Below are 57,099 nucleotides of genomic sequence, written 5' to 3' on the forward strand. Positions count from 1 at the left end.
CCACCACACCGAAGTGCGATGACAAGTTTGAAACTGACAAAAAACAAAACAACACCAAACCCGAAGGCTCAGTACTGACTTGTATTGTCCAAATATGTTTCCAAAAGACACCCGTACTCCCCAGAAAGGAGAGGCTTACCCCTCCAAAAAGAAGAGGCACGGGATCAAATTGGCATTTGACATAGTGCACGCTGTTGAGTTCTCAAGAATCGAGCGCTTCCCTCTTCAGACCTCGCGGCCATCTCTAAGGAGCAATCGCTTGCACTGCAAACCCCGGACAAGAACCGCGGGCCGTGAGCATGAAGCTCATCCTCCGCACAACCACCTGGAAGAACCAGAGGCCGTTGATCTCGCTACCCGGTGAGGCAGGAGTTCCGAGTGTAGATCATGTTGCTCCAACTTGCAAGAACAAGTGGCAGATGCTGATCTTTCTTTCAGAACTGTCCGGCCCGTGCGACCCGCTCTCGCGTTTCGCTCCGTCGGCCTGACGAGTGATTACATTACGCAGAGACCCAGCGGCGCACAACTCGGGGGCGATCCCGGGCGTGTCGCCCCTGTTCACGCGGAAGCTGCCCGCGGGACGGCCCGTGCGTCGGAACAGCCGGTGCGTCAGCCGGCATAGACGCGCTGGGCTCCACCGTCGAATTTCTCGAGAGCACCGGTCTCTCCCGCCCGGACTGCACGCCCCCCGAGCCAGAGCGCGTAGACCAGGTAGAGCCCGAGCGCCGCGGCGCCGATGCCGATCTTGATCGGCCACGGCCAGTCCTGACGCGTCACGAATCCCTCGACGAGTCCGGAGATGAACAGGAAGATCGTCGTTCCGATCGCCACGACGATGAGCGCGCGACCGTCGTCAGCAAGCGACTGCATCCGCGTCTTGGCTCCCGGCGCCACCCACGCCCAGAAGATGCGAAGACCTGCCCCGGCAGCGACGAAGACCATCGTGAGCTCGAGCAGGCCGTGAGGCGCGATCCACAGGAAGAAGACGTCGAGGTGCCCGTGCGCGCCGAGGACAGCTGCGCTCTGCCCGAGCCCAAGCGCGTTCTGGACGAGCACGACCGGCACCCACAGACCTGTGATGCCGAAGGCGATGCACTGCGCCGCGATCCAGGCGTTGTTCGTGAAGACCCGCGCAGCGAAGCTGGATTCCGAGAACTCGGAGTAGTAGCCGACGAAGTCCTCCTCGGCGTACTGCTCGAGCGCAGCCTCGGAGCCGAGGAAGCCGAGGATCTCCGGGTTCGCCACGATCCACCAGTAGCTGAGCGCGGCGACCGCGATCGTGAAGAGGGCCGCGCCGAGCGTCCACCACCGCACGCGGTAGAGCGCGGCAGGCAGCGCCATCGTGAAGAACGCCCCGAGGACCACCAGGATGTTTCGCCCGGCTCCGGTGAACCTCCCGCGCGCGCGCGAGAGCTGCACGGAGAGGAACTCCCCCTCGCGAGTCTCCCCGTAGCTCGTGCGCAGCGCCGACAGCTCCGTCGACGAATCCTGGTAGCGGGTGATGAGCTCGTCGATCTCGGCGCCGGTCAGATTGCGGCGCCGAGCGAGCGCCCCCAGGCGCTGCCAATCCGCCGAACGGGCGGTTGTGAGAGCTTCAAGATCCATCTGTTTCAATACTGCCATGGCCACTCAGACGCGACCCAGGGAACGCCTGAGCGTCACCGACGAGCAGCTTGTCGTCGGAGAGGGAGTCCACCTCGACGTGCGACCCGCCGGCTTCGCGCTCCGGGCCGCCTCCTCCGCGCTCGACGCACTGGTCTACATGGCCGGTTACATCGGGCTGCTCATCCTCACGATGACCATCCTGTCGAGCGATGATCTTCCCGTCGCCATCGACGAAGCGCTGCTGAGCGCCATCGCCATCGCCCTGCTCGTCGCCTGCCTCGTCGTCGCACCCTGTGTCGTGGAGACGCTCACGCGCGGGAGATCCGTCGGCAAGTTCGCCACCGGCCTGCGGATCGTCCGCGACGACGGCGGCGCATCCGGGTTCCGGCAGGCACTCATCCGCGCCCTCCTCGGCTTCATCGAGCTGTACGGATCGGCTGGCGGCATCGCCATCATCACGGGCCTCGTCAACTCGCGGGCCAAGCGACTCGGCGACGTCCTCGCCGGCACGACCTGCCAGCGCGAGCGTGCCCCGAAGCTCCGCCGGCACCTCGGGCCGATGCCCCCGCAGCTCATCGGATGGGCTTCGATCGCGGACGCAGGCAGGCTCCCCGACCGCACCTCGCGTCGCATCCTCGACTACCTCGACCAGTCCGCGCAGCTCACTCCGGCCCACCGGGACCGAGCGGCAGGCGAGATCGCACGCGAGACGCTCCCCCACGTGCATCCGATTCCGGACGTCGACGCCGACACCTACCTGCGGGGCCTCGCCGTCCTGCGCCGAGACCGCGAGCTCGCGGCCCTGACCGCGATCGCCCGTCGAGAGGACGCGCTCGCGCCCACCCTCAACGGCATGCCCCACTCCTTCCCCGACCGGGGATGACCGGCTCGGTCACCGAGCGACACGACGAAGCCCGCCAGACCAGCTGGCGGGCTTCGTCGTGTCGGCAGCGGACGGCGCCGAACGGGTCAGGAGCGGATCAGTAGCGGTAGTGGCTGACCTTGTATGGCCCGCCCACCTCGACGCCGATGTAGTCGGCCTGCTCCGGGGTCAGCTCGGTGAGCTTCACGCCCAGGGCATCGAGGTGGAGGCGCGCGACCTGCTCGTCGAGGTGCTTCGGCAGCACGTGGACGCCGATCGGGTAGGCATCGAGTCGCTGCCAGAGCTCGAGCTGCGCCAGGACCTGGTTCGTGAAGGAGCTGCTCATGACAAACGACGGGTGACCCGTCGCGTTGCCGAGGTTGAGCAGGCGCCCCTCCGAGAGGACAAGCACCGAACGCGAGTTCGGAAGGCGCCACTCGTGCACCTGCGGCTTGATCTCGACGCGCGTCGCTCCTTCGAGCCGCTCGAGGCTGGCCATATCGATCTCGTTGTCGAAGTGGCCCACGTTGCCGACGATGGCCATGTGCTTCATGCCGAGCATGTGCTCGAGCGTCAGCACGCTCTTGTTGCCGGTGCACGTGATCCAGATGTCGACCTGGTCGAGCACGTCCTCGACCTTCGCGACCTGGAAGCCGTCCATCGCGGCCTGCCACGCGCAGATCGGGTCGACCTCGCTCACGATCACGCGCGCGCCCTGCCCGCGAAGGGCCTCAGCCGCCCCCTTGCCGACGTCGCCGTAGCCGACGACGAACGCCGTCTTGCCGCCGATCAGCACATCCGTCGCACGGTTCAGGCCGTCAGGCAGCGAGTGCCGGATGCCGTAGGTGTTGTCGAACTTCGACTTCGTCACCGAGTCGTTCACGTTGATCGCCGTGAACTGCAGCTCCCCGCGCTCGGCGAGCTCGTAGAGGCGGTGGACACCGGTGGTCGTCTCCTCCGTCACGCCGCGCACCTCCTCGGCGATGCGTGTGAAGTGCCCTGCGTCGTGGGCGATCGACTCGCGGATGGTGTCGAGGACAACCCGCATCTCGGTGCTGTCCTCATCGCTCGTCTCGCGCACGGACCCGGCGAGCTCAGCCTCACGGCCGAGGTGCACCAGCATGGTCGCGTCACCGCCGTCATCGAGGATGAGGTTGGGGCCGACCGCTCCTTCGGCGCTCCAGTCGAAGATGCGCGAGGTGCACCACCAGTACTCCTCGAGCGTCTCGCCCTTCCACGCGAAGACCGGCACTCCGCTCGGCGCCTCGATCGTGCCCTCCGGACCGACGGCGACGGCCGCGGCCGCCTCGTCCTGCGTGGAGAAGATGTTGCAGCTCGCCCAGCGGACATCGGCACCCAGGTCGGTGAGCGTCTCGATGAGCACCGCCGTCTGGACGGTCATGTGCAGCGATCCCGCGATGCGCGCCCCGGCCAGCGGCTTCTGCCCGGCGTACTGCGCCCGGAGCGCCATGAGCCCCGGCATCTCGATCTCGGCGAGACGGATCTGGTGACGACCCGCGGGTGCGAGTGCCAGGTCCGCGACGACGAACGGACGTTCGGTGGAGAGCTCGATAGCCGACGTTGGTGCCATGAGTGCTGCTTCCTTGCTCCGGGGGTGATGGATGCTGCTGGTCTCGGCCCCGAGACGGGATCCGAGGCCGCGTATTACTGCGCTCGGATAAGGGACAGTACCTGGTCGCGGAGCGACTGCAGGCGTGCCTCGTCCTTGGCTTCGGCGTTCAGACGCAGGAGCGGCTCGGTGTTGGAGGCGCGCACGTTGAACCACCAGAAGCCGGTCTCGTCCGCACCGCGGACCGTGAGTCCGTCGAACTCCTCGAACTCGGCCGTGCCGGCGAAGGCGTCGACGATCCTTGCCAGGGCGGCTGGCACATCCGCGACCGTCGAGTTGATCTCCCCGGACGCGAAGTACGGGTTCTCGAGCCCGCCGATCTCGGAGAGCTGCTTGTCGGATCCGCCGACCGCTGCCAGCACGTGCATGGCGGCGAGCATCCCGTTGTCCGCGCTCCAGAAGTCGCGGAAGTAGTAGTGCGCGGAGTGCTCACCGCCGAAGACCGCGTCGGTGGCCGCCATCTGCGCCTTGATGAGCGAGTGGCCGACCTTCGTCTGGACCGCCTTCGCGCCCTCCTGCTCGATGGCCTCCGGCACGTGGCGGGAGACGATGAGGTTGTGGAGGATCGTGGGCTCGGTCTCGCCTGCCGCGCGCACACGCGCGATCTCCCGTCGCGCCACGATCGCCGTGACGGCGCTCGGCGAGACCGGCTCGCCGAGCTCGTCGATCAGGAAGCAGCGGTCGGCGTCGCCGTCGAAGGCGAGCCCGAGGTCCGCACCGTGCTCGAGGACGGCCGCCTGCAGGTCGACGAGGTTCTTGGGGTCGAGCGGGTTCGCCTCGTGGTTGGGGAAGGTGCCGTCGAGCTCGAAGTACATGGGGATGATCTCGAGTGGCAGCGCCCCGAGACCGGCCGCGTCGCCGAGTACGGCAGGCACGGTGAGACCGCCCATCCCGTTGCCGGCGTCGACGACGACCTTGAGCGGGCGGATGCTGGAGAGGTCCACCAGCTCACGCAGGTACGCCGCGTAGTCGGCGAGCACGTCGATGCGCTGCTCCGAGCCCGGCTGATCGACCGCGGCGATGCCGTCGTCGAGGAACGCGGCCGCCCTGTCGCGGATCGCGGAGAGACCGGTGTCGAAGCTGAGCGCCTTGGCACCCGCAAGCGAGAGCTTGATGCCGTTGTAGGCAGCGGGGTTATGGCTCGCCGTGAACATGGCGGCGGCCGCGTCGTAGCGGCCGGACGCGAAGTAGTCCTCGTCGGTCGAGCAGAGGCCGATGTGCGTGACGTTCGCACCTCGCGCGATCGCGCCGCGGGCGAAGGCGGCGGCGAAGCCAGGCGAGGAGTCGCGCATGTCGTGGCCGACGACGACCGTCTGCCCTGCGAGGGCGAATTCGTCGACGAACCCGGCGCCGAGCGCCGTCACGAGCGTCTCCGTGAGCTCGCTGCCCACGAGCCCCCGAACGTCATAGCTCTTGACGACACCAGAGAGAGAACCCCGTTCGTCAGTCGACGCGGGTGCGATAGCCACAGAAGTCATGAACCCAAAACTACCGGACGCATCATGCTCCACCCCTGCGGCGGCGTCGAGCGTTCCGCGTGGCGTGCGCACAGGTCGTAGCTGTGCGGTTCCGCCGCGAGCGCAAGCGGGCCGATGACGGCGAGCTTGTCCTCGTAGTCGAACGTCAGCGTGTACTCCGCTTTGCGGGAGCACGCGACTCGTGAGCATGGTCGATTGGGCATCGGGGCCAGTGTACGCCGGGCGTAAACTCGCAGTCATGCCACGTCGCCGCCGGGAGAAGAAATCCGAGAACGCCAGGAGGCAGGCGCGCCCCGAGCGCGGCCTCGCCCGCGGAAGGCACGGCAGGGGCATCCGCTCGAGCGTCGCGGGCCCCTACCTGCCGATGCTCACGGGACGGGTGGTGCGGTTCGAGAACCATGTCGCGGATGCCATGAACTACCTTCGCGCGGCGAACCCCGAACGGCTCGCGAACGTGCAGGTCGACATCGCCAACGTGCCCAAGACGCTGCAGCACGCCGATGGCATGGACCGCTGGCATGTCGAGGCTCCGAACCGGATCATCCTCTACCGAGTCGCGATCGATCGGCTCGCGCGGCTGCACTGCGAGGACCCGGTGCACTACCGGATGCTCGTGGAACGGTGCGTGCTGCAGGCGGTTGCCGAGCTGCTCGGCTCGGACCCGTGGGACATCGCGCCGGAGCGCTTCGGCGACGAGTGACCTCGCCGGTCGGGAGCCGGGTGCTCAGCGGTAGACGGTGATGACCTCGGCGAGCGGGTTGCTCGCCGAGATGGGGATGGCAGCGAGCTGGCCGTCGCCCGCGTACGCGAGCTGGACGGAGACCCGGTCGAGTCCCTCGAGCCGATACTCGCGGCCCGCCTCGACGTCGACGGACGTCGTGCCGTGCGCCGGGACGGCGACCTGGGTCTCCGTGCCGTCGTCTGCGATGAGCGTCGCAGTCTTCTCGACCCCGTCGGCGTCGGCGAGCTGCAGCTTCGGTGACGGGCCGTTCGGCACGGCCACGACCTGACTGCCGCTGAGAGCGGGAACGGGCTGGTACCAGGCCAGGTCCGAGGTCGTCGCCGTGGCCGTGGTCTGCACCGAGGCGACGACGGGGTGGCTTGCCTCGATCTCGAGGGTGTACTGGCCGATCGGATACCCGGTGAGCGGGATCTCGGTGGTTCGGCCTCCCTGGATCGTCAGCGAGATCGGCTCGAGCGACGTGCCCGCTGCATCGCGAACGGCCACCGAGAGCTCGGTCTCCTCGTCGCCGGGGGCGAGGACTCGAAGCGTGGCACCGCGCTCGAGCACCAGGGTGCCCTCCGCCTCGGACGCCGTGCTGGTCGACGGCACGCCCACGATCGAGAGGGAGGTGCTCGGCGCGTCCTGCGCTCCGATGATCTCGATGCCGCTCGGTGTCGCCCCCGAGGTGCGGGTCTGGTGGAGCGTGGAGATGACGCTGCCTGAGACGGCCTCGACCTGCACGACGAGGTCGCCCCGGTCGGGCGCCACACCCTCGAGGCTCACCACCTCACGGCTGCTTGCGGGCACCGCGATCTCACGGATGGTCGGCGCCTGCACGGTGCCGTCGGCCGTCGTCACCGTCACGCGGACCTCGGCGGCTCGATCGGCGGGGTTCACGATGACCAGCTGCGTGCTGCTGCCCTCCGCGGTGCTCCCCCCGACGAGCCACTGCTCGGCGGACGGCATGCGGCAGGATGTCGCGGCGAAGCCGGCAGCCGAGGGCTGCGCGAGCTCCAGCGTCTGTGCCGCCCCGAACTCGGTCGGGGCGCCGTCCTCGCCCATGCCCGGAACCGTGAAGCGAACGGGCGCGAGCGCCTGCTGCTCGTCGGCCGCTGGCGTCGACTGCACGATCGGCTCGATGTCGAGCTCGTCGAGGTCGCCGGCGAGGCGGATGCTCGTCGTCCCGAGCGTCGCGGGCAGCGTCGGATCATCCGTCGCCAAGCCGAGCAACGTGAGGGGACCCGGGCACACCCGCTCCTGCGCGCTCGCGACCGGGCTGACGAGGACGGCGTTGGCGGGGGTGGAGAGCACGCCCTCTGGTGCGAGCTGCACCGCCGCGACCACACCTCCCACGGCCACGAGCGCGGCGCCGACGCTCAGGACCCGCCAGATGGGACGCCGCCCACCGGCAGCAGGTCGGGAGGTCTCTCGAGCGGCGTCGTCCGCGGCGCGGGCCTCGGCGATCACGGTCGATTCATCGGGCGTCATGGTCGCCTCCCCGTGCTCCCGTGCCGAGCACGTCGTCATCGTCGTCCTCGAAGTCATCGACGGTGAGCGACGTCACGTCGCGGCGCAGCATCCGCTCGCCGCCGTCGATATCGTCGCCGTCCAGGTCGTACCAGGGCCGACCGGTGGTCTTCTCACGGCGGCGCACATCGGCGGCGCGAGCCGTGAGGCCCCCGGTCGGGAGGGCGGTGAGGAGGGTGAGCGCGAGCAGGACGCCCTGCACGATGAGCATCCACCGCCCGAGCGTCGTCCCGGTGTTCGCCGTGTCGAGGGGGCCGGCGACGCTCGGGTCGGTGGGTTCGAGCGTGGGTCCGACCACCTGCCAGAGCGCGCCGAACTCTGTTGCGCCCGCCGGACGCAGGCCCGGGTTCGCGTCGAGCGACGACACGAGACGGCCCTCCATCGTCGCCGCGTCGCTGGAACCCTCCGGGACGAGCAGGTACGAGATGCCGAGCGCGTGCAGTTCCTCCGTCGGGCGGAAGAGGGAATCCGAGGCGAAGTTCACCGCCAGTTCAGCCAAGCGCTGGTCGCCGGAAGAGAACCCGACGCTCGTTGCGCGGAGTGTCGACTGCGAGTCGAGGCTGTCGCCCGTCCCGCGCTCGAGCCGTACCTCGACCGCGCCGCTCGGGAGGGGCACGATGACGAGCGTGCCCACCTCGTCAGAAGCCCGCCCCTGAGCGTCGACGATGGCGGGGAGGGACCGGCCGTCGCCCGCGCCGACCAGTGAGTCGCCGCGTGCCACCGCGGTTGCCGGCAGTGCGGCCAGCAGCACGATGCCGGCGATCGTGACGCCGGCGAGGACGTGCGAGGCGCGCGCTCGGATCGCACCGAGCGTCGCCGCGGCCGCCACCACGGCGCCGAGCCACATGAGCGACTGCGCGCTGCCGGGCCACAGCGAGATGCTCTCGACGCCGACGTGCGCGAACCCGAGACGGGTTGCCGCCGCACTGGTCACGAACCCGAGGAGGAGGAGCTGGAGACCGAAGAGCGCCGCGCGCCAGTTGCGGCCACCGGGGGCGAGGACAGCGAGGAGGAACAGGGGTGCCACCAGGACGGCGGCGACGATCGGGGCGAACGGATACGCCTCGAGCTGCCCGCCAGCCCAGCTTGGATCGGCGACGAGCGAGGTGGGGAATCCGAGGAGCAGCTGCCACGCGTCTGGCGCCGTGCTCGCGAGCGGGACGCCCGGGTCGGCGAACAGGGCGAGTGGCCTCCCTCGGTTCCATTGCGCGACCGCGAGCGGAGCGAAGAGGACCAGTGTCGGAGCGGCCGTCAGCAGTCGCTGCAGGAACCCGCGACCGCCGATCACCAGCCAGACGAGCCAGACGACGGCAAGCGGGACCGCGAGGAGCGGAGCGGATGCGATCGCGACTGCGGCGAGCAGGCCCGTGGCGGCCGCGCGCGACCAGTTCCGGGAAGCGCTCAGGGCGGAGAAGATCAGCCATGGGAGGACGAGGTGCGCGATGACCGCCGCGATGCGTCCTTCGGCCAGCGCCACCAGCAGCGGGGGCGCGAGCATCCAGGCGAACGCGCCGAAGGCGCGGAGGCCGGCCCGCTTGGTGAGGCGCGCCACGAGGAGCCAGGCGCCCATCGCGGCCAGCGGGAGGGCGAAGAGGCAGAGCAGCACGATGCTGAGACTCGGGTGCCAGAAGGTGAGGGTGCCGAGCACCGCGAGCACATAGGTGAAGGGGTCTGCCACGCCGAAGGCCCCGTCGCCCACGTCGCGGACGCCGTACCCCGTCCTCCCCCACAGCGCGCCGACCGAGTCGGCGAGGGGAAGGAGCCCACCACCGGACAGCGTCGTCTGACCGATGAGCGGCAGCGCCAGGCCGAGACCGAGGAGCGTGGAGACGAGCAGGACCCAGAGACCGCCGGAGCCGACAAGCGAGTACCGCTCGCGCTCTTCGTGCGTGAGCGCACGCAGCTCCTCGCGCTGCAGGCCAAGCGTCTTCTGGTTCTCCTCGGCGCTCACGAGCAGCGGCTCGATGACCGCCCACGACTCGGTGCGGGTCTTCGCGAACTGCGCCCTCGAGCGAGCTGCGCCCGTCTTGCCGAACGTCACGCGAGCGGCGGAACGGAGCTCGGCGAGGATGCGCCGCGGGCGCTTCCGAACGAGGTGCCAGACGCCCTTGAGGATGGCGATCGGGATGAGCAGGAGCCGGAGCACGGCGAACGCGGGCGCCGGGGTCTTCGTGAGGCTGCGGTGCACTCTCGCCGTATCGCGCGCCGCCGCAACGGCGGAGGCGCTCATCGAGGGGTTCATCGCGGCCGTGCCCGGAGCCTCAGGGTCGCAGGCGACTCGAGCGGACGGGGTCAGCAGCACACGACCGCCGGCGAGCCACACGCGCGTGCAGAAGTCCAGGGCATCGTCAACCGCCGGGAGGCCGGGGTCGAAACCGTCGAGCGCCAACCACGGCTCGCGGCGCACCAGCATCCCACCAGCCGCGACCCCGAGCACGTCGGAGTCCTGATCGAACTGGCCCTGATCGAGCTCGTCCTCGCGAAGGCGGAGGCTCTCACCGTTCTGCAGCATGGACTGCCCGAACTCCACGAGCGTCGCGGCGTCGTCGCTGCGCACCAGCTTCGGACCGGTCACCTCGAGCGACGGGTTCCGCTCAGCCGTCGCGAGCAGCTGCTCGAGCGCATCGTGCTCCGGGGCGTTGTCGGCCGCGAGCAGCCAGAGCCAGTCCCCCTCCGAGTGGAGGCCCTGCTCCTCGAGCACGGCAACGGCTTCGGCGACGGCACCACCGAACGTCGTGTCGGTCTCCAGTGTCAGCAGGATGTCCGGTTCGGATGCGCGCATGATGTCGAGCGTCGAATCCGTCGAGGCCAGATTCACCATCACGACGCGCTCGGGGAGGCGCGAGGAGCCCTCGAGCGCGGCGATGGTGCGCTCGAGCGCGCGCGACGCATCTCGCGCGACAAGGATTGCGGTGACTCCGGGACGCATTGAACGAATGGTATTCGGGTCCCCCGGGCGATCTCGCATTGCGGGCGGCAAGCCGCGACACGCGTCGACGCGCGCTGGCTCGCGTCCCGCATCCCGCTCGTGTGCTGACGGATGCACGAAGGGCCCCGTCCGACCGGAGTCGAGACGGGGCCCTTCCTGCTCGTGCACTGTCGCCAGAGGCTGACTGGCCAGACGCTACGGCCCGGGCCTCGCGCCCGTGGCCCGCGCGGCTCAGGCTTGCTTGCGCAGCTTGCGCCGCTCCCGTTCGCTCAGCCCACCCCAGATGCCGAAGCGCTCATCGTTGGAGAGCGCGTACTCGAGGCAGTCGCTCCGGACCTCGCAGGAATCGCAGATGCGCTTCGCGTCGCGCGTCGAGCCGCCCTTCTCCGGGAAGAAGGCCTCGGGGTCGACCTGCGCGCACAGCGCGTCTGCCTGCCAGGCGAGCGGGTTGTCGTCTCCGACATTCCTGCGGACTCCTGGGACGCCGAGGACGACCGGGTCGACATACCAGTCTTCGGGAACCGAGGGGTTCCTCCCTGGAATTGCCATATCACGTTCTCCCCACGTTGCTTGCGGGCACCTGCCCGCGCGTCGGAATCATTACATCGTTGTAATTCACCCCGCGTCAAGTCGAAAGCCCTCAACACTAAGCCCGGTCTTGAGACTTTTCGGAGAAGCCGCGCGGGTTTGGCGACGGCGTGTCGCCGAGGATCCCCTAAGGGACCAGGAAACGACGCGCCAGAACGTCCGCGCCGGAAATTCCCAGCTAGTCGGCGTGTCGCATCGGCACCGTGTCGCGCCTGTCGAGGCCCGGGCCCGCGGCGAAGAGGTCGACCGAGCCGATCACGCGCACCGGCAGCTCGTCCGGGGTCACGAAGACAGACTCGCCCGCCGAGATGGACGCGGTCGTCTTGGCTCCCTCGAGGCGGGCCTCCCCCTCCAGGCACAGCAGCATCGTCGGCCCGTCGAGGTGGATGGTCTTGACCGTGTCGGCAGGGCTCGGCACGACGCGTACGAGGCGGAAGTCGGGGATCTCGGGCCGATACTCCTCGACACCGTCCTGGATGCGCGTCGCCGCGATGTACGGCGGGGGCACCGGCGCGAAGTCCAGCCGTGCGAGCAGCTCCGGGATATCGATGTGCTTCGGCGTGAGCCCGCCGCGCAGCACGTTGTCGGACGCCGCCATGATCTCGATGCCGAGTCCGCGGACGTAGGCGTGCATGTTCCCCGCCGGGAGGAAGATGGCCTCACCACGACGGATCGTGATGTGGTTGAGCAGGAGCGCGAGCGCGATCCCGGGGTCACCCGGATACATGCGTGCGAGCGTCGCGATGATGCCGCGCTCCCGAGCGAAGCGCTCGGCCTGGTCACCGGCGTCGTCTCCCGCGAGCGCAACCCGGGACACTGCGGCGACGAGTTCATCAACCGCCTCGCCTCCCTCGAGGAGCCACGTGACGAGGCCCCGGAGGTCCTCGCCGGTGGCGAGCGCGCGGACTCGAGCGCTGAAGTCCGCGAGCGCGGCGCGCCCGGCGCCCGGCTGCTCTTCGTCCGCATCCGCCCGCTTGGCGAAGTCGCCGACCACGGCCGCGACCTCGCCGAAGTCGCGGAAGCCGGCAAGGGCATCCATCGTCTCGCTCAGAGCGAGGAGCATCTCCGGCTTGTGGAGCGGGTCCTTGTAGTTGCGCTCCGGCGCGCTGAGAGGGATGCCTGCCGCATTCTCCCGATCGAACCCGCGACGGGCATCCGCCAGCGTCGGGTGCACCTGCAGCGACAACGGCGCCGCCGCCGAGAGGACCTTCAAGAGGTACGGGAGCCCCGGCCCATCACCCTCTCGCAGGCCCATGGCGTACCGCCCGAGCGTGGCCACCGGCTCCTGCGCGATCCAGGCGTCGAGCGTCCTCGCCCCACCCGCCAGTTCGGGGTCGACGATACGACTCGGCGCCCCCGGATGCGCACCGAGCCAGAGCTCGGCTTGCGGCACCCCATCCCAGTCCGCGTCGTCGAGGGTGCAGGCACCCGTCGTGCCGAGGAGCTGCGAGATCGATCCCGGGGCACCCCAGGCGTAGTCGCGGGGCGCATTCTTCAGTGGCAGAAACATCACGCGAAGGCTACCGAATCTCGGTCCGCCTGTGGGAGAGGTACGACGAACTGCATGCCAGATACAAGGGTGCGCACCCAGCCCGCGCCCGACTTCATGGATTCCACCAACCCGGTGGCGCACGCGGTTCACCTCTTCGTAAGCTCGCGGAGCGCTCGATTCATCGCCGAAGGCAACGCAGCCACGGTCTCGCAGCGCCCCACCCCGCTCGACCAGGAACAGGACGGTCATGGACGACAACGAGTTTCAGCTGCTGCCAGGCGACTTCACCGGGCTCGAGGCCGAGCTCTCTCCGGAGGAGAAGGGCCTGATCTCGAACCTCCGCGACTACCTCGAGCGGGATGTGCGCCCCGTGATCGACGCGCACTGGGAGGCTGCGACCTTCCCGCACGAGATCGTGCAGGGCCTCGCCGAGGCCGGCGTCGTCGGCCTCGCGTTCGAGGAGACCAGACGATTCGAGAACTCGGCGGTCTTCCGCGGGTGGACTGCCCTCGAGCTCGCTCGCGTCGATGCGAGCGTCGCGACCTACATCGGCGTGCAGAACGGCCTGGCCCTCGGCGCCATCGGGCTCTGCGGGTCGGTCGCTCAGCGCGAACGCTGGCTCCCCGCGCTGGCGTCCGGTGAGATCGTCGGTGCCTTCGGCCTCACCGAACCCGGTTCCGGCAGCGACTCCGCCAGGGGGCTCACGACGACCGCCGAGCGCGTCGGCGACGAATGGGTGCTCAACGGCGCGAAGCGCTGGATCGGGAACGCGACCTTCGCGGACATCGTCGTGATCTGGGCCAAGGATGTGGCGGACGGACAGGTCAAGGGCTTCGTGGTCGACACCTCGCTTCCCGGCTTCACCGCGACGAAGATCGAGCGGAAGGTCTCGCTCCGCATCGTGCAGAACGCCGACATCACGCTCGACGGCGTGCGCGTGCCCGCCGACGCCAAGCTCGAGCATGCCAATTCGTTCAAGGACACCGCCCGTGTGCTCCGCAAGACCAGGGCGGAGGTCGCATGGCTCGCGACGGGCATCGCCGTCGGCGCCTACGAGACCGCCCTCGCCTACGCGAAGGATCGGCTCCAGTTCGGCGCGCCCATCGCGGCACGACAGCTCATCCAGGAGCGCCTCGTCGACGCGCTCGGACTCATCACCTCGAGCATCACGCTCTGCGTTCGCGTGTCGCAGCTCGACGACGACGACGCGCAGCGCGACGAGCACTCGGCGCTCGCGAAGGCCGTGGCCACGAGCAACATGCGACAGGTCGTCGCCCTCGCCCGCGAGGTCTGCGGGGGCAACGGCATCGTCGCCGACTACGGCGTCGGCCGGTTCTTCGCGGATGCGGAGGCCATCTACTCGTACGAGGGAACCAGGGAGATGAACACCCTCATCGTCGGCAGGTCGATCACGGGCCACGCGGCGTTCGTGTGAGCGGCGCCGCCCGTCGCGCGGCCCGCGGTTCCGGCGGACCAGCACCGATCGGGTCCGCGAGTGAGCGAGAATAGGCCGGTGAGCTCCACCCGAATCCCCGCAGACTCCATCGCGACCGAACGCGCCCCGTGGCGTCGATTCGTGTCTCGAGTACCCGGGAGCCCCGGGCTCACGGCCTTCGCGACGTTCACGTTCTTCACGGCCTTCGCCGGCGACTTCTGGCGCAACCTCTTGACCTGGTACGGCTTCGGCGTCGTCGTCGCGATCATCATCGGCGTCGCGATCTGGCTCCTCGCCAGCAAGAAGCCCCTCCCGAAGATCATGCATCTTCCGTCGGCGCTCGTCGCCTTCGTCGTCTGGTGCGCCTTCTCCATCATCTGGTCCGCCTACCGACCCGAGTCGCTTCTCGGCTTCGGCATCCAGCTCGTGACGGTGATCGTCGCCCTCGCCCTCGCCGTCTCCCTCACGAAGCCGCAGTTCCTGCGCGCCTTCAGCGCGGCCATGCGCTGGATCCTGGGCCTCTCGCTCGCGTTCGAGGTCCTCGTCGCGATCTTCTTCCCCGCTGGCGTGCTGCCCCTCGCCCTCCTCATCCCCGGTCAGCTCGAGCGGGTCTCCGGCATCCCCGGCGCCACCGCCGAGACCGTGCCAGCCGCGTTCCTGTGGAGCCAGGGGCACATCTTCGCCGGCAGCGCCATCCAGGGCATCCTCGGCAACCGCAACCTGCTCGCCATGGCCGCGCTCCTGTGCGTCATCGCCGTCGCCGTGCAGTGGTACGCCAAGCAGATGAAGCGGTGGCCGGCGATCACCTGGATCGTGCTCGGCCTGGTCGCCATCCTCCTGTGCAAGTCGGCCACCGTCTTCGTGGGATGCGCTGTCGTGCTCCTCGCAGTGGCCCTCGTCTTCATCGCACGCCCGCTCAGCAACGCGCAGCGGTGGGGCATGTACGGCGCAGTCTTCGCCATCATGCTCGTCGTCGGCTGGATCGTGCTGCAGTTCAACACGCAGCTCTTCGGCCTCATCAACCGTTCGAGTGACATGTCGGGGCGCGGCGACATCTGGGCCGAGGTCGGTCGACTCGGCAGCGAGCACTGGCTCACCGGCATGGGGTGGATCAGCTACTGGGCCCCGTGGGTGGAGCCGTTCAAGGGACTCCTCGTCGTCGACGGAGTGCACTTCCTGCAGGCCCACAACGCCTACCTCGACGTGTGGATGCAGACGGGCCTCATCGGTGCGTTCTTCTTCGTCGGCATCGTGCTCTCGACCCTCATCCGCACCTGGTGGCTCGCCGTCGACCGCCCGCAGACCGACGCGAGCGGGCCGCGGGACTTCCCGCCGACGGCGATGCTCGCGTTCCTCCTCATGGTCGCCCTCACCGTGCAGTCGCTGACCGAGTCGCGCCTCCTCGTCGAAGGCAACTGGCTGCTGCTCTGCTACCTCGCCATCTACTCGAAGCTGCGCATCCAGGACCTCCCCGCGCTGCCGAGGCGCACCATCTCGACGAAGACGGGGCCCCTGCCGATCGTCGAGCGCAACAAGCTCGAGGGCGTCTGACGCTTCTCCTGAGCTACTTCCCGGCGTCGCGGAGCAGGTCGTCGCAGGCGAGCTCGAAGGACTTGCCGGGGGCGACGGCGAACACGCGCTGGCCCTCCGGCTCTCCGACACAGGTCGTGACCGCCTCGCGGTACTGTGCCGACCAGGCGGGCACGGCACTGCGATCATCAGGCACCGTCGCCCACTGCGACACCACCGAGGCCCCGACGGCGAGCAGGAGGGCCGCGGCGGCCACGCGAGCAGCACGTGGAGCGCGCACTCCCCAGCGCTCGACGACCGCAGACGCCGCGAGGGGGAAGCTCGCAAGCGCGAAGATCGCCGCCGCGGCCCCGTAGCGGATGTCGATCTGCGCGGTGAGCCAGTCGCCGCCCTCGAACCGGGCGAACTGGAAGATCGTCAGCGGGTTGACCAGGAGCGTGCCGCCGAATGCTGCAGCCGAGACCAACAGCAGCGCGGCGAGAGCCACGCGCTGCGGCCGCCGTCCGATCGTCATCACGAGCCCTGCCGCGAGCGCGAAGGGCACGAAGGCCAGCAGCAGGATGCCCGTCCCCTGACTCGCGAGCACCACCGCGTTCGACTCCGTGTCTCCGCTCCAGACGGGCAGCAGCGCCGTCGCGCCCCAGCCGACGAGCACGTCGGCGACGGAGATGGGACCGTGCGGGGCGTTGAACTGGGGCCGGGGGGCGATCAGCCACGTCACGAGCTGAGGCAGGACGCCCAGGAGGGCACCGGCGAGCAGGAGCCACACCGCGCGGCCGCGATCCCAGAGGAGACGAAGCAGCAGGATGGGCAGCGCGACGATCGCCTGGACCTCCGTCAGGAAGCAGACGAAGACGACACCGGCCCAGAACGCCCGCTCCGCCCTGGATACGTCGCTTCTGGCGAGGAAGATCCACACCACCAGCCACAGGCAGTACGTGTGGAGGTTCGCGAGGTCGCCGAGCAGCTCGCGGCTGATGAGCGGCACGAGCACGGGGACAAGAGCGACCGCGACTCGCGCGGGCAGCCACGTGACGATTCCCCTGGCCAGGCGGAACGTGCCGGCGCAGACCAGAGCAGTCGCCAGGAGGCTCAGGGACGAGACCGCCACACCGAAGTTGTCGCGAGGGAAGAGCTCCGAGGCGACGACCGTGAACACCCTTGGCAGGAAGTGCTGGTAGCCGGCGTACGGGTGGAACAGCGTGGCGAGGCTGCCGAGCTCGATCTGCTCGCGCAGGAACGTATCGCCGTCCTCCGCCCAGAGCACTCCGTGCGCCCCAGCCGGCACTCGGAGCCAGGCCAGCACGAGGGCCACGGCGAAGACACCGGCCAACCAGGCGGACTCACGGTGTGGAGCGAGTCGCCATCGTTCCGACTCGGAACCGACTGCTCGCTCGCTCATTCGTCGATGCTATCCGCCGCCAAGCCGGCCCCGCGGCGAGGGAGACGGACACGGGAGTCACCGGCGATATGCTCGTGGCCATGCCAAGCAGCGCACCCGATACCCGAAGCTCCGCAGAACTGGTCGTCGAGATCGAGGTACTCCGGGAGCGCCTCGACGAGCTCGCCCGCGAGCGGGCTGAGGAGAAGGCCGAGAACGCGGAGCTCAAGGCGAGGGTCCTCGCACTGCAGAACTCTCTGGACGACGCGCACTATCACCTCAACGTGCGTCCGACGACGATGCAGCGCGCCCGGAACCTCCTGCGCCGCCTCCCCTCGCTTGCGCGCAGCATCCCGAGGCGCATCCTCGCCGTGCCACGGCGCATCCTGGGTGGCATCAAGTGAAGCTGAGCGACCTCAGGTCGCCCAAGCGGCTCGGCATCTTCTTCTTCTTCGACGAGCAGGGCGTCGTCGACGAGTACGTCACGACACTGCTCGACGGCATGCAGCCGCACCTCGACCACGTCATCGTCGTCGTGAACGGCGAGCTGAACGACGCAGGCCGCGAGCTGTTCACGGCACGCCCCGGCACCGACCTCATCGTGCGCCCCAACGAGGGGTTCGACTCGTGGGCGTACAAGACCGCCATCGACTCGATCGGCTGGGAGGGGCTCGCCGAGTACGACGAGTTCGTGATGTTCAACTTCACGATCGTCGGGCCGGTCGCCGACATGGGCCTCATGTTCGACACGATGGACGCGAAGGACCTCGACTTCTGGGGCATCACCGTGCACCACGCGGCCCCCTTCGACCCGTTCGGCGTGCTCGAGACGCCGACCCTGCCCGTGCACATCCAGTCGCACTTCATCGCCGTCCGCCGCTCGATGTTCCTCTCCCAGCCGTTCCAGGACTACTGGGATGACCTCCCGCAGATCCCCGACTACTCCCACGCCGTCGCGAAGCACGAGGCGAAGTTCACCTGGTTCTTCGACCGACTCGGCTTCACGTGGGAGGCCTACGTCGACACGACCGACCTCGAGCCGTACACGCTCTACCCGCTCAACACCTACCCGGTCGAGCTCATCGAAGAGCGCAACTGCCCCGTCTTCAAGCGGAAGACCCTCTTCGCGGGCATCCCGTCGACCATCGAGGAGATCGCCGGCTTCAACGCCACGCGACTGTACGAGTTCCTCGAGACCTCAGGGCGCTTCGACATGGTTCAGCTGCGCGCCCACATGCAGCGCAGCATGGACCAGTACGCGCAGTTCTCGACCTTGCACGACTGGGCGATGCTCGAGTCCACATCCGCGACCTCGACGGAGTTCGCCGTCCTCGTCCCCATCGGCGCAGGCTTCGAGGAGCGCCTCACGCAGGCTCGCCTGATCGAAGGCCGCGCCGCGCTGTTCGTCACCGGGACCCGCACCCGGCTGAGCGACGCGGACGCCCTCATCCGGTCCTCCGGCGCTACCGGCATCGAGGTGGCCTCGCACTGGTCGGAGGCCGCGGGCCGCATCAGCCAGGACGTCACGATCGTGCTCGGCCCCGACGCGTTCCACCAGAGTGGACGCCAGGCGGATCTCGTCGACGCGCGCGCGTTCGGCGCAGAGACCTTCGGGCTCCCCCACCCGTCGGCGGCCATCGCCGAGTTCGAGCGCGCTCGGGAGCTGGGACTGCTCGTCGCGGCCCCGCTGCTCCATGGGGAGCACTTCGGCGAGCTCGGCCGGGAGTGGGATGACACCACCCCGGCGTTCGAGGGCATCGCCGCGATGCTCGGAATCGCGGTGCCATACTCGCGCAGGACTGCGCCGCTGCAGGGGTCGGGCGGTACGGTCGTCCTCCGCACCGAGGCGATCCGCGCGTTCGGCGCCTCCGTCGCGGCAGCGCCGTACGGAAGCCTCGTGCAGCTGAGCACCCGCGACTGGCAGAAGCTCGTCGCCCTCGCCGTGCAGACCGCGGGCTTCGTCCCCAGAGTCGCGGTCACGCCGGCGCTCGCCAAGTACCTGCTGTCGATGACCTTCGACCTGCTGCGCCGCATCAACCGCGCCGCCGGGCCGAGCGGCGGCGCGCGCGCGTCGACGCTCGTCGCTCGCGTCGAGTCCCTGCGCTGAGCCGCGTCGTCCGTGCTCCCTCCCGAGGGAGCACGGCCGAAGATCACGGCCTGAGCGTGGCGCGCTCGAGCACGTCTGAGCAGGAGAGGTCGAAGTACCTGATGCCTGGCGCGCTCTCGAAGGTGTAGCTCGACTCCGGTGCGGCCTCGCAGGCGACGACCGCCGCCGCGACCTGCGCGCTCCACGGCTTCGCCATCGTCTTCGCCGAGGCCACCTCCGGCCCCTGGATCGCGATGTAGCCCAGGACGACGGTCGAGAGGACCAGCACGACCGTGCGCGACAGGACCGGGAACCTCGGGCTGAAGCGCATCACGAGCGAGGACGCCGCGAACGGCAGCGCGGCGAGCACGAACAGAGCCGCGGCCGCGCCGTACCTGAGGTCGATGGGCACGAGGAACCACTCGGGGCCCACGAACCGCGCGTACTGGAACGACTCGTGCGGGTTCACGAGAAGGGACCCGCCGAAGGACGCCGCCGAGATGAAGAGCAGCCCGCAGAGCGCGAATCGCTGGTATCCCTTGTCGAAGACGAGGGCAGCCAGGGTCGCGAGCACGAACGGCAGCACGGCGAGTGCCAGGATCTTCCACCCGTACTCGGCCAGGAGGATCGAGTTCGTCTCGCGGTGCCCGTTCCAGATCGGGAGGACGGCGTTCACCAGCCAGCCGACCACGACGTCTGGGATGCCGATCTCGACGCCCTCCTTGATGGGGCGCGGCGTCGTGAGCCAGGAGAACATCTGCGTTCCCACGCCGATGAGCGTCCCGGCCGCGATCGCGAGGACGGGGATGCTGCGGTCCCAGAAGAGGCGCACGACCACGAGCGGCACGACGAGCAGCGCCTGCACCTCGGTGAGACAGGCGATGAGCGCGACGACTCCCCAGAGGACGCCCTCGATCTTGCTCGCGGGCTTCGAGAGCGCGACCCACGCCGCGAGCCAAAGGCAGTACGTGTGGAGATCGGCGAAGTTGCCGATGATCTCGAGGCTCAGCAGCGGCACTGCCACGGGGACGAGCGACATGAGCACACGGCCCGGGATCCAGCGGATGATGCCCCGAGTGAGCCGGTAGGTCGCGGCGGCCGTGAGCCCGGCGAAGACGACGCAGACCGTGAAGACGGCGCGGTTGTAGGACTCGAGGGGGACCCACTCGACGACAGCTGCGCTGAAGACCCTCGGCAGGAAGTGCTGGTAGCCGGCGTACGGATGCAGGAGCGTCGCAAGCGTTCCCCGCTCGATCTGCTCCTTGAGGAAGATGACCCCGTCCTCAGCCCAGACCACGTCGTGATCCGGCAGCGGGATCCGGAACCACGTCCAGACCGTGACCACGAGGAAGACCACCACGACCCAGACCCAGTCCCGCCTGGTCCAGTCCGGGAGCCTGGATGCACCAGGAGCAGGCCTGACCACGCTGGCTGTCGTCCTCGTCATGCGTCTCCTCTTTTGCAAGCGGCCGCGCGTCCTGCGCCGCCTCGTCCACCGCAGCAAACATCATGGCACGGAACGTGTGCCGCCCTTGCTGGCCTCGGATGCCGATCTTCGTGCTCCGTTAGAGTGAGGGCCTTGTCGAAAGGAACGTCATGACAGAACGCCAACGGGTGCTGGTGACCGGCGCTGGGGGGTACATCGGGCGCCACGTCGTGAACGCGCTGCTCGCCGAGGACGCAGACGTCGTCGCCGTCGTCCGGCCCGGTGGCGCCGCCAAGGTCAACCCCGATGCGACGGTCGTCGAGCTCGACCTCCTGAGCAGCGACGCCGACTACTCGAGCGTCCTCCAGCCCGCGCCGACCGCGGTCATCCACCTTGCCTGGGAGGCGGGCTTCGCCCACAACTCCCCCGTGCACATGCTCAAGCTGTCCGATCACTTCAGGTTCCTGAACTCGGCGGTCGAAGCGGGCGTCCAGCGCCTCGCCGTGCTCGGCACCATGCACGAGGTCGGCAGGCACGAGGGTGCGATCACCGCCGAGACGCCGACCAACCCGCTGTCGCTCTACGGCATCGCCAAAGACGCGCTGCGGAAGTCGACGTTCCTCGCGTTCGACGAGAAGGTCACGCTGCAGTGGCTGCGCGCGTACTACATCTACGGAGACGACCGGAACAACCAGTCCATCTTCACGAAGCTCCTCGAGGCTGCGGACGCTGGCAAGACCGAGTTCCCGTTCACCTCCGGCACGGCGAAGTTCGACTTCATCCACGTCGAGGAGCTCGGCAGGCAGATCGCGGCCGTCGCCCTCCAGGATGAGCTGCGCGGCGTCGTCAACGTGGGCTCCGGCGTCCCTGTCTCGCTCGGCGAGCACGTCGAGCGGTTCATCACGGAGAACGGCCTCGACATCTCCCTGAAGTACGGCGCGTTCCCAGACCGTCCGTATGACTCGAAAGAGGTCTACGGCGACGCGAGCGCCGTCCAGTCGTTCATGGCGGCCCGCGCCGGCGCCTGACCCACGACGCCGAAGGGGCGCGCCGTCGATCACTCGACGGCGCGCCCCTTCTCAGTCCTGACGGTCAGCGCCGGAGCACCGACTTCGCCGCGCGGCGCGCCTTCCGCTCGAGCTTGACCGCCGGCATCTGCTCGAACGCCTGCAGCTGCTGGCGGACTCCGAGCAGCTCGGCGCCGAGCCGCGCCGCCTGTGCACGAGCATCCGCCGCACTGTGCTCGGCGGCCGCCGTGCGGTCCTCACGCAGCTGCAGCTCGTACAGCTTCGTCTGCGCCTCGGCCTCGCGCTGCCCCAGCTCGTTGTACGCCGTCCGCAGGCTCACGAGGTCCAGCTCGCGCTGGTACAGCGTCGAGTTGCGCTCGTCGACCTCCTCGCGAAGCAGACGCACCTCCTCGTGAGCGACGTCGTCGTACTTCTGAAACAGCGCGGCCCGCTCGCGGAGGCGGAGCAGCTGCTCGTCCGAGTAGACCTCGTCGTGGCCGTCATCCAGCACCGCCGAGAGCTGCGCGGGGACCACGGCCGCGTCGCCGATGGCGCGCAGGGCGTCGATGATGGACGTGTCCTCGACGTAGCCGCCGTCGGCGAGCTCGGACGTCGTCGGCATGCGCAGCGCGAAGAAGTCCTCGAGCACGCCCGCCTTGTAGCGGCGCCAGTCGCGCATGCCATGGTGGTTCGCGCTCGGGCGGAGCCCCGGGTTCGCCTCGAAGCCGAGGGCCATCGCGACCGTCTTGCGCTCGAACTGCGACCAGGAACGCCACGGCACGTGCAGCACCTCGAGCTCGAAGCCCTCCGGCACGTCCCCGTGCTGCTCGAGGGAGACGAAGTGGTTGCCGTGCGCGACCTCGACCTCGTCCGAACCCACGTGGATGGCGTTTGGCGTCGGATGCGCGAATACCCCGGCGCGGTTCAGCTCCTCAATGGAGCGCTCGTCCCGGAAGCGGAGGCGGGCGAGCCCGCTGCCTTCGCGCCCGAACGAGCCGACCATGTTCACGACGGGAACCCGGAACGTGGTGAGGTCGTGGCTGTAGTGCTCGAGCGCCTGCCGCACCGTCAGCGAACGGTCGCGCGCGAAGACGAACTCGTCGGCATCGCCGTTGATGACCCAGTCGGCACCGTGCTCGGAGTGCGCCGAGCGAGCCATGCGCGTCACGACCTGTGCCTGCTGCTTCCTGTGCTCGGGATCGTGCAGGAGCGTCATGACCCCCTTCGCCTCGTACTGCTCGAGGATCTCGCGGGTTCCATCGACCGACGCGTTGTCGGTGACGATGAGGTGGTCGATGCCCTGAGCGAGCGAATGCTCCACGACGGCCGCGATGATGTCGGCCTCGTCGCGAACCATCATGGTCATGACGATTTTCATGGGCCAAGGCTACCCCGCTGTAGCATGGGGGATCGGCTGGCGCCCACCGGCGCCCGGCCCCGACAGACTCCAGCCGGGGTCGCCGTGAGCAGAGCAAAGGACGCCAACCTCATGCGTCGAGTGGTATTTTTCCTCGTCTACGACAAGCAGGGTCACGTCGGCGGCTACGTCGAGCACTGCCTGCGCGAGCTGCGCGCCCACGCCGAGCACATCTTCGTGGTGTCCAACTCTCCCCTCACCACCGACTCGCGTCGACGCCTCGAAGCCGTCGCCGACACGGTGTGGGAGCGCGAGAACGTCGGCTACGACGTCTGGGCGTACCGCGACGCGCTCCGCGAGTTCGGGTCGGACCGGCTCCGCGACTACGACGAGCTCATCCTCGCCAACTACACCTTCTACGGGCCCATCGGCTCGTTCGCACCGCTCCTCGAAGAGGCCGACGCGAAGACCGTCGACTTCTGGGGCATCACCGACCACGCCGCCGTGGTGCCGAACCCCATCACGATGACCGGCGTCATGCACCGCCACATCCAGTCGCACTGGATCGGCGTGCGCCGCAGCATGTTCACCTCGGACGCCTGGCGCTCCTACTGGGACGACATGCCCCGCATCGACTCCTACGACGACTCCGTCATGCTCCACGAGGCGCGCTTCACGCACTACTTCGAGTCGGCCGGCTTCTCCTCGTGGGTCGCGTACGCGTCGGCCCACTACGGCGACCAGCACCCGATCTTCAACCTCGCCGACGTGCTCATCGCCGACGGGTGCCCCATCGTCAAGCGGCGCTTCTTCTTCCACGACCCCATCTACCTGGATGAGCTCGCCATCATCGGCAAGCGCGTGCTCGAGCAGCTCGAAGAGAAGCACTACCCGCTGGACCTGCTCTGGCAGGACATCGGCACGACGGCCAAGCCGCGCATCCTGAACACGAACGCGGCCCTCCTCGAGATCATGCCGGACGTCGACCTGGGCGGCGCCGACCCGAGCGACCTCCGCGTGGTCGTCATCGCGCACGTCTTCTACGAGGAGATGATCGACGAGATCGTCGACCTCGCGAACACGATCCCCGGCGGCTACGACCTCGTCGTGACGACCGCGAACGCCGACAAGCAGACCGCGATCCAGGAGCGGCTCGTGGAGCTCGGCCGCCCGGACGACGACGTGCGCATCGTCGGCTCCAACCGCGGCCGCGACATCTCGGCGTTCCTCCTCACGTGCAAGGACGTGCTCGAGTCGGGACGCTACGACATCGTCGTGAAGCTGCACTCGAAGAAGAGCCCCCAGAACGGCTTCAACTCCGGGCGGCACTTCAAGGAGCACCTGTTCCAGAACCTGCTCAACTCGCCCGGGTACACGACGAACCTGCTCCGTCTCTTCGTCGACCACCCCACGCTCGGCATGGTCTTCCCGCCCATGATCCACATGGGCTTCCCGACGCTCGGCCGCGCCTGGTTCGCGAACCTCGAGCCGGCCAAGGAGCTCGCCGCGAGGCTCGGGATGCGCGTCGAGTTCGACGAGACGAGCCCGCTGGCGCCGCTCGGCTCGATGTTCATCGCCCGCCCCGAGTCGCTGCGCCCGCTCGTGCAGGCCGGATTCACGTGGGACGACTTCCCGGATGAGGGGCAGTACGCGGATGGCGGGCTCCCGCACGTGCTCGAGCGGCTCCTCGGCTACTCGGCGATCAGCGAGGGCTTCCACGTCCGCACGGTGCTGACGACGCACAACGCCGCGATCTCGCACACGCTCCTCGAATACAAGGTGCAGGAGATCACCGCCGGCCTGCCCGGCCTGTTCCGCGAGCAGGTCGAGCTGGTCCGCCGCTACATCGCCTCGCAGGCCGAGTCTCCACTCGGTCGCGCGAAGGGCCTCGTGCTGAGCCGGACGCCCGGACTCGCCAACGCGCTTCGCCCGGTCTACAGCCGCTCGCGAGCCGCGTACCGCAACTTCCGGGCCGGTCGCTGACCCGCCCCACCTCGCGCGAGCGGCCCTCCGCAGCCGCGCCGCGAGGCTCCGAATCGGCTCCGAAGCCTGGTGTTAGTCTTGGGCGGCCCCTCCGTGGGGCCAGCGTCACAAGGTGTGCGGAGGACAATGTCTAAGCCTGTCTCTGTGAGGTCCCAGTCCCGGGGTCTCACGTTCAATCTCCTGGTCAATCTCACGCTCCGTGAGATCCGGTCGGAGTACAAGCGCACTGCGCTCGGGCGAATCTGGTCGCTCATCAACCCGCTCGCGCAGATCGCGACGTTCTCGCTCGTCTTCGGGCTGCTGTTCGAGATCTCGGCCCCTCCCGGTACGAACTCGGGCGTGCACTTCTTCCCGCTGTGGATCGGCATCGGCGTCGTGAGCTGGGGGTTCATCTCCAACTCCGTCAACGGCGGCATGGGGTCCCTCGTCTCGAGCGCCGACCTGCTGCGCAAGGTCTACTTCCCGCGCTGGGTGCTGCCGCTCTCGCGCATCCTCGCGAACGCGTGGACCTACATCATCGAGATCGCGGTCATCACACTCATCATGTGCTTCATCGGCGGCCCCATGGTGCTGGCCTACCTGCCGCTCATGATCCCGCTGCTGGCCCTCATCATCATGTTCGTGCTCGGACTCGCCCTCATCCTCTCGGTCGTCGTCGTCTACTTCCGCGACATCGAGCACCTCTGGGGCATCCTCACGCAGCTGTGGCTCTACGCCTCCGGCGTCATGTTCCCCCTCCAGATGGTGCAGAACGCGCAGGACAACCTGACCGAGGAGGGCAGCCTGCTCTTCGGCGAGCCGTGGCCGCTCGTCTTCCTCTTCCAGCTCAACCCGACGCAGCGCATGCTCGAGTCGATCAGGAACATCGTCTACGACTACCAGGTGCCGCCACTCGAGAACTGGCTCTACATCGGGGTCTGGGCAGTCGTGATGCTGGGCATCGGCATCCTCGTGTTCACCAGGTTCTCGAAGAACATCGTGGAGGAGCTCTAAATGGCAGGCACAGCAGTCGACGTCACCGGCGTCTCGAAGACCTTCCGCATCTACCACGACCGCAACCAGTCGCTGAAGGCGACGGTGCTCAAGGGCGGGCGGGCGAAGTACGAGGAGTTCAAGGCCCTCGACGACGTGACCTTCCAGGTCCCGGAAGGCGGCACCTTCGGCCTGCTCGGCCGCAACGGCTCCGGCAAGTCGACGCTCCTCAAGTGCATCGCCGGCATCCTGTCGCCGAACTCAGGGACCATCACGACGCGCGGACGCATCGCCGCGATGCTCGAGGTCGGATCCGGCTTCCACCCCGAGCTCACGGGTCGCGAGAACGTCTACCTCAACGGGTCGATCCTCGGCATGTCGAAGCAGCAGATCGACAGTCGCTTCGACTCCATCGTCGACTTCTCCGGCATCGAGAAGTTCATCGACCAGCCCGTGAAGAACTACTCGAGCGGCATGTACGTGCGTCTCGGCTTCGCCGTGTCCATCCACACGGAACCGGATGTGCTGCTCGTCGACGAGGTGCTCGCGGTCGGCGATATGGACTTCCAGGCCAAGTGCCGCGCGAAGTTCGCCGACTTCAAGGCGAGCGGCCGCACCGTCGTCGTCGTCTCGCACGGCCTCGAGGGCATGCGCGAGTTCTGCGACCGCGCCGCCTGGCTCGAGCAGGGCGTGCTGCAGGAGGTCGGCCCCGCGACGGCGATCATCGACAAGTACCGGGACTCCGGCAACGTCACCGAGATCATCGAAGGCGGCGGCCAGCGCCACGGCAGCGGCGAGCTCTACATCGACACGATCGAGCTCGTGAGCGAGAGCGGCGCCGTCGACAACGAGATCCGCACAGGCGAGTCGCCCACCATCCGCCTCAACTTCGAGGCGAGGCGCCCCGTCGAGCGCCCGAACTTCAAGATCGCGATCGAGACGCTCGAGGGCGTCCGCATCTGGAGCACCTCCTGCAAGCAGCTCGGCTGGCAGCCCGACTCCGTGCAGGTCGGCCAGGGCAGCATGGACTTCCACCTCGACCGCCTCGCCCTCGCACCGGGCGAGTACGTCGTCAACGCCGAGGTGTGGCGTGACGAGAGCACGACGCCCGTCGACAGCCTCACCGGCTCGTTCCGGTTCGGCGTGCACGCAGGCACCCCGTTCGCGCTCGAGGGCGTGCTCGCCATGGATGCCCGCATCGTCGCGAAGCTCCCCGGCCAGTAGCGCGCCGCACACCCAACGCAGAAGACCCTCGCCTCGGCGGGGGTCTTCTGCGTTGTCGCTCGAGCCCTCGAGCGGCTCGAGCGTCTCATACAGAAGACCCCCGCCAGGTGAGCATCGCTCGCGCCGGCGGGGGTCTTCGTGTCGTGCGGTCCGGCGCTAGCCGGCGACCGGCTCTCCGATGCGGAACGTGGAGAACAGCTCGCGGGACAGCTGGAACGTGGTCGGCTCCGTGGTCGCGGTCGGCTCGGCGGCGGGCGTCTCGTCGACTCCAGCGTCAGCCTCGGCGGCCTCAGCGGGTGTCTCGACGGGCTCCTCGGTCGAGGTCGCGGTCGGTTCCGCCGTAGCCCCGTCGGTGGCATCCGGGCGGCTCGTGTCCGTCGGCTCATCGTCGGCGGTCGCCGCTTCGGTTTCCGTCGCCTCAGGCGCAGCCGTCTCGGTCGGCTCCCCGGTGGCCGTCGCCGTCTCGGTCACGACCGGGGTCGCGAGTGACGGGTCGACCGGGTGCAGCACGCCGTCCTTCACGAGGTAGAGCGTCCCGTCAGGGCCGAAGACCCGGTCCGTGATCGGCTCGGCGGTCGCGGAGACCGTGAGCCCCGCGCCGACCTCGGGCGAGATGAGCGCGAAATCGAGACCGAAGGCAGCCGCGTGGTCCGGGGTTGCGAAGGGCACGAGTTCACCGTCGACTCCGATGTAGGAGACGCCGCCGACCGTGACGGCCGAGGTGTAGAGCGGTGAGGTGTTCTCACCGAACTCCGCGAAGTTCGCGTCCGGCACGCTGCGCGGGTTCTCGATGTCGAGTCCGAGCTGCGCTGCGACCTCGGGCGAGCCGACCTGCAGGAGCTCGTCGCCGTTCACGATCCAGGTACCGGTCCCCGCACGGTTGGTGATGACCTCACCGGCCGTGAGCGGGACAGCCGGCTCTGGCGCTGCCGTCTCCGTCGGCTCGGGAGTGCCTGGGGCATCCGTCGACGTCGGAGTGGGCTCGATCGAGGGGTTCGTGGGCTCTGGCGTCGCGCTGGTGGTCGGGGTCGCCGTCGCGGTCGGTTCCGGCGTCGCCGTTGCCGTGGGCTCTGGCGTCGCGGTGGGTGTCGCCGTCGGCGTCGCCGTTGCCGTGGGTGTTGCCGTTGCCGTCGGAGACGGCGTGGCCGTCTCGCTCGGCGTCGGCTCGCCCCAGCCTGCCGGGAGCTTGGTGAGCTGCGCGCCCGTCGTGATCTGGTCGGCGAACGCGGTCGGGACCGAGATCACGTTGCCGACGGCGCCGAACTCGACGAGGAGCTTCGGGGACGAGATGTGCTGCTTCTCCCCATCCGTCACCAGGAAGATCTTCCCGCTGCCGTCCTTGATGAACTCGGTCATCGAGGCGCCGGCGTTCGGGACGACGCCGCAGAGCTGCGCCGAGATCCCCGGGAAGTCGATGCCGTAGGCCGCCTCGAGCTCAGGCGTCAGCTTGTACGCCTCTCCCTCGGTCGCGACGTAGGCGTCGTCGCCGCAGCGGAACTGGTTGGTGGTGATGGCCGTGTCGCGAACCGGGATGCGGTCGAACGAGGCCTGGGTGATGACGTAGGGGCTCGAGCCGAAGCCGTAGTCCTCGGCGAGCTCGCTGCTGGCCACCTTGGTGAGGTGGGCGCCGTCGAGCACGTAGAGGGTGTCGCTGTTCGGGCTCTTGATGAGCGCGCCGTTGGTGATGCCGTTGCCGGTGTCGATGCCGTCGAGCGTTCCCTTCGGCACCGTGTAGACGGTGCTCGAGATGCCGCGCTTCGTGGCCTCGGCCTCGGCGTCGCTCTTCGAGGAGAACTCGACGCGCTCGCCGCCGACGACGAGGTTGATCGTGTCGGATCCGCGCTCCTGCACGAAGTGGGCGCCGGGGACGGAGCCGTTCTTGCCGAGCGATCCGATGATGCCGGCCGGGAGGGAGACGAACTTCGAAGTTCCGTACGTCGACGCCGGCACCCGCAGGAGGCCGCCGTCGGTGTGCACGTAGCTCGACGTTCCGTCGGTCACGAGCGGCTCCGCCGACAGGGCGTCACCCTGGGTGAGCTTGCCGTAGGCCGGGCCGAACGTGCCGGTCGCCTTGAACGCGCTGAAGTCGGCGAGCGACGCGGGAACGGCATGGGCCGTGAGGTCGCTGTCGAGCACGACCTTGCCCGAGCCGTCGAGCTTCTCGACGATGGCACCTCCGGTCAGGAACGGCTCGCCGTCGCTGAGGAAGTCGATCTTGTCGTCCTTCAGCTTCGTGGTGCCGATGTACATGCCCTGGGCGCCGAGTTCGGCGATATCGGCGACCTCGCGCTTGGTCGTGCCCTCGATGAAGAAGATCTGACCGCTCGTGTTCTGGACGAACTTCTCGAGCGCTCCGCCGTTGTTGAACTTGTCGAGCTGCTCCTGCGTGATCTTCGCGAGGTCCGAGCCCTGCTGGTAGCCGAAGTCGGCCGCCACGGTCCAGTTGCGAACCTTCCGGAAGACACCGTCGTCGATGTAGTACGGCGTGTTGTCCGGGCCGACGAGGATCTCCCCGACGTTCGCGCCGGTCGTGTACTTGTCGAGCGTCGATGCCGGGACCGTCGAGACGGCGCCGAGTGCGTAGGCGAAGTCGGCGACCTTGGATGCGGTGACCGGGTAGCGGACCTCCTCGGAGAGGAAGTACACCTGCGAGCTGCCCTCGGCCTTGACGAGCCACGGCACGCTGACGGCACCCTTGGGGTCGCCGAACCAGTCGGTGTACATGCTCCAGAAGTTGCGGTTTCCGTAGGCGGAGCATCCGTCGCCCTCGCCGTACATGTTGTTCAGCGCAGCCTGGTTGGGCTGGTACGGCGTGTAGTTGTAGAGGCCAGCCGTCGCGTAGTTCGAGATGTAGACCGCGGAGGAGCCGCAGGAGAAGTTGGGGTTGTACAGCACGTTGTTCGACGCGAACGGGATGTGGTTGAAGCTGTACGGGTTTGCCTTGTAGTTCTGGAACTGACGCGCCGCGTTGTAGACCTGGTAGAAGAAGCCGCCGTAGCTCTGGTCGCAGGGTGCCGTGTCAGGGCAGCCGAATCCGGTCGCCGCCGCGAGGCGACCGAGGGTCGGGCTCTGCATGGAGACGAGGCTCTGCTCCTTCTCGAGGAGCACGAGCATGGCCTTCTGGCTGAAGTTGCAGGCCTGGCCGACCTTGGCGATGATGTCCGCCGCCGACTCGCCGCCGCCCGCGCCCGAGTAGGCGGAGCAGTACTGCGTCGCCGGCATGGACGGCGTCGCCTGCGTGTAGTTGCGCAGCGCCGTCGGCGATGACGAGCCGTTGCGCGAGACGAGGAACTGCTGGACCTCGGCCGCGGACATCGCGTTGCCGTTGTAGAAGTTCTCGTCACTGATGAGGTTGCCGGGGTCGAAACCGCTGGCGTCGGCCGCGGCAGCGGTGTCGATACCGCCGCTCGTGGGGCTCGAGGCGATGAGCTGCAGCCCGAGGAGCCCGGAGGCTGCTACCGCTGCGGTAGCGAATATGGCAAGAGTACGGCGAAACATGAGTTCCCAACGCGTCGGTCGACTGGGTTGCTGGGCATCCACGGAGTGCACCGAGAAGGCTCAGCAGTTTCCAAGTATGCATACATGCGCCACGGAACTCCACACCCGTCCCAACTTTCACACGAGTCACATAAACAACATCCGTGTCAGTGTTGACCCCGCGAGGCCCGGAAACACAACGATCACGGACCCAGACAGGTCCGTGATCGTCGCGACACGCCCAAGGAGAGCAATCCGGGGAATCCGGTCGCTGTGCCGTATATGCGACCTACTCGGCCCGTTCGAGTCCCTGCGCGTCGATCCAGTCGCAGAGGAGGCCAACGCCCTCGTCCACCATGATCTGAGGGCTCCAGCCCAGCGCTGCGCTGGCTTCCGACACCTCGCAGGACGCGTGGCGGACGTCGCCGTTCCGGAACTTCCCGTTGATCTCCGGCGCAGGCGCGCCGTAGTGGGCCGCGATGAGCTCCGCGAGGTGGAGGATCGATGTCCCCTCCCCCGACCCGATGTCGTAGGCGTCCGCGTTGGAGTCCGACTCGAGCGCGCCACGCACGATGGCGTCGGCCACGTCGTCGATGAAGACGAAGTCTCGGATGATCTGACCGTCCTCGTAGACGGGGATGACGCGACCGGCCTTTGCCTCCTGCGCGAAGAACGACACGATCCCGGTATACGGATTGATGAGCGACTGACCTGGGCCGTACACGTTCTGCAGGCGGAACAGCACATCGGTGACCCCGAGCGCCAGGCACCACGAGCGGAGGATGTGCTCCTGCGCGAGCTTCGTGGCCCCGTAGACGCTCGTCGGCGACGGCGCCACCTTCGACGAGACGAACGGGAGCGCGGAGAGACCAGGGAAGTCCCACTCGCCGCGCTCGAGCATGGCGGCGGAACGCTGGCCCGGGTAGCTCACGGCCCCGTCGGCGTCCACCCAGGCGCCCTCGCCGTAGACCGCGCGGCTCGAGGAGAGGACGATCTTGCTCGGCAGCTTGTCGGCGCGGACAAGCGCATCGAGCATCTCTGTCGTCCCGACGACGTTCACGCTCGCGTGGCGTGTGGCCTCCAGCAGCGACTGCCCGGTGCCGGTCTCCGCAGCCAGGTGGATGATGACGTCCGGATCCACGTCGCCGAGGAGGGCATCCCAGTCGGCCGCCGAGGTCACGTCGCCCTTCACGAACTCCACGCGGCTATCGAGCTCACTCGGACGCTCGGGGACCGGGTGGATCTGCGGGTGCAGGTTGTCGAAGGCGATGACCCGATCGAAATGCTCGGGCAGGCGGCGGGAGAGGGCGGATCCGATGAATCCGGCTCCCCCGGTGATGAGACAGGTCGTCATGGCGTTGCTCCTTAGGGTCTCCCCCAAGGCTAGCGAAGCGACACGTCAGGCGACGCTGTCGCTCATGGTGCTACTCGGATGGGAGAACCGGGATCCAGTTCAGGTATCGCTCCGTCATCTCGAAGATCACGACGTCCGGCTGGTAGTCGGCCGCCTCGGCGAGCACATCCGGGATCTGCTCGGTGGCGCTGCCGAGGTTGCTCGTGACCTGCTTGGTCTCGGCGAAGCCGGTCTGCCAGGTCGGTCCGGCGCTGTTGCCCTGGCTGTCGCGCACGATCAGGGCGCGCAGGTCGGACTGCGCACCCTCAGTGACCGTTGTGGCCGGCAGCTGCAGCATGTCGAGCCCCTTGCCCGCGTCGACCTCCAGCACGGAGCCGTCGTTGAGCGTCGCCTGCATCTTCGGAGGCGCCTGGTCCAGCACCGGCGTGCCCCAGCCGGTGTCCGTCGTCGGGAACCCATAGGCCTCGAACTCGCTGATGACGGGCATGTCCCCGACGCTCGAGTAGTCCAGCGGCGCGAGCGCCTGGTACTTCGCGTCGACCGCTCCGAGGCAGCCGGCGAGCTGCTGCCAGCCGATGGCGGCACCGAAGGGCGACCAGTGACTGTTGCCGGGCGCGTAGACCGCACCCTCCTCGGAGGCGTCGCGCAGCGCCTGACGGGTGTCGACGAGCGGCAGTTCGGGATGCGCGTCGACCAGGTAGTCGAACGCCGTCGGCCCGCGGAGCTCCTGCGCCCACTCGGGCAGCTGCTCAGGGTGCACCGACCAGTCCGCGGGGACGACCTGGATCACGAAGTCGATGCCCTGGGCGCTGAGGCCCTCGTCGATGGTCCGGAAGTAGCTCGCCCATTCCTCGCTCTCCTCGTCGCTGAGGAAGCTGCGGCCGAGGGCCTGCGAGAAGTTGTTCGCCTGCGTGTCTCCCCAGAAGACCCAGCCGTTCTCCCCAGGGACGAAGAGCTGGGCATCGGGGTCGGAGCCGATGTGCTCGTTCCACACCGCCTCGCTGGCCTCTCGCTCCTCGCCCGTCCACGGAGAGGCGGTGACGGGGTCCACGAGACCCGGCTGGCACTGCTCGCCTGGCAGTCGCGTGGCCTCCGACTCGGGAGCTTCCGCCGGAGGCACGAACTCCTCCATCGCTATGGCGTTCCGGGTCTGGTACCCCGCGACCGTCGCCACGATCGCAGCGATGAGCAGCAGGATCAGCGGGATGAGCCGCACCCGGTGCCACCGCTGCGCCCAGGTCAGCCGCCCGGTCTCGGACTTCGGTTCCTCGAAGCCGCTGTCTGGCCGGACCCCGCTCGGGCCGACGGCGGTCATGAGCTGACCTCCACGCGTCCGGCGCGGATACGCGCGGCGAAGTTCGACGATGAGTAGGCGGGGTTGACGATCCGGCGCTTCACCGCATCCACCACCGGGGTGCCCCGCTCGAGGAGCCACGCGAGCCACTTGGGGGTCCAGTTCTTGAGACTCATCGCGGGGCTCTCGATCAGGTGCCAGGATATGTACGCGCAGATGTGGGCCGCGAGCGCGATGACGAGGTGGTAGACGAACCAGCCGGCGTTCTGCAGGCCGAAGTACGCCCCGAACTGCATGAGCGGCCAGGCGAAGATGTAGATGCCGTACGAGAGATCGCCGTGCTTCTCCCACCTGTTGAGCCGCGGCGTGCGGATCGCGAACCACATCAGGAAGTACATGAGTCCGTACTGACCCCACATGTTCCAGCCGCCGAACGCGTACGCGAAGCCCGCGATGCCCAGCGCGAGCACGGCCAGCCGGTCATCGATCGGAATCTTGTCGCCGAACAGGGCGAACAGCATCCCGAACGCGAACGGGGCGAAGAACATCGGGTAGAAGGGGTTGGTGAGGAACGGGCTGAGCGAGGTCATCTCGACCCAGCCGCTCCAGGTGAGGAAGTTCACGCCGATGATGCCGACCGCGATGATGCCGCCGACGATCCGGTTCGAGAACACGCCGAAGAGGCCGAGCAGCCCGACCATGATGTACGCGCGGAACTCGTAGAACAGCGTCCACGCCGACCCGTTCCAGTCGAATCCGCCGATGCTGGCGAACGGCAGCGAGCTGCCCATGCCCGCGATGTTGCGCTGGCCGAGCTCGAGCCACATGTTGCTCAGGAAGTACGTGAAGGGCGACTCGGTGTCGGCATCCCAGTAGCCGGCCATGGACCCCGTCTCCTGATGCCAGGCGATGGGGGCGAGGACGAACGCGGTCGTCAGCAGGGCCAGCCAGAAGGCCGGGAAGATGCGCAGCGCCCGGCGCCAGAAGAAGCGGAAGATCGTCGACTTCCCGCGGCGGCTCTGCGTGATCAGGTAGCCGGAGAAGAAGAAGAACCCTGCGACCGCGACACCGCCGAGGGACTGCTCGCTGGAGATCTGCGTGCCGAGGTCGTGCCCGCCATAGAACCCTGCGAGGGGCCCCGCGTGCGCGAAGATCACCGCGAAGGCGAGAAGCCATCGGAGGAACCCGATGCTGTTGGCCCGTGGATCAAAGGCCTTGTCGAGCGTCAGCGGCATAGCTTCCTAGGTCGTGGAGTCGTTCGCCCGCAAGCAGGCGGCGCTTCATCCTACACAGAGAGCAGAATCACGATTTCGGGCCGTCAGGCCGGAAATCCGGGGCTCCGGCTAGGAGACGGTGACCGTCATCGGCTCACTGGAACCGCTGCCAGCTGGGCCCTCGTACTGCATGACGGCCGACCAGTCGCCGGCCTTGATGGCCGGGTCGCGCAGATTCACGATGCAGCTGGACGCGTCGGTGTCGGCCGAGGTGGGGGCCGTCGCCGTCGCCGTCGCCGCGAACGTCTCCGGACCGTTCTTGAGGACCAGCGTGCACGTTCCGCCCGGGTCGGTGGTCGAGACGAGGGCTGCAGCCGAGATGACGCTCTGGTCCGGCACCCAGTAGACGCGGCTGAGGGAGACCTGCACGGCAGCACCCTCGGCCGGCTGGCTCGGCTCCGCCGTCGCCGTCTCGGTCACGGTGACGGTCGGAACCGGCGTCGCCGTCACGATGAGCGTCTCGGGAACGGCGACCTCGGTCGCCTGGGGCAGGGTCGTCACGGGCACCGTGTTGTCGGCAGGCGCGCCCTGTCCGAGCGGGTTCATGAGCACGAACACGATCGCGGCGATCGCCACGGCCGCCGCGATGAGCAGGCCGATGACAAGCCCCCGGCCGGTGCCACGGCGCTCGGCCTGGCTCTCCAGCTCTTCGAGCTCGTCGGGGTCGTACTGCCCGCCGAGCGGCGTCTCGCCGTTGCTCATCTGCCACCTCCAGTCGCAGACACGGTACCCCGGCGCGGGTAACGGCCACCTGATGCCGCGCCGCGAAGCGGGTTCAGCGGATGCGAGCGAGCAGCCCCTTCGCGTCAGCGGCGAGGCGTCGCAACGGCTCCTCGAGCGCCGGCATCCGGCGGAAGAGCGACGCGGCGAGCCCCGCGACGCGACTGCCGCCTGGCCTCCGTGCACGCGCGAAGCGGTGCGGCGCCCGCACCTCAGCGCCGAAGTCCGCGACGAGGTCCTCGTACTTCGCGGCCAGGAGCGCGTAGTCGCTCGCGAGCCCGTCGGCGGTCTCCGCCTCCGACACGGCGAACCCGGCGTCGAGCACGAGGCGGCTCGCGAGCAGGTCGAGCAGCCGCGAGAGCTCACCGTCCGGGAACCGCGTCTCGAGCGCCGCGAAGCCGCGCGCCCCCAGAGCCGCTGCGAGCTCGCGGAGCGCATCCACCCGGTATGCGGCGAAGCCCGCGAACGGCGCGACGGGCGAGTTCGCGTCCAAGGGCGCATCCGCACCGAGCGAAGCTGCAAGCGCGGCCGCCTTCGCTCGAGCACCCCGCCACCCGTCGGCGAGCAGCCCCGTGCCGATCGGCGGTGTGACAGGGACGACCATGCCAAGCGATCGATGGTCGGCGAACTCCCACGCGAGGGGCTCGGCGCGCTCGAAGATGACCCGGCGCCCACGCTGGCGGGCGAGCAGCGAGGCGCTCGCAGGCATCGAGTCCAGGGACGCGGCCGCGGCCGACTCGACGAGCACGAGGTCGGCGCCGAGGAGTCGAGTGTCACCGCTCGCCAGCCTGCGCCAGAAGTCACCGCGCACGATGCGGAGGTGGAGCCCCGAGATGGTCGCCGACTCGTCGCCGCTCGCCTCGTCGCGAACCCATTCGTGCGTGAGAGCGGTGGATGCGCGCCGCAGGACCCTGGGCCCCGCCCCGACTCCCCCGGCCAGCACGCGGCTCGGCGCGAACCTGGCCGTGCTCTCGACGAGCACGTCGATGGGGAACGCGCGCCGCTCGAGATCGAGCGCCACGTCGCGAGCGGACACCCCCCGATGGTCGAGCTCGACCGGGTCGTGGACGAAGATCCGGCGCTTCACGAGCGGCGCACCGGCCTCGAGCAGGAGAACGGGCGTCTCGAGGCTCGGATTGGCGACCGGGGCCCCGTCGACTCTGAAGTTGCCAGCCGGGAACTGCGCGCCGACCGAGAAGCCGCGCTCCGCGAAGAATGGCGAGAACCGAGCCTCGTGGTTCCTGACCGAATCGTCGTACGACCGGATCTCCGGCATCGACGCCCAGTACTCGGCCCACGCTTCGCTCACCACGACGCTCCGACGCACAGCGATCCAGTGCGACTGCAGATGCGCTGGCATCGTGCCGCGTCGCGTGTACGGGTCGGGCGTGAGCTCGCCGTGCTCGGTGACGCCCCACACCTCGTGCCCCGCCGCATCCGCCCACTCGAACGTCGCGGCGAAGTCGCCGACGGGGCCGAGGAACGTGTAGTTCGCGAGGACCACCTCATCGAACGTGGCCAGACGCTCAGCACCGATCTCCTCGAGCGCCGCACGGTAGCCGCCGACGTCGAAGCCCTCATTGGGTCGCTCGAAGACCGAATCGGCGACCGCGCCGAGCGACGCGCGCGACGCGTCGGTCACCGAGCCGTTCACGACGACGAAGAGCTCGCTCGCGTGCGGGCGCAGGCCGCGAAGGGCGTGCAGCACGCCAGCATCGGCGACGCCAGCCCTATCGAAGAGCAGGTAGATGACAAGTCGATTCATAGTCGCGGGCGGCCGATACGGCCGACTCCTCCCCTGAGCGCGTGCAGACTCGTGCCAAGCTAGCACCACCGCGCACCAGACCCAGGAGAGCAGATGCCAGCTTCGCGACTCGTCGCCGAACGCCGACCAGAGGATGCCCGCGAGACGCGACTCGGAGACGCAGCCGTCACCGCGGTCGTCTGCACGCACAACGGCGAGAGGTTCCTCGAACAGCAGCTGCTGAGCATCCTGTCGCAGAGCCACCCCGTCGCCGAGATCATCGTCTCGGACGACGCCTCCAGCGACGGCACGGTCGAGCTCGCCCGCCGCGTGCTCGAAGCCTCCGACCGGGCGTTCCGCATCTACACGCGAGACGAGCCGCTGCGTGTCAGCGCGAACTTCAGCTTCGCCCTCGGCGAGGCCCGCACCGAGTACCTCGCCACGAGCGATCAGGACGACGTCTGGCACCCCAAGAAGGTCGAGCATCTCCTCGGCGCGCTCCTCGGCGACGACGAGGCGCTCCTCGCCCACTCGGACGCGCTCCTCGTCGACGAGGACGGCGAACCCATCGGCGGCACCCTCCTCGACTCGCTCGAGATCACGGAGACCGAGTGGCGCGACTACGAGAACGGCCGGCAGCTCGAAGCCCTCACCGCCCGCAACTTCGTGACCGGCGCGACCATGATGCTGCGCGCATCCCTCGTCTTCCGCGCAGGCAACGCGCCCGACCCGTGGATCCACGACGAATGGCTCGCGACGACCGCCGCCCTCGTCAACGGGCTCCGCGTCGTCCGCGAGCCCCTCATCGACTACCGACAGCACACCGACAACCAGATCGGGCAGACCGCGCCGACGCTGCAGGTCAAGATCGCGCAGGCCACGAAGGACGGATCGGCAGACCAGCTGCGCCGCTACCGCCGCGCCGTCGCCCTCCTCAAGCGCGTCACCGAACTCGGCGGCACAGCAGAGCAGGAAGCCCACGTGCGGCGCAAGGTCGCGCACGAACGACAGAGGCTCCAGCTGCCGACCTCACGAATCCGGCGCCTGCCCCGCATCCTCAGATGGACCCTTCGGGGCCGCTACCGGACCTACTCGCGCGGCAGCTACGACATCGCCCGCGACCTCTTCCAGTCGCTGCGGGACCGCGACGCGCACACCGGGAGCTGAACGCCCAGCTGTGACGCGAACGACGAAGGCCGTGACTCGAACGAGTCACGGCCTTCGCCATCACGAGGGACCCGCTACGCGAGCAGCCCCTGCATGTAGCGTCCGTATCCGCTCTTCTGCAGCGGCTTCGCGAGCTCCGCGAACTCGGCGTCGTCGATCCACCCGGCACGCCAGGCGATCTCCTCGATGCAGCCGATCTTGAACCCCTGACGGTCCTCGATGACGCGCACGTACTCGCTCGCCTGCATCATCGACTCGAACGTGCCCGTGTCCAGCCACGCCGTTCCACGGTCGAGGACCTGCACCTGCAGCTTGCCCGCATCCAGGTACGCCGAGTTGATGCTCGAGATCTCCAGCTCGCCGCGCGCCGACGGCTCGACGTTCTTCGCGATCTCGACGACATCGTTGTCATAGAAGTAGAGGCCGGGCACCGCGTAGTTCGACTTCGGCACCTCCGGCTTCTCCTCGATCGACACGGCCTTGTTGTCCTCATCGAACTCAACGACGCCATACGCGACCGGGTTCGACACGTGGTACGCGAAGATCAGGCCGCCGTCGAGCACGTTGTTGCCGCGCAGCGACGAGCCGAGGCCCGAGCCGTGGAAGATGTTGTCGCCGAGCACCAGCGCGACCGAGTCGTCGCCGATGAACTCCTCGCCGATGATGAACGCCTGCGCGAGCCCATCCGGCGACGGCTGCACGGCGTACTCGATGCGCATCCCGAGCTGCGAGCCATCACCCAGCAGGGCACGGAACTGCTCGTTGTACTCGGGCGTCGTGATGATCAGCACCTCGCGGATGTCCGCCATCATGAGCGTCGACAGCGGGTAGTAGATCATCGGCTTGTCGTAGATGGGCATGAGCTGCTTCGAGATGCCCTTGGTGATCGGCCACAGACGCGTGCCCGACCCGCCAGCGAGGATGATTCCCTTCATGGCTACGCACCCGCCTTCGCGCTGAGCTCCGCGTAGTAGGCGCGAGCCTCTTCCCAGCTGGGGAGGAGACCGGATGCGGCCGCCTCGGCGAGCGAGGGAGCATCCGTGTCCTTCGGGGAGAGCAGCAGCTCGCCGGCTTCCTCGGGGAAGCGCAGGTCGACGTCCTTGTCGAGCGGGTTGATGCCGTGCTCGCGCTCCGCGTGGTACGTGTCGGTGACGAGGTAGCTCACCGTCGCGTCGTCAGTCAGCGCGACGAACGCGTGGCCGAGGCCCTCGGAGAGGTAGATCGCCTTGCGATCGACGTCATCGAGACGGACCGAGTCCCACTCGCCGAACTTCGGCGACCCCGTGCGGATGTCGATGACGAAGTCGAGCACCGCACCACGCGTGCACGTCACGTACTTGGACTGGCTCGGCGGGATGTCCGCGAAGTGGATGCCCCTGACCACGCCACGCGTCGACACCGAGGTGTTCGCCTGCTTGAGGTCGATCGAGTGCCCGACAGCTTCTGCGAGCTTGTCGAAGCGGTACCACTCCAAGAACACGCCGCGGTCGTCGCCGAACTGCTTCGGCGTGATCTCGTAGCTGTCTGGGATGCTGAGTTCGCGAATCTCCATGCCGAGGAGTCTAGTGCGGTGCGTGCAGCGATCGCGCTCCGACGCACTCGGCCATACTTGGGGGCTGGCGAGCTGCCCGACCCGTGGTGCTCGCCGCACGCAAGAGAGAAAGAGGACGACGGATGCACACCAACGCCGAGTCGCGCACGCCGCCGCGCGTCGCCGTCCTCCTCGCGACGCACATGGGCAGGACCTACCTCGACGAGCAGCTCGACTCGATCCTCGACCAGGCAGGGGCCGACCTCCACGTGTTCGTGTCCGACGACGGATCGACCGACGGCACCCTCGAGCTGCTCGCCGAGCGCCAGGCCGCCGACGCGCGCATCACGATCCTGCCGCCGGAGACCTTCGGCGCCCCCGCCCCGAACTTCTTCCGTCTCCTGACGACGATCCCCATCGAGGAGTACGACTACGTCGGCTTCGCCGACCAGGACGACGTGTGGATGACAGGCAAGCTCGAACGACACATCCGCCTCCTCGCCGAGGGCCACGCCGACGGCATCTCCTCGAACGTGACCGCCTTCTCGGAGGACGGCACGCGCATCCTCATCAAGAAGGACTACCCCCAGCGCCTTGCCGACCACCTCTTCGAGACGCCAGGCCCCGGGTCGACGTTCCTCCTCACCAGGCGCTTCGCGCGACTCGTCGCCGAGCAGCTCGACAACCCCGACTCCCCCGCACGCGAGGCCTTCGCCCACGACTGGCTGATCTACGCCCTCGCGCGCGCCGCCGGCCTGCGCTGGATCATCGACGGCGAGTCGACGGTCGACTACCGCCAGCACGTCGCCAACGCCGTCGGCGCGAACACCGGCCTCTCCCAGGCCTGGAAGCGGCTCCGCCTCACCTCCAACCGCTGGCACCGCGGGCAGGTGCAGCTGACCGTCGAGGCGTGCATCCACGTCGCCTCCCCGGAAGAGCTGCCGAGGCTGCAGTGGCTGCACGAGATCCTCGTGGAGTTCACGTACCGGGACGCGCTGCGGCTCGTGCGACGCTGGCGTCAGCTGCGCCGCCGACCGCGCGATCGCGCCGCCCTCGCCACGCTCATCACCGCGCGACTGTGGTAGCACGTCGGAGGGCCGCGCTAGAGTAGCTCCGACCGCGCGCGGGTCGCACCGCGCCGCTCGAACCACACAACCATCGGCAAATTTCCATCGGCACAGCCCGGCCGACGATTGAACAGGACAGGTATGAAACTTCTCGTGACCGGCGGGGCCGGCTTCATCGGCTCGAACTTCGTGCGCCGCGCGCTCCAGGACCAGTACGAGGGCCTGGAAGGCGTCGAGGTCGTCGTCCTGGACAAGCTGACCTACTCGGGAAACCTCGAGAACCTCGCTCCCGTGTCCGACTCCGAGCGGTTCACGTTCGTCGAGGGTGACATCACCGACGACGTCGTGCTCGACGAGTGGATCCCGAAGGTGGATGCAGTCGTCCACTTCGCCGCCGAGTCGCACGTCGACCGCTCCGTGCGGGACGCGTCCGTGTTCATCGAGACGAACGTCGTCGGCACGCAAAAGCTGCTCGACGCCGCGCTTCGCCACGAGCTTCCCCGCTTCGTGCACGTCTCCACCGACGAGGTGTACGGCTCCATCGAAGAGGGAAGCTGGAGCGAGACGTTCCCGCTCGAGCCGAACTCGCCGTACTCGGCGTCGAAGGCATCCTCCGACCTCATCGCGCGCTCGTACCACCGCACGCACGGCCTCAACGTGTCGATCACGCGCTGCTCGAACAACTACGGCCCGTACCACTTCCCCGAGAAGGTCATCCCGCTGTTCGTCACGAACCTCATCGACGACAAGCACGTTCCCCTCTACGGCGAGGGCAACAACATCCGCGACTGGCTGCACGTCGACGACCACTGCCGCGGCATCGCGATGGTGCTCGTCGGCGGCAAGCCCGGCGAGATCTACAACATCGGCGGCGGCACCGAGCTCACGAACAAGGAGCTCACTCAGCTCCTGCTCGACGCGACCGGCAAGGACTGGTCGTACGTCGACCGCGTCCAGGACCGCCTCGGCCACGACCTGCGCTACTCGGTCGACATCTCGAAGATCCAGCGCGAGCTCGGCTACGAGCCGAAGGTTCCGTTCGAGCAGGGCCTGGCTGACGTGGTGCAGTGGTACCGCGACAACCGCACCTGGTGGGAGCCGCTGAAGGAGCGCGCAGCCCTGTGACCGATTCGACGTCTGTCCCCGCCGCGGCGGCCGCACCCGCGGCCGCCGCGCGGTTCCTGATCACGGGTGCATCCGGGATGCTCGGCCGTGACCTCCAGCGTGCCCTCGCGGGCCGGGACGTCACCGCCATGGATCGCGCCGCGCTCGACATCACCGACCCCGCGGCGGTCTCGGCCGCCGTGGCGGGGATGGACGTCGTCATCAACGCCGCCGCCTACACGAACGTGGACGGCGCGGAGACCGACGAGGACACCGCACACGCGGTGAACGCGACCGGCCCAGGCGTGCTCGCGGCCGCGTGCGCCGAGTCCGGCGCGAAGCTCGTGCACGTCTCCACCGACTACGTGTTCCGCGGCGACGCGACGTCCCCGTACGAGGAAGACGCCGACCACGACCCGATCTCCGCCTACGGGCGCACGAAAGCGGCGGGCGAGACGGCCGTGCGCGAGGCCCTGCCGAACGCCTCCTACATCGTGCGCACCGCCTGGCTCTACGGGGCCGACGGCCCGAACTTCGCGAAGACCATGGCCCGCCTCGCGGCCACCAAGCCCGAGGTGTCCGTCGTGTCCGACCAGCTCGGGCAGCCCACCTACTCGGCAGACCTCGCAGCGCAGATCGTCGCACTCGTCGACGCCGACGCACCCGCAGGCACCTACCACGGCACCAACGCGGGCATCGCATCCTGGTACGACTTCGCGCGCGAGATCTTCCGCCTCGCGGGCTTCGACCCCGCCAACGTGAAGGAGACGGACAGCACCGCGTTCGTGCGTCCAGCCCCACGACCCGCCTACTCCGTCCTCGGCCACGACGCCTGGGCGAGCGCGGGAGTTCCACCCATGCGGCCCTGGCTCGACGCGCTCGAAGACGCCGCCGCCCAAGGAGTCCTCAGAACCTGATGGTTACCCTTCGTGTCCTGCTCGATCGCGCCGCCGACGAGCGCCCAGGCGGAACCCGGCGTTACAGCGAGGAGCTCGGACGCCAGCTCATCGCGCGCGCGCCACGCGGCTGCGACGTCGAGGCGATCATCCCCAGGCGGTCGCGCGAAGAGGTGGCGCTGCTCGAGGAGCGGATCCCCGGGCTGACGAACGTCGTGCAGGCTCCGCTCCGTCCGGAGCGCCTCGAATCCTCCTGGTCTCGGGGACTGCTGACGAACTCCGTCGGCGGCGGCTTCATCCACAGCTTCACGCCCCTCGCGCCCATGCGAGACATCTCACTCAGCCAGGGCATCGATCAGACCGTCGTCACGTGGCATGACATGACCGCGTTCACCCACCCGGAGCTCATCAGCTCGCACACGGTCAAGCACCACAAGGCGCTGCTGCGCCGCGCGTTCCGCTACGCGAGCGGCATCGTCGTGCCGACCAACGCCGTCGCCGACCAGGTCATCGAGCACTACGACTTCGGCGACCGCGTGCGGGTCATGAGCCCCGCCGCGGCAGCGAGCATCCGCCTCCCCGAGTCCGAAGAGGCCGGCGATGCGATCGCCGAGACGCTCGGACTCCCCGACGACTACATCGTCACGCTCGCCTCGCTGCACAAGCGCCACGGCCTCGCGCAGCTCCTCAAGGCGCTCGGCGAGCGCAGCCTCGACGGCGTGAAGCTCGTCGTCGTCGGCCCGACCGAGCGCGGCGACGTCACCCTCGACTCGCTCATCAGCGAGTCCGGGGTCGCCAGCGAGCGCGTCGTCGCCGTCGGAGCCATCACCGACGAGCAGCTCGCCGTCGCGCTCCAGCGCGCCAGCGCGCTCGTCGTGCCCAGCCTCAGCGCCGGATTCGGCCTGCCCATCATCGAAGCCTTCAAGTTCGGCACCCCCGTCATCACCTCCGACGACCCCGCCCTCGTCGAGGTGGGGCTCGACGCGACCCTCGTCGTGGAGCGCGGCGACGGCATCGCCGACAGCGGCTACCCGGAACGACTTGCCGGTGCCATCGCGGGGGTCCTCGGTGACAGCGACCTCGAACGTCGACTGCGCCTCGCCGGCAAGGACCGCGGCGGCATGTTCTCGTGGGAGATCTCAGCCGACCAGGTCTGGAACTTCCACGCCGACCTGTAGCCGCGTCTCCGGCTGGAAACCTCTCCTCGTAGCGGGAAAGTTCCCCCAACGAAGTGACTTTGCCATCCCGAACTCGGTGACTGGGCATCGAATCCGCGACTGACGTCGACTCGCGCTGTGGATAACTTCGCCCCCACGTGCGGGCGCTCCCTACCCTGTCCGCATGACGACAGACCCACCGCTCCCGCCCTCACCGCCCGGCTCCGCCTTCACCACGGGTGAAGGGCTCCGTGCGGGCCTCAGCGCACGTGAAGTCTTCGGATCGGGCTACACGCGCCCGCACCACGGTATCCGAACGAGAGAGGAACCGGTCACCCCCGAAGCCATGGCGAGGGCATATCTACCGCGAATGCGCGCCTGGCAAGCCTTCGGCGACACGACCGCTGCGATCTTCTGGGGTCTACCGCTGCCGACTCGCCTGCTCACAAGCATGACGGTGCACATCGTCGTGCCAACCGGGAGGAACGCGCCGAAGGGGAAGAGACTCGCAGCCCGGCGCATCTCGCCAGACAAATGGGAACGCATCGAACACCTGGGCACGCCGCTGGCAAGTCCAGCGCTGACTTGGGCGCTTCTCGCGCGCATCCTGTCGACACAGGAACTCGTCACGATCGGGGACGCTCTTGTCTCCACATCGCGGAACTACCGTTCGCTCCGTCGACCGGACGATCCGAGTATTCCCAACAACGAATACACGAGCTCCCCTCCCCTCGCCTCACTCGAACAGCTCAGCGAAATGAGCAGCTGCTGGGGGCGAACCATCGGTGCGTCCCGACTCCGCCTGTCCCTGCCGTTGATCCGCGAGGGTGTCGAATCACCGAGAGAGACGGCGACGCGCCTTGCACTCCTCGCCGCAGGACTCCCCGAGCCGACGGTTGCGCACGAGGTCTTCCACGCAGGCCGTTTCCTCGGGCGCGTCGACCTCGCCTACCCGGAGCTCAGGATCGCCATCGAGTACGACGGCAAGCACCACTGGACCGAGGAACAGGCGCTCAAGGACATCGCGCGAATCAACCGGATCCAGCAGACCGGTTGGCTCGTTATCCGAGTGACCCGCAAGCAGCTCTCGAACCCTGCGGAGTTTCTCGCGCAGGTGCGCACGGCAATGACCCGCGCGTAAGACGGAGGGTTCGCTTCGGGATGGGGAAATCACCTCGTGCCGGAAAACTTCCGACAAGACAGAGAACTTTCCATCCCGAAAGATGTCGAACCGATCCCGGACAGGACAACGCCCCGCTTCGGGATGGGGAAATCACCTCGTGCCGGAAAACTTCCCGCGAAACAGGGAGCTTTCCATCCCGAGACAACGAGGGGGCGATCCGGGGCGCGACGGGCGCGAGCGCGGGCGGCGAGCGCGGGCGGCGAACGCGGGTGGCGCGGGCGGGCCGCGCTACTCGGCGGGGGCGGTTTCCTCGGGGGCCGGCACCTCGGGCGGGTCGGATGCGATCGCGTCCTGGACGGCGACGTGGACGGCTGGGATGTCCGGGTTGCCCTGGTCGAAGTTCGGCGGCACGATGTCGAGGCGGACGCTGTTGCCGCTTCGGGACTTCAGGAGGAGGTCGCCGACGTACCCGATCATGCCCTCGGGGATGTCGGTCTGCACCACCTTCTCGAGCGCATCCGTGACGGGGCCGATCTTGCCGAGCAGGTTGCTGGGGGTCATGGTCGCGACCATCGCCTCCTGCAGCTGTCGCTGGCGTTCCATGCGCGCGAAGTCGGTGGTCTCGTAGCGGGAGCGGGCGTACCAGAGCGCGGTGGAGCCATCCATGTGCTGCTGCCCCACCTCGATGAACTCCGTCGCGGGCGCCCATCCGGGCGAGCCGTCATCGTTGATGCCGATGCCGACGCGTTCGGTCACGTTGATGTCGACGCCGCCGAGGGCATCGATGAGCTCCGTGAAGCCCGCCATGTCGACGAGCACGTAGTACTGGATGCTCAGTCCGGTGATGCCTTCGACGGCGTCGCGCATCGCCTCGATGCCGGGCTCTGAGCCCTTCTCGGCGGCGTCGGCGTAGCTGCCGCTCTCGGAGATCGTGGCCTCGGTGTAGACGGAGTTGAGGTAGCAGACGTCGACGGCGCAGCCCTCGTAGAGATTCGGGTAGAGGTCCTGCATCGGCCCCTCGGAGAAGGGGAAGCTCTCCATGGCTCGCGGCAGTCCGATGGTCGTGAGCTTGCCGGTGAACGCGTTGAAGCTCATGACGCTGATGGAGTCGGGGCGGAGCCCTTCGCGGTCGTCGCCGCGGTCGCCGCCGAGCATCATGATATTGAGCTGGCCGTCTGCGGGCAGCTGGATGCCGTTGGAGGCGCCGCCGAAGAGTCCTTCGATGGCGGACCTGCCCTGGTTGGCGACCTGCGAGGTCACCGCCGCGAAGACGAGCGGCACGGCGACGAGCACGACGCCGACGATGGCGATGAGGGGGCGCGCGACCTGTTCGAGCTTGATGATGCGCACGAGCCGCAAAGCGTCCAGTCCGCTCACCACCCACATGGCGATGTAGAAGAGCAGCATGAGGTGCGCGATCGTGATGCCGAGCGTTGTCGAGAAGACGAAGAGCAGGGGCCCGCGGAGCACGAAGGCGAGGAGGACGACCACGAGGATCGCGGCGATGCCGCCGAGCCAGATGGACAGCATGAAGCGCCCGAACTTGCGGTTCCCGGCGAGCACCTGCGCCGTTCCGGGCAGGAAGAAGTTCGCGACGAGCAGCCACCAGGCGCGCCTGGTCATGAGCTGCGGCGAGCTGGCGTCCGGGTACCGGAGCGGGAGGGTGAGTGTCATGGGGTCCTGCGGTCGAGGAGCGTGGAGGCGTGCGGCGGGTCTGGCCGGTGACGGCTTGGCTAGAGCGACTGCTTGAGGGCGTCGTTCTTGGCTTCGACGGCGTCGCGCAGTCCGTCACTGTAGTCGGCGAGTCTGGCCGCGAGCGCCTGATCGCCTGTGGCGAGGATGCGTGCGGCGAGGATTCCCGCGTTCTTGGCGCCGCCGATGGAGACCGTGGCGACGGGGATGCCTGCTGGCATCTGCACGATCGAGAGGAGCGAGTCCATGCCGTCGAGGTACTTGAGCGGCACGGGGACGCCGATGACGGGGAGCGTCGTGAGGGATGCGACCATGCCGGGGAGGTGCGCGGCACCACCGGCTCCGGCGATGATGACGCGAATGCCTCGGTCGCGCGCTTCGCGGCTGTAGCTGACGAGCTTCTCCGGGGTGCGGTGTGCGGAGACCACTTCGACCTCGGCAGGAACGCCGAATTCTGCGAGCACGTCGCGGGCTTCGTGCATGACGCGCCAGTCGCTGTCGCTGCCCATGATGATGCCGACGAGTGGCGCCTGCTGGGAGGCTTCGTCTGTGGGCGCTGGCGATGCGGTGGGGTTCTCGCTCATGCGTGCAAGCGTAGACGCGGGTTCGCTGGGCGCCGCTGAGGCGTGCCGGTGGGGCTGGGCCTCCGGGCGCGCCCGGTCACGGGTCAGACGGTGCTGTCGTCGTCGAAGGCGGCCGCTGCCGCGCGAGCGCGGTAGGCGACGTCGTCGAGTTCCGGACCGGCGACGGTCACGTGTCCGACCTTGCGCCCGGGGCGCGCGGACTTGCCGTAGCTGTGGATCTTCGCGTCGGGATGCGCGTGCATGGCCCGCTCGTAGCGGTCGCCGTAGCTGCCTTCTTGCGGGCCGCCGAGCACGTTGACCATGACGGCGTGGGGTGCGGTCATGCCGGTGTCGCCGAGAGGGAGGTCGAGGACTGCGCGGAGGTGCTGTTCGAACTGGCTCGTCGTGGATCCGTCGATCGTCCAGTGCCCTGAGTTGTGGGGGCGCATGGCGAGCTCGTTGACGAGGATGCGCTGGTCGGTGGTCTCGAAGAGCTCGACCGCGAGCACGCCGGTGACGTCGAGGCCGAGGGCGACGGACTGGGCGATGGTCGCGGCGACGTAGCCGAGGCGGTCGTCTGCTCCTTCTGCGCCAGGCGCCGGGGCGAGGACCTCGGCGCACACGCCGTCCCGTTGCACGGTCTCGACGATGGGCCAGAGGGCGATCTCGCCGGAGGGACGGCGGGCGACGAGCTGCGCGAGCTCGCGGCGGAAGTCGACTCGCTCTTCGACGAGGAGCGGCTCGCCTGCTTCGAACCAGTCGGCGCCCTCAGCGCCGGAGCGCACGATGCGCACGCCCTTGCCGTCGTACCCGCCGCGCGGCGTCTTGAGCACCGCGACGCCGCCGTTGGCGTCGATGAATGCCTGCAGCTCGGCCTCGTCTCGCACCTCGGCCCACTCGGGGATGGGGATGCCGAGTTCCGCGAGTCGTCGGCGCATGAGCAGCTTGTCCTGCGCGTACTGGAGGGCGTGGGGTCCGGGACGCACGGCGACACCCGCGTCGACCAGCCCGCGGAGCACGTCCTGCGGGACGTGCTCGTGGTCGAAGGTGACAACATCCACGCCGCGAGCGAACGCGAGCACCTCTTCGAGCACGTGCATGTCGCCGACCTCGGTGACCGCCCGATCTGCGCTCTCGCCGCGGCCGGCGGCGAAGACCCGCAGGTCGATATCCAGCTCGATAGCGGGCGGGAGCATCATTCGCGCGAGCTGCCCTGCTCCGATGACGCCGACGACCTGACCCATGGTTCGCTCCGTTCGAGAGTGTGCCGGCAGTCTGCTGCCGTGAAGGAGTCTGTGTGCCCGCATCGAATTCGACGTGAGGGGACTTCTCCCCGCCTGCGGTGCTGTGGCAATCTCGTGCCTGTGCTCTGACGTGTCTATACTCCGACGAGGGTCACAACTCCCCGACAGTTTATCCTGCTTGCGGCGGCATCATCCCCGCAAGTGCCCCACGATGGAGGTCGAGCGCTTGACCAATCGCTCCCACAAGCACGCAGAGCCGCATCACTCTGAGCCTGAGGATTTCGTCGGCTTCGTCGCTGCTGAGACGGCCGAATTCGATCTTCCCGCTCAGCGCACCTCGAGGTCGCTCTGGGGCCGCGTCGCCAACGTGTTCCGGCGCATCGCCGCGTCCAAGGGCATGATGGCGCAGCTCATCAACTTCGGTCTCGTCGGCGGGGTCGGCTTCATCGTCGACACGGGCCTCTTCAATGTCCTCATGCTGACCGTGCTCAATCCGAGCGAGGTCGCGCACGGGGCGCTCTGGGCGAAGGTCATCTCGACGTGCGCCGCGATCGTGACGAACTGGATCGGCAACCGCATCTGGACGTTCCGCCAGCACAAGCGGCAGGACAACTTCCGCGAGGCGATCGAGTTCTTCGGCGTCAGCCTCGTGGGGCTCGGCATCGGTCTTCTGCCGATCTGGTTCACGAACGCCGTGCTCGACAACCACTCGCTGGTGGCCTACAACATCGCGAACCTCGTTGGCATCGGCCTCGGTGCGATCTTCCGCTTCATCCTCTACCGCTTCTGGGTGTTCTCCCCGAAGCGCGTTGCCGAGATGCAGGAGAAGGACGGCTCAGACGTCGCGACCAGCTGACGCTGGCCCGCTGCCAAGCACCGACGTCTCTGCTCTAGGGCCCGCTGAGCTCCCGGATGCACGCGGCGACCGAGTTCGCGCTGGGGACGTCGACGAGCCGCAGCCGTTGCCCCGACACCGAGGTGATGACGATCGTTCCCGAGCGGAACATCGCCTGCCACAGGTTGCGCCGGACGGTGACGTCGACGATGGCGTTCATGGGGATCTCGCGGTTCTCGCTCGTCAGCGTGCCGTGGGAGAGCACGACCCGGTGCGTGGTGATGCGGTTGCGGGCCTGGAGCCACATGACGACGGGAACGATCCCGAGCAGGACGATCGCGGCGAGCGAGACGAGCAGCCAGGCATGGCGTGCCCCGATGGTGGCCTCCTGCAGGGCGCCCAGGTTGTAGCCGGCGGCGCCGAAGCCGGCGATGAGGATCAGCGAGGGCAGCAGGAGGCGGCGCCCGTGTCTGCGGACCCGCATGACCGTCCGCTCGGGCAGGCGCATGCCGAGCGGCTCGTAGTGCCGCTGCGGGCCGCTGTCTGGCTGGGCGTATCCGTCGTACTGCTGGTTGCCGTACTGCTGGCTGCCGTACTGCTGGCTGGGGTCGCCGTGCTGCGGGTACTGCGTGTACGAGTGGGCTACCTGCTGCTGGGCGGGCTGGCTCGGGTACTGGTTCGGGTACTGTCCGGGCGCAGGCTGCCCCGGGTACTGCTGGAAGCTCGGCTGCGCGCTGGCGGGGGCACCGAAGATCTGGTCCCAGGACTGCTCGCTCGGGTGCGGTGGGCGGCCGCGCATCAGGCCCCGTTCTCGGGGCGCACCCGTTCGACGTCGCCCGCTGCGACGGCTCTCGTCTCGCCGTCGTCACCGCGGATCACGAGGTGCCCGTCTGGTGTGAGCTCGGTGGCGAATCCGTGCAGCACCTCGCCCGAGGGGAGGGTTGCGGCGACTCGCGCTCGGAGGGTGGAGCAGGCGTCGCTCAGCTCGCCGTGCGCGCCGCTCGCGACGGCGTCTCCTCGTGCTGCACGAAGCGCGTCGAGGCGCGCCACGAACTCGGCGAGGTAGGCGGGGAGCAGTTCGGCGGGATGCGCGGGGAGCATGCCGCTGAGGCCGAGCGAGGTCGCGTGCGGGGTGGGGAGCTCGTCGGCCTGCAGCGTGATGTTGACGCCGGTGCCGACGACGCAGGAGAGCTCACCGTCACGAGTGCCGAGGACTCGGCCGAGGATTCCGGCGACCTTGCCGCCGTCGATCTGCACGTCGTTCGGCCATTTGATCTCGACGCGGGCCGCCTGCTCGTCTGGCCGGAAGCCCGGTGCTGGTGGTGAGAGCTCGAGGATCGCGCTGCGGAGGGCGAGGCCTGCGATGAGCGGCAGCCAGCCCAGGATGCGGGGAGCGGTCTCGTCGTCGGTGAGGCGCACGAGCGTCGACGCGGCGAGGCACTTGCCTCGTGGGGAGATCCATTCGCGCCCGTGCCGTCCGACGCCCGCGGTCTGCGCGTAGGTGACCAGCGTGCTGAGGGCCGGGTTCTGGCTGGCTTCTCCTCCGGTGCGCTCCCAGATGTCGGCGAGCACGTCGTTGGTCGAGGTCGCTTCCGGCACGGAGATGAGGCGGAGCTCGGTGCCGGCCGCCCGCCCCCCGAGGAGGAACTGGGTGATGGCGGGGGCGGTCACTGGGCACCCGCGATCGCCGAGCCGATGAAGGAGAGGTACACGAACGTCATCACGACGGAGGCGAGGACGGCGACGAAGAGCGTGACGAGCGCGGTGATGGCGAGCGCCTTCGAGCGTCGCTTCTGCCAGAGGGCGACGATCGCGAGCACGAACGCGACCGCCGCGATGGAGAGCGCGAGCGCGATGTTGAGCACGGGAACGGGGATGAACGCGAGCACCAGAGCGAGGACGGCGACGCCGAGCGCCCACATCCCCCAGATGCTGCGCCGCGATTCCGGAGCAGCCGCCGGCTTGTCGCCGCGCGCGCTCGCGTCGTACGGGGTGACGGGGGCGCTCGGCGGCAGCATGCACTGCTGCGCCTGCGCATCCGGTGCGAGCGGTACTACCTCGGCGCCCGGTCGAGGCGCGGCCTCGTTCGGTGCACCAGTGCCCTGAGTCATGCCGTCAACCTCTCGAATGTCGTACGTCGCGCGTGTCTCGTGCACGCCGCCGGGCACTCAGGCTAACCCGTACGGCCGCATGTGAGCCGTTGCCCGGTAAAGTAGCGCGGGTGAACTCCGCACCACTTGACTCCGCAGCGTCCGGCCCGACTCCCACGAGCACGGCCGACAAGATCGCCGACCTCAGGGCCCGCCACGCGGAAGCGGTGACGCAGGCGGAGGAGGTCTCCGCGGCGAAGCAGCACGCGAAGGGCAAGAAGACCGCCCGCGAGCGCATCCTCGAACTCCTCGACCCGGGTTCGTTCGTCGAGCTGGACGAGTACGTGCGTCACCGGACGACGGCGTTCGGCATGGATGCGCGCCGCCCGTACGGGGACGCGGTCATCACGGGCACCGGCACGATCCACGGTCGCGGAGTGGCGGTGTACTCGCAGGACTTCACGACGTTCGGCGGCTCGCTCGGCGAAGTCGCGGGCGAGAAGATCATCAAGATCATGGACCACGCCATGAAGGTGGGGGTGCCGATCATCGGCATGCTCGACTCGGGCGGGGCTCGCATCCAGGAGGGTGTCGTCGCGCTCGGGAAGTACGGCGAGATCTTCCGCCGGAACACGCAGGCCTCCGGCGTCATCCCGCAGATCTCCATCGTCATGGGTCCAGCTGCTGGCGGGGCCGTCTACTCCCCAGCGCTCACGGACTTCGTCATCATGGTCGACAAGACGAGCCACATGTTCGTGACGGGGCCAGACGTCATCAAGACGGTGACGGGCGAGGAGGTCGGCTTCGAGGAGCTGGGCGGCGCGCTCGCGCACAACCGCACCTCGGGCGTCTCCCACTACCTGGCGGCGGATGAGGACGACGCGCTCGACTACGCGCGCCAGCTCCTCTCGTTCCTCCCTGACAACAACCAGGCGGAGCTGCCGAGCTACGACATCAAGACGGAGCTCGAGGTCACGGATCTCGACAAGAAGCTGAACACCGTCATCCCCGACTCCCCGAACCAGCCGTACGACGTGAAGCAGGTCATCGAGCTCATCGTCGACGACGGCGACTTCCTCGAGGTGCAGCCGCTGTTCGCGCCGAACATCATCATCGGGTTCGCTCGCGTCGACGGCACTTCGGTGGGCATCGTCGCGAACCAGCCGAACGCCATGGCGGGCACCCTCAACATCGAGGCCGGCGAGAAGGCCTCCAGGTTCGTCCGCTTCTGCGACGCGTTCTCCATCCCCATCCTCACGCTCGTGGATGTGCCCGGCTACCTGCCAGGCACCGACCAGGAGTGGTCTGGCGTCATCCGCCGCGGTGCGAAGCTGCTCTACGCGTATGCGGAGGCGACCGTGCCGCTGGTGACCGTCATCCTGCGCAAGGCCTACGGCGGCGCGTACATCGTCATGGGGTCGAAGCAGCTCGGCGCCGACCTGAACTTCGCGTGGCCGACGGCCGAGATCGCGGTCATGGGCGGCCAGGGGGCCGTGAACATCCTCTACCGCGGCGAGATCAAGCGTGCCGAGGAGGCCGGGGAGGACGTGGCCGCCGTGCGCACGCGCCTCGCGAACGAGTACACGTACAACGTGGCGTCGCCCTTCCTCGCGGCGGAGCGCGGCGAGCTCGACTCGGTCATCGAGCCCGCGTCGACCCGCGTGATCGTCGCGAAGGCGTTGCGCACGCTGCGCACGAAGCGCGCTTCGCTGCCACCCAAGAAGCATGGGAACATCCCGCTGTGAGCCAGGAGCAGATCCCCTCGCACGTCGGCCTCGAGCACATCGTGCGCACGGTCAGCGGCAATCCGAGCGAGGACGAGCTCGCCGCGGCGACGCTTGTGCTCGCGTCGATGATCGAGTCAGCGCAGGACCTCGACCGGCCGCGTGACATCGTCAGGCGGCGCACGACGTGGGAGCTCTCCCAGCGCGGGATGCGGGGCGGCGGCTCCGCGAGCGACCCGTTCGGCGGCTCCTACCGGAGCTGATCCTGCCGCATGCGAACCGAGCGATCGTCTGGCGGGTTCCTGTTCGCCGTCGTCGCCGTGCTTGCCGTGGTGCTGGTCTTCGCGACCCCTGCCGGAGTGCCCTCCAACGGTGAGGGTGGCGCGACGGCAGCGGAGCCGTGGAGCGCTGAGGGCGTCCGCGAGTGGTTCGAGGTCAACGTCTTCGGGACGCAGAGCCGTTTCGAACCGGTCGTCGTCGCGCCGGAGGATGCGCAGAGCTCGTCGCTGAGCTACCCGCCGCTCGTCACGGCCCCGCTCGGTCCGTGGCCGGAGGGGGACGCTGGCATCGACGCGTTCATCGCGGCATCCGGTGTTCCTGCGACCTGGGCCGCCGATGGCGAGACGGCCTGCCCCGAGGAGGCGCAGGCCTGCACGAAGCAATCGTGGTGCGAGGGCAGCGGCTGCCCGGTCGAGCCTCCGACGGCCAGCATCCATCTGCGCGCGGATGATGCGACGCTGTTCCCGACGATCACCGACGTGGGCGCGTCGGTCCTGATCCATGAGCTGGGCCACGCACAGCAGGCGTACGTCTTCCCGAATCCGGACGAGATGATCCGCGTGCTCGAAGAGGAAGGCTACGGGCAGTTCTCCGGGCGCGACGGCAGCGCCGTCCCCGCGGTCGAGGGGCACGCCGAGTGCTACACGCAGGCGCTCATCGCGAGCTCAGCGTATTTCGCGGACTGCCCGGTCGATCGCAAGGAGCGCGCCGTTGAGCTGCTTCTCGAGAAGCGGTCCTGAGAAGCCCGCTTTGTCGCTACAGTGAGCGAAAACCACCGAACCTCCAGGGGAGATCATGGCGAAGACCAGCGTCACATCAGCACTCGCGATCGGGGCTCTCGCGCTCCTCGGATTCGGCCTCAGCGGCTGCTCCGCGGCCCAGGAGATCGCGGACTCGGTCGAGGGCGAGCTCTCCGGCGGGGAGAGCGAGGTCCGCGACGGTGAGACGCAGGAGGTCACCGAGTCGGGTGACCTCGACGTCTTCAAGCTCGCGATGGGTGACTGCTTCAACGACGCCGGCAGCACCATGGTCAGCGAGATCCCGGTCGTTCCGTGCTCGGAGCCGCACGACTACGAGGTGTACTTCGAGGTCGAGATGCCCGCGGGCGACTACCCGGGTGACGAAGCGATCAGCGCGCAGGCGGAAGGCGACTGCACGGCGCAGTTCGCGACCTTCGTCGGGCTTCCCTATGAGGAGAGCGCGCTGAACTTCAGCTACCTCACGCCCACGCAGCAGAGCTGGGATGATGCCGATGACCGCCTCATCCAGTGCATCGTCACCGACGAGGCCGCGCAGACGACGGGCAGCCTCGCTGGCGCGGCGCGCTGAGACCCTCTGGTCTCGTCGTTCGACGAAGACCGTGCGACGAACGCCGGGTGCCTCGCGGATGCGAGTGCCCGGCGTTCTTCGCGTGCGGCGACGTCGTTCGGGTCAGGCTCGCACGAATCGCGCGATCGTCTCGAAGTGGTGGGTGTTCGGGAAGAGGTCGTAGGCGCGCATCCACTCGAGTGCGTAGCCGTGCGCGAGCAGGAGCCCCGTGTCGCGGGCGAGGGCGACTGGATCGCAGGCGACGTAGATGAGCTGGGCTGGCGTGAAGCCGACGATGCGGTCGACGACGTCTTTTCCTGCACCCGAGCGGGGTGGGTCGAGGATGACGGTGCCGCGGCTGATGCCTTCCCGGTCGAGGTGCGTGGCGTCACGTTCGAGGTGCTTGAGGTACTGGTCGACGCGTGCCGTCACGGCGCTCGCGCCGCGCCATTCGGCGAGGTTCGCTGCAGCGTGGCCGGTGGCCGCCGCGTTCGACTCGACGGTCTCGATGAACGCGCCTGGTCCCGCTTCCTGCGCGAAGGCCGCGGCGAGGAGGCCGACGCCCCCGTAGAGGTCGAGGTTCACGGCCTCCGCGTCGACTAGCGCAGGGTCGAGCGCGTCCGCGACGGCGTTGGAGAGGGTCTCGGCGGCGAGTCGGTGCACCTGCCAGAACCCGTCTTCGTCGACCCGGTACTCGCGCCCGTTGACGACTTCTGTGACCACGCCCGGCTTGCGACCGTGGGCACCATCGAGGATGGTGCGCATGCGCGTGTCGAGCTCCGCCGGCGCGACGAGTTCGATGCGCCCGGTTCCAGCGAGGCGCTCGCCGAGGGGAGCCAGCTCCTCGATGTCGCCGTGCGCGAGCGGCAGCGTCTCGGTCTCGATGACGCGGTGCGAACGAGCGGCGTACGGGCCGACGCGGCCGTCCTTGTCGACGTGCAGGGTCACGCGGGTGCGCCACCGGGTGCCACCGTTCTCGTCGTCGCCGAGCAGCGGTTCGACGACGCCCTGCCATTCGTGCCCGGCGAAGCGCGCCATGGATTCGCTGAGCACCTGCGCTTTGAGCTCCCGCTGCCGGGCGAGGCGGATGTGTCCGAGCTCGGCACCGCCAGCCCGGTCCTCCGGAGCTCGCTCGATGCTCGCCTCCTGCCAGACGTGCGCCTGACGGTCAGCGGATGCGCGCAGCACGTCGGTCGCGACGGCCCGAGCGAACGACTTCCGCACCTCGGTGATTCGCGCCCGCACCCGCTCCCCCGGCACGGCGTCGGCGACGAACACGACGCGACCCTCGTGGCGAGCCACGAAGATGCCACCGTGCGCGATGTCGCCGACTTCGAGTTCGACCTCGTCGCCTGGGGTGATCTCCGCCGAAAGGTGCTGGGTCGTGCCGTCCTGGGTCATGCGCTCGAGCCTAGCCGGGTGCGTGCATCCCACCCTCCGGGTGAGGGTCAGAGGCGGGCGAAGAGACCGGGGTAGGTGAGGACGAAGGCCTGCTCGTCGGTCGTGATCTCGCGCTCGAAGGAGCCGTCGACGGCCTGGAAGAGGTAGCGGGTGCGGCCGAGACGACGGTAGCGCTGGCGGTCGAGGAAGACGGCGAACGTCTCGGTGTCGATGTAGGCGACCTCGATCTCGCGCTGCTCACCGACCTCGAGGCCGAGCCTGCGCATGGGAAGCGTGTTGGTGAGCGGAGTCGCGCGGATGTCCACATCCAGCGCCCCGCTCAACTCGGGGGCGGGGCGGTCGCCGACTCGCCAGTCGCCGCGGCCGTTGGACGTGACCGTGAGGCTCTCACCGGAGCGGGGGCGACGGAGGGAGACGAGTCGGGTGCGCAGCACCGGGTCCGTCTCGAGCAGATACTCGAGCTCCGGATCCTGCGCCGGGTCGGGTGCGCCGGCGACGGGCGCTGAGATTCGGGAGTTCGCCGTGAGAGCTCCGACGGCGTTCTCGACGACGCTCGCGGATTCCACATGCCCAGTCGCCTCGGCAACCCAGGCGAGCGTGGCGGGAGCCGAGACGGCCTCGACGCCTGGCGCATCCCACACCACCGATGAGCGGGAGAACCTGGTCTGCCTCGGAGCACGGTACCGCGATTCGAGACGGGTCACCCGACGCCCCTCCCCTCGGAATCTGGGCGCTGGGCCGAACTGCGGAGCCTGATGAGCATGCGACAGATCGTATGCAAGCGGCCTTGGCGCACTCTGGCAGCAGCTGGCGCGTTGG

General features: G+C 68.6%; 48 protein-coding genes. 21 read left to right on the forward strand and 27 right to left on the reverse strand.

Annotated features, from left to right (window positions below):
* Positions 1-609: 609 nt before the first annotated feature.
* The gene (locus F8O03_RS11860; protein WP_151424054.1) at positions 610-1,605 is read right to left on the reverse strand and encodes a stage II sporulation protein M; all 996 of its coding nucleotides are present in this window, start codon (positions 1,603-1,605) and stop codon (positions 610-612) included.
* Between the two features lie 16 nt (positions 1,606-1,621).
* Here F8O03_RS11860 and F8O03_RS11865 point away from each other — a divergent pair, with 16 nt between their 5' ends.
* Entirely contained in the window at positions 1,622-2,488 is an 867-nt protein-coding gene (locus tag F8O03_RS11865) for an RDD family protein (RefSeq protein WP_151424055.1), read from the forward strand.
* Positions 2,489-2,585: 97 nt separating this feature from the next.
* Here the strand turns inward: F8O03_RS11865 and ahcY are convergent, their stop codons facing one another.
* The 3 genes from ahcY to F8O03_RS11880 all read right to left on the reverse strand — a co-directional run bounded on the left by ahcY (position 2,586) and on the right by F8O03_RS11880 (position 5,778).
* The gene (ahcY, locus tag F8O03_RS11870; protein ID WP_151424056.1) at positions 2,586-4,058 is read right to left on the reverse strand and encodes an adenosylhomocysteinase; all 1,473 of its coding nucleotides are present in this window, start codon (positions 4,056-4,058) and stop codon (positions 2,586-2,588) included.
* Positions 4,059-4,132: 74 nt separating this feature from the next.
* Positions 4,133-5,575 carry a phosphomannomutase/phosphoglucomutase gene (locus F8O03_RS11875; RefSeq protein ID WP_151424057.1) on the reverse strand — a complete coding sequence of 481 codons (1,443 nt, stop codon included), beginning with the start codon at positions 5,573-5,575 and terminating at the stop codon, positions 4,133-4,135.
* Positions 5,572-5,778 (reverse strand): DUF3499 family protein, encoded by a 207-nt coding sequence (locus F8O03_RS11880; protein WP_104252264.1) that lies wholly within the window; start codon positions 5,776-5,778, stop codon positions 5,572-5,574. The genes F8O03_RS11875 and F8O03_RS11880 overlap by 4 nt, the downstream gene beginning before the upstream one ends.
* Before the next feature lie 35 nt (positions 5,779-5,813).
* Here F8O03_RS11880 and F8O03_RS11885 point away from each other — a divergent pair, with 35 nt between their 5' ends.
* Entirely contained in the window at positions 5,814-6,275 is a 462-nt protein-coding gene (locus F8O03_RS11885; protein WP_183624157.1) for a hypothetical protein, read from the forward strand.
* A gap of 24 nt (positions 6,276-6,299) precedes the next feature.
* Here F8O03_RS11885 and F8O03_RS11890 read toward each other — a convergent pair whose 3' ends face one another.
* The 4 genes from F8O03_RS11890 to manA all read right to left on the reverse strand — a co-directional run bounded on the left by F8O03_RS11890 (position 6,300) and on the right by manA (position 12,853).
* A complete protein-coding gene (locus F8O03_RS11890) occupies positions 6,300-7,787 on the reverse strand; it encodes a DUF5719 family protein (protein WP_151424058.1) in 1,488 nt (495 codons plus the stop codon).
* Positions 7,774-10,755, reverse strand: a complete 2,982-nt coding sequence (locus tag F8O03_RS11895) for a glycosyltransferase (protein WP_167516556.1) — start codon at positions 10,753-10,755, stop codon at positions 7,774-7,776. Before F8O03_RS11895 ends, F8O03_RS11890 begins: the two co-directional genes overlap by 14 nt.
* A gap of 231 nt (positions 10,756-10,986) precedes the next feature.
* A complete protein-coding gene (locus F8O03_RS11900) occupies positions 10,987-11,304 on the reverse strand; it encodes a WhiB family transcriptional regulator (RefSeq protein ID WP_104252260.1) in 318 nt (105 codons plus the stop codon).
* A gap of 217 nt (positions 11,305-11,521) precedes the next feature.
* Positions 11,522-12,853: a mannose-6-phosphate isomerase, class I gene (gene manA, locus F8O03_RS11905; protein WP_151424060.1), complete on the reverse strand. Its 1,332-nt coding sequence runs from the start codon at positions 12,851-12,853 to the stop codon at positions 11,522-11,524.
* A gap of 229 nt (positions 12,854-13,082) precedes the next feature.
* Between manA and F8O03_RS11910 the strand changes: the two genes are divergently transcribed.
* Both F8O03_RS11910 and F8O03_RS11915 read left to right on the forward strand, forming a co-directional pair.
* Entirely contained in the window at positions 13,083-14,270 is a 1,188-nt protein-coding gene (locus F8O03_RS11910) for an acyl-CoA dehydrogenase family protein (protein ID WP_151424061.1), read from the forward strand.
* A gap of 78 nt (positions 14,271-14,348) precedes the next feature.
* Positions 14,349-15,821: an O-antigen ligase family protein gene (locus F8O03_RS11915; protein WP_151424062.1), complete on the forward strand. Its 1,473-nt coding sequence runs from the start codon at positions 14,349-14,351 to the stop codon at positions 15,819-15,821.
* 13 nt (positions 15,822-15,834) lie between these two features.
* On the opposite strand, the gene F8O03_RS11920 is transcribed toward F8O03_RS11915, so the two are convergent.
* The gene (locus tag F8O03_RS11920) at positions 15,835-17,202 is read right to left on the reverse strand and encodes a hypothetical protein (protein ID WP_151424063.1); all 1,368 of its coding nucleotides are present in this window, start codon (positions 17,200-17,202) and stop codon (positions 15,835-15,837) included.
* A gap of 80 nt (positions 17,203-17,282) precedes the next feature.
* On the opposite strand from F8O03_RS11920, the gene F8O03_RS11925 reads away from it, so the two are divergent.
* Positions 17,283-17,585, forward strand: coding sequence for a hypothetical protein (locus F8O03_RS11925; protein ID WP_151424064.1), 303 nt, complete (start codon positions 17,283-17,285; stop codon positions 17,583-17,585).
* Positions 17,582-19,288, forward strand: a complete 1,707-nt coding sequence (locus F8O03_RS11930) for a rhamnan synthesis F family protein (RefSeq protein ID WP_151424065.1) — start codon at positions 17,582-17,584, stop codon at positions 19,286-19,288. Before F8O03_RS11925 ends, F8O03_RS11930 begins: the two co-directional genes overlap by 4 nt.
* A gap of 43 nt (positions 19,289-19,331) precedes the next feature.
* Here the strand turns inward: F8O03_RS11930 and F8O03_RS11935 are convergent, their stop codons facing one another.
* Positions 19,332-20,714, reverse strand: a complete 1,383-nt coding sequence (locus F8O03_RS11935) for a hypothetical protein (protein WP_151424066.1) — start codon at positions 20,712-20,714, stop codon at positions 19,332-19,334.
* A 149-nt stretch (positions 20,715-20,863) separates the two neighbouring features.
* On the opposite strand from F8O03_RS11935, the gene F8O03_RS11940 reads away from it, so the two are divergent.
* Positions 20,864-21,721: an NAD-dependent epimerase/dehydratase family protein gene (locus tag F8O03_RS11940; RefSeq protein ID WP_151424067.1), complete on the forward strand. Its 858-nt coding sequence runs from the start codon at positions 20,864-20,866 to the stop codon at positions 21,719-21,721.
* A gap of 64 nt (positions 21,722-21,785) precedes the next feature.
* Here the strand turns inward: F8O03_RS11940 and F8O03_RS11945 are convergent, their stop codons facing one another.
* Complete coding sequence (locus F8O03_RS11945) at positions 21,786-23,078, reverse strand: glycosyltransferase family 2 protein (protein WP_208851861.1); 1,293 nt, start codon at positions 23,076-23,078, stop codon at positions 21,786-21,788.
* Positions 23,079-23,162: 84 nt separating this feature from the next.
* Between F8O03_RS11945 and F8O03_RS11950 the strand changes: the two genes are divergently transcribed.
* The 3 genes from F8O03_RS11950 (at position 23,163) to F8O03_RS11960 (ending at position 27,236) form a co-directional block, all read left to right on the forward strand.
* Positions 23,163-25,040 (forward strand): rhamnan synthesis F family protein, encoded by a 1,878-nt coding sequence (locus F8O03_RS11950; protein WP_208851862.1) that lies wholly within the window; start codon positions 23,163-23,165, stop codon positions 25,038-25,040.
* A 144-nt stretch (positions 25,041-25,184) separates the two neighbouring features.
* A complete protein-coding gene (locus F8O03_RS11955) occupies positions 25,185-26,033 on the forward strand; it encodes an ABC transporter permease (protein WP_167516557.1) in 849 nt (282 codons plus the stop codon).
* Positions 26,034-27,236: an ABC transporter ATP-binding protein gene (locus tag F8O03_RS11960; protein ID WP_208851863.1), complete on the forward strand. Its 1,203-nt coding sequence runs from the start codon at positions 26,034-26,036 to the stop codon at positions 27,234-27,236. It begins immediately after the preceding gene.
* A gap of 156 nt (positions 27,237-27,392) precedes the next feature.
* Here F8O03_RS11960 and F8O03_RS18270 read toward each other — a convergent pair whose 3' ends face one another.
* From F8O03_RS18270 to F8O03_RS11985, 6 genes are all read right to left on the reverse strand, one after another.
* Positions 27,393-30,734 (reverse strand): hypothetical protein, encoded by a 3,342-nt coding sequence (locus F8O03_RS18270; RefSeq protein ID WP_208851864.1) that lies wholly within the window; start codon positions 30,732-30,734, stop codon positions 27,393-27,395.
* Between the two features lie 268 nt (positions 30,735-31,002).
* Complete coding sequence (locus F8O03_RS11965) at positions 31,003-32,067, reverse strand: NAD-dependent epimerase/dehydratase family protein (RefSeq protein WP_151424069.1); 1,065 nt, start codon at positions 32,065-32,067, stop codon at positions 31,003-31,005.
* 70 nt (positions 32,068-32,137) lie between these two features.
* Complete coding sequence (locus F8O03_RS11970) at positions 32,138-33,382, reverse strand: alginate O-acetyltransferase AlgX-related protein (RefSeq protein WP_151424070.1); 1,245 nt, start codon at positions 33,380-33,382, stop codon at positions 32,138-32,140.
* Positions 33,379-34,596: an acyltransferase family protein gene (locus tag F8O03_RS11975; protein WP_151424071.1), complete on the reverse strand. Its 1,218-nt coding sequence runs from the start codon at positions 34,594-34,596 to the stop codon at positions 33,379-33,381. Before F8O03_RS11975 ends, F8O03_RS11970 begins: the two co-directional genes overlap by 4 nt.
* A gap of 108 nt (positions 34,597-34,704) precedes the next feature.
* The gene (locus F8O03_RS11980) at positions 34,705-35,337 is read right to left on the reverse strand and encodes a hypothetical protein (RefSeq protein WP_151424072.1); all 633 of its coding nucleotides are present in this window, start codon (positions 35,335-35,337) and stop codon (positions 34,705-34,707) included.
* 73 nt (positions 35,338-35,410) lie between these two features.
* A complete protein-coding gene (locus F8O03_RS11985) occupies positions 35,411-37,120 on the reverse strand; it encodes a rhamnan synthesis F family protein (RefSeq protein WP_151424073.1) in 1,710 nt (569 codons plus the stop codon).
* 93 nt (positions 37,121-37,213) lie between these two features.
* Between F8O03_RS11985 and F8O03_RS11990 the strand changes: the two genes are divergently transcribed.
* On the forward strand, positions 37,214-38,266 hold the full coding sequence (locus tag F8O03_RS11990) for a glycosyltransferase family 2 protein (RefSeq protein ID WP_151424074.1): 1,053 nt from the start codon (positions 37,214-37,216) through the stop codon (positions 38,264-38,266).
* 74 nt (positions 38,267-38,340) lie between these two features.
* Here the strand turns inward: F8O03_RS11990 and rfbA are convergent, their stop codons facing one another.
* Together rfbA and F8O03_RS12000 are read right to left on the reverse strand one after the other, a co-directional pair.
* Complete coding sequence (gene rfbA / locus F8O03_RS11995; RefSeq protein ID WP_104252242.1) at positions 38,341-39,201, reverse strand: glucose-1-phosphate thymidylyltransferase RfbA; 861 nt, start codon at positions 39,199-39,201, stop codon at positions 38,341-38,343.
* Positions 39,202-39,203: 2 nt separating this feature from the next.
* Entirely contained in the window at positions 39,204-39,818 is a 615-nt protein-coding gene (locus F8O03_RS12000; protein ID WP_068479667.1) for a dTDP-4-dehydrorhamnose 3,5-epimerase family protein, read from the reverse strand.
* 122 nt (positions 39,819-39,940) lie between these two features.
* On the opposite strand from F8O03_RS12000, the gene F8O03_RS12005 reads away from it, so the two are divergent.
* The 5 genes from F8O03_RS12005 (at position 39,941) to F8O03_RS12025 (ending at position 45,162) form a co-directional block, all read left to right on the forward strand.
* The gene (locus F8O03_RS12005; protein WP_151424075.1) at positions 39,941-40,882 is read left to right on the forward strand and encodes a glycosyltransferase; all 942 of its coding nucleotides are present in this window, start codon (positions 39,941-39,943) and stop codon (positions 40,880-40,882) included.
* Between the two features lie 123 nt (positions 40,883-41,005).
* Entirely contained in the window at positions 41,006-41,989 is a 984-nt protein-coding gene (gene rfbB / locus F8O03_RS12010) for a dTDP-glucose 4,6-dehydratase (protein ID WP_104252240.1), read from the forward strand.
* Positions 41,986-42,885 carry a dTDP-4-dehydrorhamnose reductase gene (gene rfbD, locus F8O03_RS12015; RefSeq protein ID WP_271984487.1) on the forward strand — a complete coding sequence of 300 codons (900 nt, stop codon included), beginning with the start codon at positions 41,986-41,988 and terminating at the stop codon, positions 42,883-42,885. The genes rfbB and rfbD overlap by 4 nt, the downstream gene beginning before the upstream one ends.
* The gene (locus F8O03_RS12020; RefSeq protein WP_151424076.1) at positions 42,885-44,042 is read left to right on the forward strand and encodes a glycosyltransferase family 4 protein; all 1,158 of its coding nucleotides are present in this window, start codon (positions 42,885-42,887) and stop codon (positions 44,040-44,042) included. The genes rfbD and F8O03_RS12020 overlap by 1 nt, the downstream gene beginning before the upstream one ends.
* A gap of 349 nt (positions 44,043-44,391) precedes the next feature.
* Positions 44,392-45,162 carry an endonuclease domain-containing protein gene (locus F8O03_RS12025; RefSeq protein ID WP_167516558.1) on the forward strand — a complete coding sequence of 257 codons (771 nt, stop codon included), beginning with the start codon at positions 44,392-44,394 and terminating at the stop codon, positions 45,160-45,162.
* Positions 45,163-45,432: 270 nt separating this feature from the next.
* Here F8O03_RS12025 and F8O03_RS12030 read toward each other — a convergent pair whose 3' ends face one another.
* The 3 genes from F8O03_RS12030 to F8O03_RS12040 form a co-directional block, all read right to left on the reverse strand.
* The gene (locus F8O03_RS12030) at positions 45,433-46,818 is read right to left on the reverse strand and encodes an LCP family protein (protein ID WP_151424078.1); all 1,386 of its coding nucleotides are present in this window, start codon (positions 46,816-46,818) and stop codon (positions 45,433-45,435) included.
* 59 nt (positions 46,819-46,877) lie between these two features.
* Positions 46,878-47,420 carry a 5-(carboxyamino)imidazole ribonucleotide mutase gene (gene purE, locus F8O03_RS12035; RefSeq protein ID WP_151424079.1) on the reverse strand — a complete coding sequence of 181 codons (543 nt, stop codon included), beginning with the start codon at positions 47,418-47,420 and terminating at the stop codon, positions 46,878-46,880.
* An 83-nt stretch (positions 47,421-47,503) separates the two neighbouring features.
* A complete protein-coding gene (locus tag F8O03_RS12040; RefSeq protein WP_280115580.1) occupies positions 47,504-48,706 on the reverse strand; it encodes a 5-(carboxyamino)imidazole ribonucleotide synthase in 1,203 nt (400 codons plus the stop codon).
* Between the two features lie 163 nt (positions 48,707-48,869).
* On the opposite strand from F8O03_RS12040, the gene F8O03_RS12045 reads away from it, so the two are divergent.
* The gene (locus F8O03_RS12045; protein ID WP_167516559.1) at positions 48,870-49,499 is read left to right on the forward strand and encodes a GtrA family protein; all 630 of its coding nucleotides are present in this window, start codon (positions 48,870-48,872) and stop codon (positions 49,497-49,499) included.
* Positions 49,500-49,533: 34 nt separating this feature from the next.
* On the opposite strand, the gene F8O03_RS12050 is transcribed toward F8O03_RS12045, so the two are convergent.
* From F8O03_RS12050 to F8O03_RS18090, 3 genes are read right to left on the reverse strand one after another with little or no spacing between them, the layout of a single operon-like run.
* Positions 49,534-50,277: a PH domain-containing protein gene (locus tag F8O03_RS12050; protein ID WP_151424082.1), complete on the reverse strand. Its 744-nt coding sequence runs from the start codon at positions 50,275-50,277 to the stop codon at positions 49,534-49,536.
* On the reverse strand, positions 50,277-51,149 hold the full coding sequence (locus F8O03_RS12055; RefSeq protein WP_167516560.1) for a biotin--[acetyl-CoA-carboxylase] ligase: 873 nt from the start codon (positions 51,147-51,149) through the stop codon (positions 50,277-50,279). The genes F8O03_RS12050 and F8O03_RS12055 overlap by 1 nt, the downstream gene beginning before the upstream one ends.
* On the reverse strand, positions 51,146-51,589 hold the full coding sequence (locus F8O03_RS18090) for a hypothetical protein (RefSeq protein ID WP_167516561.1): 444 nt from the start codon (positions 51,587-51,589) through the stop codon (positions 51,146-51,148). The genes F8O03_RS12055 and F8O03_RS18090 overlap by 4 nt, the downstream gene beginning before the upstream one ends.
* Positions 51,590-51,699: 110 nt before the next feature.
* Here F8O03_RS18090 and F8O03_RS12060 point away from each other — a divergent pair, with 110 nt between their 5' ends.
* Genes F8O03_RS12060 through F8O03_RS12075 form a run of 4 tightly spaced genes read left to right on the forward strand, consistent with a single transcriptional unit; the run spans position 51,700 to position 54,900 of the window.
* Positions 51,700-53,313: an acyl-CoA carboxylase subunit beta gene (locus F8O03_RS12060; RefSeq protein ID WP_151424084.1), complete on the forward strand. Its 1,614-nt coding sequence runs from the start codon at positions 51,700-51,702 to the stop codon at positions 53,311-53,313.
* On the forward strand, positions 53,310-53,555 hold the full coding sequence (locus F8O03_RS12065) for an acyl-CoA carboxylase subunit epsilon (RefSeq protein ID WP_244296236.1): 246 nt from the start codon (positions 53,310-53,312) through the stop codon (positions 53,553-53,555). The genes F8O03_RS12060 and F8O03_RS12065 overlap by 4 nt, the downstream gene beginning before the upstream one ends.
* 9 nt (positions 53,556-53,564) lie before the next feature.
* Positions 53,565-54,311: a hypothetical protein gene (locus F8O03_RS12070; RefSeq protein WP_151424085.1), complete on the forward strand. Its 747-nt coding sequence runs from the start codon at positions 53,565-53,567 to the stop codon at positions 54,309-54,311.
* A 55-nt stretch (positions 54,312-54,366) separates the two neighbouring features.
* Positions 54,367-54,900 (forward strand): septum formation family protein, encoded by a 534-nt coding sequence (locus F8O03_RS12075; protein WP_104252229.1) that lies wholly within the window; start codon positions 54,367-54,369, stop codon positions 54,898-54,900.
* Between the two features lie 102 nt (positions 54,901-55,002).
* Here the strand turns inward: F8O03_RS12075 and F8O03_RS12080 are convergent, their stop codons facing one another.
* Both F8O03_RS12080 and F8O03_RS12085 read right to left on the reverse strand, forming a co-directional pair.
* Positions 55,003-56,280: a class I SAM-dependent RNA methyltransferase gene (locus tag F8O03_RS12080; RefSeq protein ID WP_208851865.1), complete on the reverse strand. Its 1,278-nt coding sequence runs from the start codon at positions 56,278-56,280 to the stop codon at positions 55,003-55,005.
* A 47-nt stretch (positions 56,281-56,327) separates the two neighbouring features.
* Positions 56,328-56,984 carry a putative glycolipid-binding domain-containing protein gene (locus F8O03_RS12085; protein WP_167516562.1) on the reverse strand — a complete coding sequence of 219 codons (657 nt, stop codon included), beginning with the start codon at positions 56,982-56,984 and terminating at the stop codon, positions 56,328-56,330.
* Positions 56,985-57,099 lie beyond the last annotated feature (115 nt).

The sequence above is a fragment of the Pseudoclavibacter terrae genome, from assembly GCF_008831075.1.
GTDB classification, from domain to species: domain Bacteria; phylum Actinomycetota; class Actinomycetes; order Actinomycetales; family Microbacteriaceae; genus Pseudoclavibacter; species Pseudoclavibacter terrae.

Bases quoted from the DNA above. Each gene is read 5' to 3' on its own strand.
- F8O03_RS11970 (WP_151424070.1), bottom strand. From the start codon at position 33,382: ATGACCGCCGTCGGCCCGAGCGGGGTCCGGCCAGACAGCGGCTTCGAG.
- F8O03_RS12050 (WP_151424082.1), bottom strand. From the start codon at position 50,277: ATGCGCGGCCGCCCACCGCACCCGAGCGAGCAGTCCTGGGACCAGATC.
- F8O03_RS11925 (WP_151424064.1), top strand. From the start codon at position 17,283: ATGCCAAGCAGCGCACCCGATACCCGAAGCTCCGCAGAACTGGTCGTC.
- F8O03_RS11920 (WP_151424063.1), bottom strand. From the start codon at position 17,202: ATGAGCGAGCGAGCAGTCGGTTCCGAGTCGGAACGATGGCGACTCGCT.
- F8O03_RS11895 (WP_167516556.1), bottom strand. From the start codon at position 10,755: ATGCGTCCCGGAGTCACCGCAATCCTTGTCGCGCGAGATGCGTCGCGC.
- ahcY (WP_151424056.1), bottom strand. From the start codon at position 4,058: ATGGCACCAACGTCGGCTATCGAGCTCTCCACCGAACGTCCGTTCGTC.
- F8O03_RS11985 (WP_151424073.1), bottom strand. From the start codon at position 37,120: ATGAATCGACTTGTCATCTACCTGCTCTTCGATAGGGCTGGCGTCGCC.
- F8O03_RS12040 (WP_280115580.1), bottom strand. From the start codon at position 48,706: ATGCGGGCACACAGACTCCTTCACGGCAGCAGACTGCCGGCACACTCT.
- F8O03_RS11910 (WP_151424061.1), top strand. From the start codon at position 13,083: ATGGACGACAACGAGTTTCAGCTGCTGCCAGGCGACTTCACCGGGCTC.
- purE (WP_151424079.1), bottom strand. From the start codon at position 47,420: ATGAGCGAGAACCCCACCGCATCGCCAGCGCCCACAGACGAAGCCTCC.
- F8O03_RS12020 (WP_151424076.1), top strand. From the start codon at position 42,885: ATGGTTACCCTTCGTGTCCTGCTCGATCGCGCCGCCGACGAGCGCCCA.
- F8O03_RS12000 (WP_068479667.1), bottom strand. From the start codon at position 39,818: ATGGAGATTCGCGAACTCAGCATCCCAGACAGCTACGAGATCACGCCG.
- rfbB (WP_104252240.1), top strand. From the start codon at position 41,006: ATGAAACTTCTCGTGACCGGCGGGGCCGGCTTCATCGGCTCGAACTTC.
- F8O03_RS11865 (WP_151424055.1), top strand. From the start codon at position 1,622: ATGGCCACTCAGACGCGACCCAGGGAACGCCTGAGCGTCACCGACGAG.
- F8O03_RS11990 (WP_151424074.1), top strand. From the start codon at position 37,214: ATGCCAGCTTCGCGACTCGTCGCCGAACGCCGACCAGAGGATGCCCGC.
- F8O03_RS11940 (WP_151424067.1), top strand. From the start codon at position 20,864: ATGACAGAACGCCAACGGGTGCTGGTGACCGGCGCTGGGGGGTACATC.
- F8O03_RS11960 (WP_208851863.1), top strand. From the start codon at position 26,034: ATGGCAGGCACAGCAGTCGACGTCACCGGCGTCTCGAAGACCTTCCGC.
- F8O03_RS11945 (WP_208851861.1), bottom strand. From the start codon at position 23,078: ATGAAAATCGTCATGACCATGATGGTTCGCGACGAGGCCGACATCATC.
- F8O03_RS11885 (WP_183624157.1), top strand. From the start codon at position 5,814: ATGCCACGTCGCCGCCGGGAGAAGAAATCCGAGAACGCCAGGAGGCAG.
- F8O03_RS12005 (WP_151424075.1), top strand. From the start codon at position 39,941: ATGCACACCAACGCCGAGTCGCGCACGCCGCCGCGCGTCGCCGTCCTC.
- F8O03_RS11900 (WP_104252260.1), bottom strand. From the start codon at position 11,304: ATGGCAATTCCAGGGAGGAACCCCTCGGTTCCCGAAGACTGGTATGTC.
- F8O03_RS11875 (WP_151424057.1), bottom strand. From the start codon at position 5,575: ATGACTTCTGTGGCTATCGCACCCGCGTCGACTGACGAACGGGGTTCT.
- rfbA (WP_104252242.1), bottom strand. From the start codon at position 39,201: ATGAAGGGAATCATCCTCGCTGGCGGGTCGGGCACGCGTCTGTGGCCG.
- F8O03_RS12025 (WP_167516558.1), top strand. From the start codon at position 44,392: ATGCGCGCCTGGCAAGCCTTCGGCGACACGACCGCTGCGATCTTCTGG.
- F8O03_RS12080 (WP_208851865.1), bottom strand. From the start codon at position 56,280: ATGACCCAGGACGGCACGACCCAGCACCTTTCGGCGGAGATCACCCCA.
- F8O03_RS11980 (WP_151424072.1), bottom strand. From the start codon at position 35,337: ATGAGCAACGGCGAGACGCCGCTCGGCGGGCAGTACGACCCCGACGAG.
- F8O03_RS18270 (WP_208851864.1), bottom strand. From the start codon at position 30,734: ATGTTTCGCCGTACTCTTGCCATATTCGCTACCGCAGCGGTAGCAGCC.
- F8O03_RS12075 (WP_104252229.1), top strand. From the start codon at position 54,367: ATGGCGAAGACCAGCGTCACATCAGCACTCGCGATCGGGGCTCTCGCG.
- F8O03_RS11975 (WP_151424071.1), bottom strand. From the start codon at position 34,596: ATGCCGCTGACGCTCGACAAGGCCTTTGATCCACGGGCCAACAGCATC.
- F8O03_RS12070 (WP_151424085.1), top strand. From the start codon at position 53,565: ATGCGAACCGAGCGATCGTCTGGCGGGTTCCTGTTCGCCGTCGTCGCC.
- F8O03_RS11935 (WP_151424066.1), bottom strand. From the start codon at position 20,714: ATGACGAGGACGACAGCCAGCGTGGTCAGGCCTGCTCCTGGTGCATCC.
- F8O03_RS11880 (WP_104252264.1), bottom strand. From the start codon at position 5,778: ATGCCCAATCGACCATGCTCACGAGTCGCGTGCTCCCGCAAAGCGGAG.
- F8O03_RS11860 (WP_151424054.1), bottom strand. From the start codon at position 1,605: ATGGATCTTGAAGCTCTCACAACCGCCCGTTCGGCGGATTGGCAGCGC.
- F8O03_RS11890 (WP_151424058.1), bottom strand. From the start codon at position 7,787: ATGACGCCCGATGAATCGACCGTGATCGCCGAGGCCCGCGCCGCGGAC.
- manA (WP_151424060.1), bottom strand. From the start codon at position 12,853: ATGTTTCTGCCACTGAAGAATGCGCCCCGCGACTACGCCTGGGGTGCC.
- F8O03_RS11965 (WP_151424069.1), bottom strand. From the start codon at position 32,067: ATGACGACCTGTCTCATCACCGGGGGAGCCGGATTCATCGGATCCGCC.
- F8O03_RS18090 (WP_167516561.1), bottom strand. From the start codon at position 51,589: ATGACTCAGGGCACTGGTGCACCGAACGAGGCCGCGCCTCGACCGGGC.
- F8O03_RS12030 (WP_151424078.1), bottom strand. From the start codon at position 46,818: ATGACACTCACCCTCCCGCTCCGGTACCCGGACGCCAGCTCGCCGCAG.